The organism is Phreatobacter aquaticus (assembly GCF_005160265.1).
GTDB lineage: Bacteria > Pseudomonadota > Alphaproteobacteria > Rhizobiales > Phreatobacteraceae > Phreatobacter > Phreatobacter aquaticus.
The window spans coordinates 2713530-2769628 of the sequence record NZ_CP039865.1; the positions used below are offsets into that span (position 1 = coordinate 2713530).

At 67.0% G+C, this 56099-nt stretch carries 54 protein-coding genes (2 of these 54 cut by a window edge); 31 read left to right on the plus strand and 23 right to left on the minus strand.

Annotation, left to right across the window (positions count from 1 at the left end; all coding sequences use genetic code 11):
- Window positions 1–599, plus strand: the 3' portion of a protein-coding gene (locus tag E8L99_RS12710) for an MgtC/SapB family protein (protein WP_137099887.1). 124 nt of this gene lie to the left of the window's left edge; the window shows 599 of its 723 coding nt (coding positions 125–723); its start codon lies beyond the left edge, outside the window; the stop codon is at window positions 597–599.
- Between the two features lie 7 nt (window positions 600–606).
- On the opposite strand, the gene E8L99_RS12715 is transcribed toward E8L99_RS12710, so the two are convergent.
- Together E8L99_RS12715 and E8L99_RS12720 are read right to left on the minus strand one after the other, a co-directional pair.
- Window positions 607–2409 carry a methyl-accepting chemotaxis protein gene (locus tag E8L99_RS12715; protein ID WP_137099888.1) on the minus strand — a complete coding sequence of 601 codons (1803 nt, stop codon included), beginning with the start codon at window positions 2407–2409 and terminating at the stop codon, window positions 607–609.
- A gap of 122 nt (window positions 2410–2531) precedes the next feature.
- A complete protein-coding gene (locus E8L99_RS12720) occupies window positions 2532–3329 on the minus strand; it encodes a hypothetical protein (protein WP_137099889.1) in 798 nt (265 codons plus the stop codon).
- 227 nt (window positions 3330–3556) lie between these two features.
- Between E8L99_RS12720 and E8L99_RS12725 the strand changes: the two genes are divergently transcribed.
- The 7 genes from E8L99_RS12725 (at window position 3557) to E8L99_RS12755 (ending at window position 12170) form a co-directional block, all read left to right on the plus strand.
- Entirely contained in the window at window positions 3557–5512 is a 1956-nt protein-coding gene (locus E8L99_RS12725; protein WP_252511099.1) for a methylmalonyl-CoA mutase family protein, read from the plus strand.
- 132 nt (window positions 5513–5644) lie between these two features.
- Entirely contained in the window at window positions 5645–7792 is a 2148-nt protein-coding gene (scpA, locus tag E8L99_RS12730) for a methylmalonyl-CoA mutase (RefSeq protein ID WP_137099891.1), read from the plus strand.
- Window positions 7793–7969: 177 nt separating this feature from the next.
- The gene (locus tag E8L99_RS12735; protein WP_137099892.1) at window positions 7970–8962 is read left to right on the plus strand and encodes a tripartite tricarboxylate transporter substrate binding protein; all 993 of its coding nucleotides are present in this window, start codon (window positions 7970–7972) and stop codon (window positions 8960–8962) included.
- A gap of 98 nt (window positions 8963–9060) precedes the next feature.
- Window positions 9061–9558, plus strand: coding sequence for a tripartite tricarboxylate transporter TctB family protein (locus E8L99_RS12740; RefSeq protein ID WP_137099893.1), 498 nt, complete (start codon window positions 9061–9063; stop codon window positions 9556–9558).
- 37 nt (window positions 9559–9595) lie between these two features.
- Window positions 9596–11065, plus strand: coding sequence for a tripartite tricarboxylate transporter permease (locus tag E8L99_RS12745; protein WP_391527492.1), 1470 nt, complete (start codon window positions 9596–9598; stop codon window positions 11063–11065).
- Between the two features lie 199 nt (window positions 11066–11264).
- Entirely contained in the window at window positions 11265–11819 is a 555-nt protein-coding gene (locus tag E8L99_RS12750) for an ATPase inhibitor subunit zeta (protein WP_137099895.1), read from the plus strand.
- A 45-nt stretch (window positions 11820–11864) separates the two neighbouring features.
- A complete protein-coding gene (locus E8L99_RS12755; RefSeq protein WP_137099896.1) occupies window positions 11865–12170 on the plus strand; it encodes a hypothetical protein in 306 nt (101 codons plus the stop codon).
- A 3-nt stretch (window positions 12171–12173) separates the two neighbouring features.
- Here E8L99_RS12755 and E8L99_RS12760 read toward each other — a convergent pair whose 3' ends face one another.
- Window positions 12174–13394, minus strand: coding sequence for an alpha/beta hydrolase (locus E8L99_RS12760; protein WP_137099897.1), 1221 nt, complete (start codon window positions 13392–13394; stop codon window positions 12174–12176).
- A gap of 191 nt (window positions 13395–13585) precedes the next feature.
- Between E8L99_RS12760 and meaB the strand changes: the two genes are divergently transcribed.
- The 4 genes from meaB to E8L99_RS12780 all read left to right on the plus strand — a co-directional run bounded on the left by meaB (window position 13586) and on the right by E8L99_RS12780 (window position 19252).
- Window positions 13586–14569, plus strand: a complete 984-nt coding sequence (meaB, locus tag E8L99_RS12765) for a methylmalonyl Co-A mutase-associated GTPase MeaB (protein ID WP_137099898.1) — start codon at window positions 13586–13588, stop codon at window positions 14567–14569.
- Window positions 14570–14674: 105 nt separating this feature from the next.
- The gene (locus E8L99_RS12770; RefSeq protein WP_137099899.1) at window positions 14675–16099 is read left to right on the plus strand and encodes an amidase family protein; all 1425 of its coding nucleotides are present in this window, start codon (window positions 14675–14677) and stop codon (window positions 16097–16099) included.
- 123 nt (window positions 16100–16222) lie between these two features.
- The gene (locus E8L99_RS12775; protein ID WP_137099900.1) at window positions 16223–17749 is read left to right on the plus strand and encodes a helicase HerA-like domain-containing protein; all 1527 of its coding nucleotides are present in this window, start codon (window positions 16223–16225) and stop codon (window positions 17747–17749) included.
- Window positions 17750–17860: 111 nt separating this feature from the next.
- Entirely contained in the window at window positions 17861–19252 is a 1392-nt protein-coding gene (locus E8L99_RS12780) for a M20/M25/M40 family metallo-hydrolase (RefSeq protein WP_137099901.1), read from the plus strand.
- Here the strand turns inward: E8L99_RS12780 and E8L99_RS12785 are convergent.
- Entirely contained in the window at window positions 19249–19848 is a 600-nt protein-coding gene (locus E8L99_RS12785; RefSeq protein WP_252511100.1) for a DUF6456 domain-containing protein, read from the minus strand. The genes E8L99_RS12780 and E8L99_RS12785 overlap by 4 nt on opposite strands.
- A complete protein-coding gene (locus tag E8L99_RS12790) occupies window positions 19845–20210 on the minus strand; it encodes a helix-turn-helix domain-containing protein (RefSeq protein WP_137099902.1) in 366 nt (121 codons plus the stop codon). The genes E8L99_RS12785 and E8L99_RS12790 overlap by 4 nt, the downstream gene beginning before the upstream one ends.
- Window positions 20211–20442: 232 nt before the next feature.
- On the opposite strand from E8L99_RS12790, the gene E8L99_RS12795 reads away from it, so the two are divergent.
- A complete protein-coding gene (locus tag E8L99_RS12795) occupies window positions 20443–20730 on the plus strand; it encodes a hypothetical protein (RefSeq protein WP_137099903.1) in 288 nt (95 codons plus the stop codon).
- A gap of 37 nt (window positions 20731–20767) precedes the next feature.
- Here E8L99_RS12795 and E8L99_RS12800 read toward each other — a convergent pair whose 3' ends face one another.
- Entirely contained in the window at window positions 20768–21187 is a 420-nt protein-coding gene (locus E8L99_RS12800; RefSeq protein ID WP_210421761.1) for a MucR family transcriptional regulator, read from the minus strand.
- A 462-nt stretch (window positions 21188–21649) separates the two neighbouring features.
- On the opposite strand from E8L99_RS12800, the gene E8L99_RS12805 reads away from it, so the two are divergent.
- Window positions 21650–23776 (plus strand): S9 family peptidase, encoded by a 2127-nt coding sequence (locus E8L99_RS12805; protein WP_137099904.1) that lies wholly within the window; start codon window positions 21650–21652, stop codon window positions 23774–23776.
- Window positions 23777–23871: 95 nt separating this feature from the next.
- On the plus strand, window positions 23872–25152 hold the full coding sequence (locus tag E8L99_RS12810) for a flavin-dependent oxidoreductase (RefSeq protein ID WP_137099905.1): 1281 nt from the start codon (window positions 23872–23874) through the stop codon (window positions 25150–25152).
- A 10-nt stretch (window positions 25153–25162) separates the two neighbouring features.
- Here the strand turns inward: E8L99_RS12810 and E8L99_RS12815 are convergent, their stop codons facing one another.
- Window positions 25163–26068, minus strand: coding sequence for a MerR family transcriptional regulator (locus E8L99_RS12815; protein WP_137099906.1), 906 nt, complete (start codon window positions 26066–26068; stop codon window positions 25163–25165).
- Between the two features lie 280 nt (window positions 26069–26348).
- Here E8L99_RS12815 and E8L99_RS12820 point away from each other — a divergent pair, with 280 nt between their 5' ends.
- From E8L99_RS12820 to E8L99_RS12835, 4 genes are all read left to right on the plus strand, one after another.
- Entirely contained in the window at window positions 26349–27830 is a 1482-nt protein-coding gene (locus tag E8L99_RS12820) for a methyl-accepting chemotaxis protein (RefSeq protein WP_137099907.1), read from the plus strand.
- Window positions 27827–28087: a hypothetical protein gene (locus E8L99_RS12825; protein ID WP_137099908.1), complete on the plus strand. Its 261-nt coding sequence runs from the start codon at window positions 27827–27829 to the stop codon at window positions 28085–28087. Before E8L99_RS12820 ends, E8L99_RS12825 begins: the two co-directional genes overlap by 4 nt.
- A gap of 89 nt (window positions 28088–28176) precedes the next feature.
- Complete coding sequence (locus tag E8L99_RS12830; protein ID WP_137099909.1) at window positions 28177–29823, plus strand: sulfatase-like hydrolase/transferase; 1647 nt, start codon at window positions 28177–28179, stop codon at window positions 29821–29823.
- Between the two features lie 93 nt (window positions 29824–29916).
- Window positions 29917–31164 carry a pyridoxal-phosphate-dependent aminotransferase family protein gene (locus E8L99_RS12835; protein WP_137099910.1) on the plus strand — a complete coding sequence of 416 codons (1248 nt, stop codon included), beginning with the start codon at window positions 29917–29919 and terminating at the stop codon, window positions 31162–31164.
- A 26-nt stretch (window positions 31165–31190) separates the two neighbouring features.
- On the opposite strand, the gene E8L99_RS12840 is transcribed toward E8L99_RS12835, so the two are convergent.
- The 3 genes from E8L99_RS12840 to E8L99_RS12850 all read right to left on the minus strand — a co-directional run bounded on the left by E8L99_RS12840 (window position 31191) and on the right by E8L99_RS12850 (window position 34120).
- Window positions 31191–32081 carry a DMT family transporter gene (locus tag E8L99_RS12840; RefSeq protein ID WP_168201663.1) on the minus strand — a complete coding sequence of 297 codons (891 nt, stop codon included), beginning with the start codon at window positions 32079–32081 and terminating at the stop codon, window positions 31191–31193.
- A gap of 193 nt (window positions 32082–32274) precedes the next feature.
- On the minus strand, window positions 32275–33246 hold the full coding sequence (locus E8L99_RS12845; protein WP_137099912.1) for a Bug family tripartite tricarboxylate transporter substrate binding protein: 972 nt from the start codon (window positions 33244–33246) through the stop codon (window positions 32275–32277).
- 85 nt (window positions 33247–33331) lie between these two features.
- Window positions 33332–34120 carry an IclR family transcriptional regulator gene (locus tag E8L99_RS12850; RefSeq protein WP_137099913.1) on the minus strand — a complete coding sequence of 263 codons (789 nt, stop codon included), beginning with the start codon at window positions 34118–34120 and terminating at the stop codon, window positions 33332–33334.
- Window positions 34121–34203: 83 nt separating this feature from the next.
- Between E8L99_RS12850 and E8L99_RS12855 the strand changes: the two genes are divergently transcribed.
- Window positions 34204–34818 carry a nuclear transport factor 2 family protein gene (locus E8L99_RS12855; RefSeq protein ID WP_137099914.1) on the plus strand — a complete coding sequence of 205 codons (615 nt, stop codon included), beginning with the start codon at window positions 34204–34206 and terminating at the stop codon, window positions 34816–34818.
- A gap of 5 nt (window positions 34819–34823) precedes the next feature.
- On the opposite strand, the gene E8L99_RS12860 is transcribed toward E8L99_RS12855, so the two are convergent.
- A complete protein-coding gene (locus E8L99_RS12860; RefSeq protein WP_137099915.1) occupies window positions 34824–35972 on the minus strand; it encodes an MFS transporter in 1149 nt (382 codons plus the stop codon).
- Window positions 35973–36148: 176 nt separating this feature from the next.
- On the opposite strand from E8L99_RS12860, the gene E8L99_RS12865 reads away from it, so the two are divergent.
- The gene (locus tag E8L99_RS12865) at window positions 36149–36862 is read left to right on the plus strand and encodes a DUF1194 domain-containing protein (RefSeq protein WP_252511101.1); all 714 of its coding nucleotides are present in this window, start codon (window positions 36149–36151) and stop codon (window positions 36860–36862) included.
- A 15-nt stretch (window positions 36863–36877) separates the two neighbouring features.
- Here the strand turns inward: E8L99_RS12865 and E8L99_RS12870 are convergent, their stop codons facing one another.
- Both E8L99_RS12870 and E8L99_RS12875 read right to left on the minus strand, forming a co-directional pair.
- Window positions 36878–37192, minus strand: coding sequence for a hypothetical protein (locus E8L99_RS12870; protein ID WP_137099916.1), 315 nt, complete (start codon window positions 37190–37192; stop codon window positions 36878–36880).
- Between the two features lie 159 nt (window positions 37193–37351).
- On the minus strand, window positions 37352–37951 hold the full coding sequence (locus E8L99_RS12875; protein ID WP_137099917.1) for a superoxide dismutase: 600 nt from the start codon (window positions 37949–37951) through the stop codon (window positions 37352–37354).
- Between the two features lie 225 nt (window positions 37952–38176).
- Here E8L99_RS12875 and E8L99_RS12880 point away from each other — a divergent pair, with 225 nt between their 5' ends.
- Window positions 38177–39880, plus strand: a complete 1704-nt coding sequence (locus tag E8L99_RS12880; RefSeq protein ID WP_137099918.1) for a hypothetical protein — start codon at window positions 38177–38179, stop codon at window positions 39878–39880.
- 70 nt (window positions 39881–39950) lie between these two features.
- Here E8L99_RS12880 and E8L99_RS12885 read toward each other — a convergent pair whose 3' ends face one another.
- The 3 genes from E8L99_RS12885 to E8L99_RS12895 form a co-directional block, all read right to left on the minus strand.
- On the minus strand, window positions 39951–40814 hold the full coding sequence (locus tag E8L99_RS12885; RefSeq protein WP_137099919.1) for a branched-chain amino acid aminotransferase: 864 nt from the start codon (window positions 40812–40814) through the stop codon (window positions 39951–39953).
- A 124-nt stretch (window positions 40815–40938) separates the two neighbouring features.
- Entirely contained in the window at window positions 40939–41376 is a 438-nt protein-coding gene (locus E8L99_RS12890) for a SufE family protein (RefSeq protein ID WP_137102102.1), read from the minus strand.
- 45 nt (window positions 41377–41421) lie between these two features.
- On the minus strand, window positions 41422–41832 hold the full coding sequence (locus E8L99_RS12895; protein WP_137099920.1) for a hypothetical protein: 411 nt from the start codon (window positions 41830–41832) through the stop codon (window positions 41422–41424).
- A gap of 410 nt (window positions 41833–42242) precedes the next feature.
- On the opposite strand from E8L99_RS12895, the gene E8L99_RS12900 reads away from it, so the two are divergent.
- The 5 genes from E8L99_RS12900 to E8L99_RS12920 all read left to right on the plus strand — a co-directional run bounded on the left by E8L99_RS12900 (window position 42243) and on the right by E8L99_RS12920 (window position 46393).
- Entirely contained in the window at window positions 42243–42542 is a 300-nt protein-coding gene (locus tag E8L99_RS12900; RefSeq protein WP_137099921.1) for a hypothetical protein, read from the plus strand.
- Window positions 42543–42687: 145 nt separating this feature from the next.
- Window positions 42688–43245 (plus strand): hypothetical protein, encoded by a 558-nt coding sequence (locus E8L99_RS12905; RefSeq protein WP_137099922.1) that lies wholly within the window; start codon window positions 42688–42690, stop codon window positions 43243–43245.
- A 167-nt stretch (window positions 43246–43412) separates the two neighbouring features.
- Window positions 43413–45251 carry a PAS domain-containing sensor histidine kinase gene (locus E8L99_RS12910; protein WP_137099923.1) on the plus strand — a complete coding sequence of 613 codons (1839 nt, stop codon included), beginning with the start codon at window positions 43413–43415 and terminating at the stop codon, window positions 45249–45251.
- A complete protein-coding gene (locus E8L99_RS12915) occupies window positions 45244–46014 on the plus strand; it encodes a peptidoglycan-binding domain-containing protein (RefSeq protein ID WP_137099924.1) in 771 nt (256 codons plus the stop codon). The genes E8L99_RS12910 and E8L99_RS12915 overlap by 8 nt, the downstream gene beginning before the upstream one ends.
- Before the next feature lie 25 nt (window positions 46015–46039).
- A complete protein-coding gene (locus E8L99_RS12920; RefSeq protein ID WP_137099925.1) occupies window positions 46040–46393 on the plus strand; it encodes a DUF1491 family protein in 354 nt (117 codons plus the stop codon).
- Between the two features lie 61 nt (window positions 46394–46454).
- On the opposite strand, the gene E8L99_RS12925 is transcribed toward E8L99_RS12920, so the two are convergent.
- Window positions 46455–47546, minus strand: a complete 1092-nt coding sequence (locus tag E8L99_RS12925; protein ID WP_137099926.1) for a hypothetical protein — start codon at window positions 47544–47546, stop codon at window positions 46455–46457.
- A gap of 175 nt (window positions 47547–47721) precedes the next feature.
- Between E8L99_RS12925 and E8L99_RS12930 the strand changes: the two genes are divergently transcribed.
- Both E8L99_RS12930 and E8L99_RS12935 read left to right on the plus strand, forming a co-directional pair.
- On the plus strand, window positions 47722–47922 hold the full coding sequence (locus E8L99_RS12930; protein WP_137099927.1) for a hypothetical protein: 201 nt from the start codon (window positions 47722–47724) through the stop codon (window positions 47920–47922).
- Window positions 47923–48002: 80 nt separating this feature from the next.
- Entirely contained in the window at window positions 48003–48845 is an 843-nt protein-coding gene (locus tag E8L99_RS12935) for a hypothetical protein (RefSeq protein ID WP_137099928.1), read from the plus strand.
- Window positions 48846–48860: 15 nt separating this feature from the next.
- On the opposite strand, the gene E8L99_RS12940 is transcribed toward E8L99_RS12935, so the two are convergent.
- From E8L99_RS12940 to E8L99_RS12950, 3 genes are read right to left on the minus strand one after another with little or no spacing between them, the layout of a single operon-like run.
- Window positions 48861–49436, minus strand: coding sequence for a DUF1254 domain-containing protein (locus E8L99_RS12940; protein WP_137099929.1), 576 nt, complete (start codon window positions 49434–49436; stop codon window positions 48861–48863).
- Entirely contained in the window at window positions 49433–50005 is a 573-nt protein-coding gene (locus E8L99_RS12945; RefSeq protein WP_137099930.1) for a DUF1214 domain-containing protein, read from the minus strand. Before E8L99_RS12945 ends, E8L99_RS12940 begins: the two co-directional genes overlap by 4 nt.
- Before the next feature lie 22 nt (window positions 50006–50027).
- Window positions 50028–52208, minus strand: a complete 2181-nt coding sequence (locus E8L99_RS12950; protein WP_252511102.1) for a transglycosylase domain-containing protein — start codon at window positions 52206–52208, stop codon at window positions 50028–50030.
- Window positions 52209–52359: 151 nt separating this feature from the next.
- Here E8L99_RS12950 and E8L99_RS12955 point away from each other — a divergent pair, with 151 nt between their 5' ends.
- Complete coding sequence (locus tag E8L99_RS12955; protein ID WP_168201832.1) at window positions 52360–52839, plus strand: YcgN family cysteine cluster protein; 480 nt, start codon at window positions 52360–52362, stop codon at window positions 52837–52839.
- 25 nt (window positions 52840–52864) lie between these two features.
- On the opposite strand, the gene E8L99_RS12960 is transcribed toward E8L99_RS12955, so the two are convergent.
- Window positions 52865–53557 carry a DAPG hydrolase family protein gene (locus E8L99_RS12960; RefSeq protein WP_168201664.1) on the minus strand — a complete coding sequence of 231 codons (693 nt, stop codon included), beginning with the start codon at window positions 53555–53557 and terminating at the stop codon, window positions 52865–52867.
- 122 nt (window positions 53558–53679) lie between these two features.
- Between E8L99_RS12960 and E8L99_RS12965 the strand changes: the two genes are divergently transcribed.
- Complete coding sequence (locus tag E8L99_RS12965; RefSeq protein WP_137099932.1) at window positions 53680–54336, plus strand: TetR/AcrR family transcriptional regulator; 657 nt, start codon at window positions 53680–53682, stop codon at window positions 54334–54336.
- Window positions 54337–54342: 6 nt separating this feature from the next.
- On the opposite strand, the gene E8L99_RS12970 is transcribed toward E8L99_RS12965, so the two are convergent.
- Window positions 54343–54585, minus strand: a complete 243-nt coding sequence (locus tag E8L99_RS12970; RefSeq protein ID WP_137099933.1) for a hypothetical protein — start codon at window positions 54583–54585, stop codon at window positions 54343–54345.
- 272 nt (window positions 54586–54857) lie between these two features.
- A protein-coding gene (locus tag E8L99_RS12975; protein WP_137099934.1) for an FAD-dependent oxidoreductase crosses the window boundary here: on the minus strand, window positions 54858–56099 show its 3' portion. 1656 nt of this gene lie beyond the right edge of the window; 1242 of the gene's 2898 nt are visible here — the last part of the coding sequence; the start codon falls outside the window, past its right edge; it ends in the stop codon at window positions 54858–54860.

Below are 56099 nucleotides of genomic sequence, written 5' to 3' on the forward strand. Positions count from 1 at the left end.
CGGGCCTGCGCACCAATGCCCTGGTGGCGGTGGGGGCCGCTGCCTTCGTCGATATCGGCATGCGGCTGAACGGCAATCCGGCTGCGGTCCAGGTGTTGGCCTATGTGGTCTCCGGCGTCGGGTTTCTCGGGGCCGGCGTCATCATGAAGGAGGGGCTGAACATCCGAGGCCTCAACACGGCGGCAACGCTCTGGGGCTCGGCCGCGGCCGGCGGCACGGCCGGCGCCGATCTGATCGCCGAATCCGTGCTGATCGCCGGCTTCGTTCTGGCGGCGAACACGTCGCTGCGCCCGCTGGTCAATCTGATCAATCGCCAGCCGCTCGACGAGGGCACGACGGAGGCGACCTATGAACTGCGCGTCGGCGTCTCCACCAGCGAGGTGGCGCAGGTGCGATCGGCGCTCACCGAGGCGCTGGATGCCCGCAACTACGCTGTCCGTGAGATTGTGACCGAAGATACAGCCGACGACCTCGTCGACCTGATCGCGACGCTCGCCGGCTCAAGCGCCGAGCCCGGCGAGCTCGACGCGGTCATCGCCGCCATGGAAGCGCAAGGCGGCGTCCGCCATGCGGCCTGGTCGATGCGCACGGCGGATTGAGGCGGTCTCAGGCCGCCTTCACCTGGGCGAGGAAGCTCTGCACCGTCTCGCGCAGGCCGTCGGCTTCCGATTTCAGCCCGCTGGCCACACCCGAGAGATCGCGGGCCGCATCCTCGGTGCGCTTGGCGGCTTCGGCCACCACCAGGATGTTATGCGTCACCTCGCTGGTGCCATGGGCCGCTTCCGTCGCATTGACCGCGATTTCCGACGTGGCGGCGCTTTGCTCCTGAACGCCTGAGGCGATGGTCGAGGAAATCTCGCTGATCGAGCCGATCGTGGCGACAATCCGCTGGATCGCCTCGACGGCGCTCTGCGTCTCGCGCTGGATCGTGTTGATCTGGCCCGAAATCTCTTCCGTTGCCTGTCCGGTCTGGGTGGCCAGGTTCTTCACCTCGGCGGCCACGACAGCAAACCCCTTGCCGGCCTCGCCGGCGCGCGCGGATTCGATGGTGGCATTGAGCGCCAGCAGATTGGTCTGGCTGGCAATCGTCGTGATCAGGTTGACCACCTCGCCGATGCGGGCCGTCGCCTGGGCGAGCGAAGCCACCTGCTCGTTGGTGGCGCGCGCCTCTTCGACCGCCCGGTTGGCGATCGCCGAGGAATTGTTGATCTGGCTGCCGATCTCGGCAACGCTGGCCGAAAGCTCCTCGGTGGCCGCCGCAGCCGTCTGCACATTGGCCGAGGATTGCTCCGAGGCCGCCGCGACCGCCGCCACCCGGTTGTTGGTGTCCTCGGCGGTCCTCGACAGCAGGGCCGAGGTGTTCTGGAACTGGGCGACCGACTGTTCGACCCGGGCCAGCACGTCGGCGATTGCGCCGTCGAAGCCCGCCGTCAACTCCTCCAGCCGCCGGGCGCGTGCCGTGCGGCGCTCATCCGCGATCTGTTCGCGCTGCAGCGCTTCCGCCCGCTCGATGGCATTGGACCGGAACACCTCCAGGGCACGTGCAAAGGCGCCGATTTCCGTCTTGGCCTCGGTGCCGCCGATCATGATCGTCGTGTCGCCCTGGGCAAGCTTGCCCATGTCGACGGTCAGCGCCTGCAAGGGCTGGGTGATCGAGCGACGGATCATCAGGGATATGACAGCGGATATGAGAACCAGCACGCCGAGGATGCCGCCCATCAGCAGGGCGCGCGACCAGAAGATCGCGTTGACGTCATCGACATAGACGCCGATGCCGATGAAGCCCTTGATCTCCGGCAGCACCTGGATGATCGCGATCTTGGGAATCCGCGGCCCGTTTGCGACCTTCTCGGTGGCGTAGAACTGGTAACCGCGGCCGGTGCTGGTGCTCGCGATGCGGATCTGCTCGGAAATCACCGCGGCCGATGCCGGGCCATCACTGGTCAGCCGGTTGAGACCGATCTTGGTCGGATTGACATGCGCGAAGGTCACGCCGTCGAGATAGGTGCCGAACACATAATTGACTTCGCTGGGCGGGCCGAACCGCACCGCATTGATCACGCTGAGCAAGGCCTTGCGGCCGGCTTCGCTCTCGGCCCCGCCCGCCGCATTCATTTGCGTGCGCGCCGCCGACACGACGCTGTCGATCATGTTGGCAAGCTGTTGCTTGCGATCCTCGATCATCTGATCGCGCAGGATCAGCAGTCCGACGCTGGCCGATGCGATGACGCTGATGCCCGTGACGACAATGAGAATCGACAGGCGTTTGCCGATCGAAAGGTCTGAAAGTTTCATGGCCCAACGTCCCTTTGGTTGGGCCAAAGTCCAGATTAAGAGCCTGAATATCGAGTTAATATTGAGGATGTTGAAGATGTGATAACGCCGATTTGACGCCTCAATTAGCGGCAATTGGTATTGGGATAACGATCAAGGGAAGAGATGTATCAAACATATGACATTGGTGGGGCCATCAGTGCCTGTGAGCCCCGCCCCTGCCTCTGACGTCTCTAGGGAAGGGCCTGCCGATGACCTCAGCTCCGAGGCCGGTTGCGCGCCGGCAGCACGATCTCGGCGTTCTCGCACAGGTTCTGCCGGGAGAGCGTCGCCGATTGGCGCCCGTCCACCGAGAAGGCGGCCTTGACGTCGTAGAGGCAGTTGGCCGAGCGGGCGACGCGGCCGGTATAATGATCGCCTTCCGACATGACCCATTGCCCCAGAAGGTCGGAATTGGGCCTGCGCGCGCCGCTCGGCGTCACGCTGAGTTCGTAGACCGTTGAGCCGGAGCGGTTCACCACCCGGAAGAGCGCGATCGTGTCGCGCCGCTCGGGCTGCGCCGGCTGGGCGTCGATTGTCGTCAGCTCGATTGTCTGCTGGGCGCAGAAATCATGGTCGAGACGGGTCAGCTCGTTGCCGTCGTCGAACGTGATGCGCACGTCATAGCGGCAGCTCTCGCCGCCAACACGCCAGGTCATCGTGGCGTTCGGGTTGAGCTTCTCGTTGACCAGCCGGTTGCGCCCCCAGTCGGGGCTGTTGGTCGGGGCGAACTGCACGACCAGCGCGTTGAGCGTGGTCTTGTTGGTGAAGGCAAGCGCCACCTGCCGCATGGCAGACGGCGAGGCGGCCCCAGGCCGGGCCAGTAGCCGGTCGATCTCCTGGCCCTGGGTTTCGCCGCCGCGGCCTTGCGGACGCATGCCGCCCGGCACCTGCGACAGCGCGCGGTCGATCTCCTGGCCGATCGACGGGATGGCAGGCGGCGCGGTCTGTGCGGCAGCGCCAAGGCTGGCGAGCGGGAGGATCAGGGCGGTGGCGGCAAGGGTGCGGCAGAACATCGGGGGCAAGTCCTCTTTTGGATCTGACGCGAGGCAATAGGGGCCTCGGCCTGCCCGCCGATGACGGGGAAGGGGAACCTCTGTTTCTGATGTTGCGGCGGCGGAAAAGGATGAATTCACTCCTCCCGATGGTGCTACGCCCAAAGGACGCCTTTTCGCAGCGCATCATTCGTGGCAACCAGAAACACTCATTCCTTGATCACTCTTCTGTCTGGAGCCCGATGCCGATGGCCCTGTCGCTTGCCGCCGAGTTTCCCGCGGCTACCGAGGCGCAATGGCGCGCGGCCGTCGACGCGGTGCTGAAGGGCAAGCCGTTCGACCGCACCCTGGTCGGCCGTACCGCCGACGGGATCGCCATCCAGCCGCTCTATCCGCGCGCCCCCTCTGCCCATGCGCTGGCAGGCCGTGCCGCCAGCCTGCCATGGACCATCGTGCAGCGGGTCGACCAGCCCGATGCGGGCGACGCCAATGCCCAGGCGCTCGACGATCTGACCAATGGCGCCTCGGGCCTCGCCCTCGTCAGGCGCGGCGGCATCGGTGATAGGCGCGGCGACGGGCTCGACCTCGATCATCTCGCCGATCTCGACCGCGTGCTCGACGGCGTCATGCTCGACCTCATTCCGGTCCGCATCGATGCCGGCACCGCCGCAACCCATGTGGCTGCGATGTTTGCCGCCAAGGTGAAGCGCGACGGGCTCGATCCGAAGAGCCTGCAAATCGCCTTCGGCATCGATCCGATCGGCGCCTTCGGCCGGCGTGGCACGCTGGAAAGCTGGGATGGCGCGGCCGCCAAGCTCGCCGATGCCGCACTCGGCCTGGAAGCCCATGGCTTTGCCGGCACGACCTTCATGGCCGATGGTCGCGTGATCCACGATGCCGGCGGAACCGAAGCGCAGGAACTGGCCTTCGTGCTCGGCTCGGCCGTCACCTATCTCAGGGTGATGGAGAGGGCCGGCCTGCCGCTGGCACGCGCCGCCCGCGCGATCAGCGTCATGCTGGCGACCGATGCCGACCAGTTCCTGTCGATCGCCAAGATCCGGGCGATCCGCAAGCTCTGGGCGCGCGTCGAGCAGGCCTGCGGCCTCGAGCCCTCGCGGCTCGACGTCCATGCCGAGACGGCCTGGCGGATGACCACCCGCGTCGACCCCGCCGTCAACTGGCTGCGCACAACGCTCGCCTGTTTCGCCGCCGGCATTGGCGGCGCCGACCATGTGACGGTTCAGCCCTGGACGGCAGCGATCGGCCTGCCCGATGCCTTTGCCAGGCGCGTTGCCCGCAACACCCAGCTGATCCTGATCGAGGAATCGAACCTGCACCGCGTCGCCGATCCGGCGGCGGGCTCGGGCGGCATCGAGACCCTGACCTCCGAACTCTGCGAACGGGCCTGGGCGCTGTTCCAGGAGTACGAGCGGGCAGGGGGGCTTGTTCAGGCGCTCTCGGCCGGCACGGTGCAGGCCGCTGTCGCCAAGGCGCGCGCCGAGCGCTTGACCCGCATCGCCACCCGCCGCGAGCCGCTGACGGGGGCCAGCGAATTCCCCAATGTGCATGAAGCCAGGCCGGACGTGCTGCCGGTCTCCCGGCGGCCGCAGGTCACCTCGGCCGCGTCGATCGATCTGCCTCCGGCTGCAAAGGGCGAGCGCTTCCAGGCCCAGGTGGCAGCCTATGCCGGCGGGGCACCCCGCGCCGCGCTGATGCGCCCGAAAACCGACACCATCTTCGTCGATCCTCTGGTTCCCGGTCGTCTGGCTGAACCTTTCGAGGTTTTGCGCGACCGGCTCGATGCCGCCACCGCCAAGGCCGGCTCGCGGCCGAAGGTCTTTCTCGCGGTGCTCGGCCAGGTCGCCGATTTCACCGCGCGGGCGACCTTCGCGCGCAACCTGTTCGAGGCGGGCGGCTTCGACGCGCCGATCCCGGAACCTTTCGCGAGCCAGAACGAGCTCTCGCTCCTGTTCCGGGAAAGCTCCGCCCGCATCGCCTGCATCTGCTCGTCGGACGCCCTCTATGCAGCGGAGGCTATGCCCGTCGCCGAGGCGCTGAAGGCCGCGGGCGCGACGCAGGTCTGGCTCGCCGGCAAGCCCGGCGAGCAGGCCGAAGCCTATGAAGCCGCAGGCGTTTCAGGCTTCATTTATGCGGGGTGTGATGTGGTGGACTGTCTCGGCAAGGCCGCGGCAGTCGTTGAGTGAGGGGGAAATCATGCCCATGATATCCTCTGGTCCAGTGAGAGGGCATTCCGGAGCCCGATCTCCGATGAAAGGCGCGGTTTGCTCCGCTTGGCGACACCGTGTCCGACTGTGTAACGTGGGGGGAGTGGGCTGATGGCACGGGTTCCGAATTTCGCCGATCTCGCCTTCGCCGAGGCCGCGGCCACAGCGTCCGGTGGCGCCACCTGGCTGACGCCGGAGGAGATCCCGGTGAGCCCGGTCTATGGCGCGGGCGATCTTGCCGGCATCGATTTCCTCGACACCTACCCGGGCATCAAGCCGTTCCTGCGCGGCCCCTATCCCACCATGTACGTCAACCAGCCCTGGACCATCCGGCAATATGCCGGCTTCTCCACGGCCGAGGATTCCAACGCCTTCTACCGGCGCAATCTCGCCGCCGGCCAGAAGGGCCTGTCGGTGGCCTTCGATCTCGCGACCCATCGCGGCTATGACTCGGACCATCCCCGCGTCTCCGGCGATGTCGGCATGGCGGGTGTGGCGATCGACTCGATCTACGACATGCGCACGCTGTTTTCGGGCATTCCGCTGGACCAGATGAGCGTATCCATGACCATGAATGGCGCGGTCCTGCCGGTGCTCGCGCTCTATATTGCGGCGGCCGAGGAACAGGGCGTGCCGGCGGCCAAGCTCTCGGGCACCATTCAGAACGACATTCTGAAGGAGTTCATGGTCCGCAACACCTATATCTATCCGCCCAAGCCCTCGATGCGGATCATCTCGGACATTTTCGCCTTCACGGCGAAGGAAATGCCGAAATACAATTCCATCTCGATTTCCGGCTACCACATGCAGGAAGCCGGTGCGACGCAGGACCTGGAACTCGCCTATACGCTGGCCGATGGCGTCGAATATATCCGCGCCGGCATCGCCGCCGGCATGACGGTCGATCAGTTCGCCCCGCGCCTGTCGTTCTTCTGGGCGATCGGCATGAATTTCTTCATGGAGGTCGCCAAGCTGCGAGCCGCCCGCCTCATCTGGGCCAAGCTCGTCAAGCAGTTCGAGCCGACCAGCGACAAGAGCCTGCCGTTGCGCACCCATAGCCAGACCTCCGGCTGGTCGCTGACCGCGCAGGACGTGTTCAACAACGTCATCCGCACCCAGATAGAGGCCATGGCGGCAACGCAGGGCCATACCCAGTCCCTGCACACCAATGCCCTCGACGAGGCGCTGGCCCTGCCGACCGACTTCTCCGCCCGCATCGCCCGCAACACCCAGCTCTTCCTGCAGCAGGAGAGCGGCACGACCCGGATCATCGATCCCTGGGGCGGCTCGTTCTATGTCGAGAAGCTCACCGCCGATCTCGCGGCCAAGGCCTGGGACCATATCCAGGAGGTCGAGGCCCTTGGTGGCATGGCCAAGGCCATCGATGCCGGCATTCCGAAGCTCCGCATCGAGGAAGCCGCGGCCAAGACCCAGGCGCGCATCGATTCCGGCATCCAGTCGGTGATCGGCGTCAACAAGTTCCGCCCCAACGGCGAAAAGCCGATCGACGTGCTGAAAGTCGACAATTCGGCCGTCCGCGCGAGCCAGATCGACAAGCTCAACCGCCTGCGTGCCGAGCGCAATGCCGCCGAGGTCCAGGCGGCTCTGGATGCCTTGACCAATGGCGCGGCCGGCAATGGCAACCTGCTCGATCTCGCGGTCAAGGCTGCCCGCGCCAAGGCCACCGTCGGCGAGATGTCGGATGCGATGGAAAAGGTGTTCGGCCGCCACAAGGCCGAGATCAAGGCGATTTCAGGCGTCTACAAGCGCGAGGTTGGCGCCATGAACGAGAATGTCTCGAAGGTCCAGGCGCTGGTCGAGGCCTTTGCCGAGAACGAGGGCCGCCGCCCGCGCATACTCGTCGCCAAGGTCGGCCAGGACGGCCATGATCGCGGACAGAAGGTCATCGCGTCCGCCTTTGCGGATCTCGGCTTCGACGTGGATATCGGGCCGCTCTTCGCGACCCCGTCGGAGGCCGCCAAGCAGGCGATCGAGAATGACGTCCACTGCGTCGGGGTCTCCTCGCTCGCGGCCGGTCACCTTACTCTGGTACCGGAGCTCAAGGCGGAGCTGGCCAAGCAGGGCCGCGAGGACATCATGATCGTGGTCGGCGGCGTCATCCCGCCCCAGGACTTCGACGCGCTCTACGAGGCGGGTGCCGCCGCCATCTTCCCGCCCGGCACACCGATCGCGGATGCCGCCATCGATCTGATTAACAAGCTCAACACCAAGCTTGGCTACGTGCAGGCTGCGGAATAGACTCGCCGCAGCTTTCGCGTGCATCTCCGCTATTTCCGTCAGGAAGGCGTTGAAATCGACAGCGTGACGGCTGCCCTCGCGAATTTCCCGGATTGTCATCGATCCAAATCCGGTGCAGCTTTCTGTGATCACAGATAAGGCCGGCTCAACCGGCTCATGGATCACGGGAGATTCGCCATGACGAAACTGACACGCCGCTCGCTCATCATCACGGCCGCAGGGGCCGGCGCCGCCTCGGCACTCTCTGCGCCGGCCATCGCACAGGCAGCCTATCCCTCGCGCCCGATCACGCTGGTCGTGCCCTGGGGTGCCGGCGGCGGCACCGACGCCACCGCCCGCATCGTCGGCGCGATGCTCGAGAAGGAATTCGGCCAGCCGGTCAATGTCGTCAACCGCACGGGCGGCTCGGGCGTTGTCGGCCATTCGGCCATCGCCACCGGTGCGCCGGATGGCTACACGATCGGCATGATCACGGTGGAAATCACCATGATGCACTGGCAGGGCCTGACCGAACTGGCGCCGACCAGCTACACGCCCCTTGCTTTGATGAACGAGGATCCGCCCGGCGTTCAGGTCAATGCGTCGAGCCCCTATCAGAACATCAAGCAGCTCGCCGACTTCATCAAGGCGAACCCCGGCAAGCTGAAGGCCTCCGGCACCGGCCAGGGCGGTATCTGGCATCTGGCGCTGGTCGGCTGGCTCGGCGCGATGGGCCTGCCCGCCAATGCCGTTCCGTGGGTGCCGTCGAACGGTGCGGCTCCGGCCATGCAGGATCTCGCTGCCGGTGGCATCGACATCGTCACCTGCTCGGTGCCCGAGGCCAAGGCCATGCTCGATGCCGGTCGTGCCCGCTCGCTCGCCATCATGGCACCGGCGCGCAACCCGCAATTCGCCAATGTGCCGACGCTCAATGAGGGCCTCGGCATCAACTATTCGGTCGGCGCCTGGCGCGGCATCGGCGCACCGAAGAATCTGCCGGCCCCGATCGCCGAGAAGCTCACCGCCAGCCTCAAGAAGGTGAGCGAGTCCAAGGAGTTCATCGACTTCATGAACGCCCGCGGCTTTGGCATGAAGTGGGCCGATGGCGCCGGCTTCGCCAAGTTCATGGCTGACGGCGACGCCGCCATGGGCGTTGCCATGAAGGCGGCCGGCCTCGCCCGCCAGTCCTGATCGGACATCTCCGGGCGAGCAGCCAAGCCGCTCGCCCGGCCTCTCCAGCCCCGACACGACAGACAGGACCGGCGGCGACAGTCGCCGCGTGGGATCACATGCACATATCCGATCGCATCACGGGCGGCGTTCTGGCCGTCCTCGGAGCCGGCGCCGCCTATGGCGGTTCGCTTCTGCCGCCCGTTCCCGGCCAGCAGGTCGGCCCCAATGTCTTCCCGATGGTCATCGGTCTGGGGCTTGTGGTCTGTGGCGTTGCGATCGCCCTCGGCATCGGCCGGTCCTTCGAAGAGGAAGAGGCGATCGTCACGAGTGAGGATGGCGCGACGGCCCCACCGCCGGAGAATGCCCCCATTGCCTACCCGGCGCTCAAGACCATGGTGCCGCCGCTCCTGCTCTTCTTCTACGCGATGACCGTCGACTGGCTCGGCTTCGTCCCGACGGCGGCTGTGATGGTCATTGCGACCTGCTTCGCGCTGGGCGGCAACCTGCGCACCGCGATTGTGCTTGGCATCTTCGCGCCCCCGGCAGTCCATCTCGTGTTCGGCAAGCTGTTGCGGGTGCCATTGCCCGCGGGCTTCCTGCCGATGCCGTGGTGAGGGCAGCACAATGAGCACCTTCATCGAAGCCATCTGGATGGTCATGGCACCCGACGTGCTGATCGCCATCCTCCTGTCGGCGATCTACGGCCTCGTCGTCGGCTCGCTGCCCGGCCTGTCAGCCACCATGGCGACCGCCCTGCTCGTGCCGGTGACCTTCTACCTGTCGCCGATCGCGGCGATCGCGACCATCATCACCGCCTCGGCGATGGCGATCTTCTCCGGTGACATCCCGGGCTGCCTGCTGCGCATTCCCGGAACCCCGGCTTCCGCTGCCTATACCGACGAGGCCTATGCCATGACCCGCAAGGGCCAGGCGGAGATGGCGCTCGGCATCTGCCTGTGGTTCTCGGCGCTCGGCGGCGTGTTCGGCACGCTCTCGCTGATCCTGATGGCGCCGCTGCTCGCCGAGTTCGCGCTGTCCTTCTCGACCTACGAGTACTTCTGGCTGGCTGTCCTCGGCCTGATGTGCGCAACCGTCGTTGCGCGCTCCTCGCCCGTGAAGGCGCTGGCCGCCATGCTGCTCGGTCTTCTGGTCTCCTGCATCGGCATCGAGAACCCGGCCGGCACGCCGCGCTTCACCTTCGGCTTCACCGACCTTCTCGGCGGCATCGAGGTCATTCCGGCGCTCGTCGGCTGCTTCGCCGTCGCCGAGGTCATGCGCGCCATGGCAGTGCCAGAGCCGCCGCCGCTGCCGCGCCGCAAGTTCGGCTCGATCCTGGCCGGCCAGTGGAAACTCACCAAGGAATACCCGAAGCAGCAGGCCCGCGGGAACATCGTCGGCATCATCATCGGCGTGCTTCCGGGCGCCGGCGCCGACATGGCGGCCTGGGTCTCCTATGCCATGGCCAAGCGCTTCTCGAAGACGCCCGAGAAGTTCGGCACCGGCCATCCCGAGGGTCTGATCGAGGCGGGCGCCTCCAACAATGCCTCGCTCGCCTCCGGCTGGGTGCCCTCGCTCCTGTTCGGCATTCCCGGCGACACGATCACCGCCATCGCCATTGGCGTGCTCTACATGAAGGGTCTCAATCCCGGCCCGACGCTCTTCACCGAGAAGGCGTCGAGCATGTATGCGCTCTACATCATCTTCATGCTCGGCAATATCATCATGATCCCGCTCGGAATCATCATGATCCGGTTGGCAACCTTCGTGCTGCGCGCCAAGCGCTACGCAATCATGCCGGTGATCGTTCTGCTCTGTGCGGTCGGCTCCTTTGCCACCGGCAACAACCTGTTCCTCGTCTTCACCGTCGGCGCCTTCGGCGTCATCGGCTACATGATGGAGAAGAACGGCTTCCCGGTCGCGGCCTTGGTGCTCGGCATCGTCATGGGCTCGATGGTCGAGCAGCATTTCATCACGTCGCTCATCAAGTCGGACGGGTCGATGCTGCCGTTCTTCCAGCGGCCCGTTTCGGCGGTGCTCGCGGCCATCACGATCAGCCTGCTGGTCTGGCCGCTGGCGGTCTGGCTGTGGCGAAAGCGGCCTGGTCAGCCGGTAGCCGCCTGACGGAGCTTCAGTCCCGATCGCCCTGCTGACATGGGGCGATCGGGCCCGCTTTGTGACCTGCTCCCCGGCGCCGCATCGCCTCAGCCGGGTACCCTGCGCCAGCTTGTCGCGTGCCCTTGTCCGGCTTCGTCGAGCCCCCATCTCCAGCCGGTCCCGTGGTCCGGGCCCCTCTGGCGAGCGCTCAGCCGGCGCTCTCGCGATGTCGGACCGTTCATCGACATCGTTCGCCGGCTTGGAGAGGGCTATGATGCGTGGCCACGCTGCGACCAACCAGCATGTATCTGCTGCCGACCATCGTGCAACAACCTTGGACGCCGTCTCGACGGCGAGCAGCCGGCCGGCGGGGACTGCGCCGTTCCCCACGTGGATTGCCATGGCGACCACCCCGACCCGACAGCCATATCGTGAAGCCGAACCTTCGCCGATCGCTGGCTCGTTGGCCGTCGCCAGGGCGTCCGAGCCGCATATGGACTGGTGTCTCGACTCCGATACGCGCGATCACGTCATCGCCCGTCGCAACGTCCTGACCGGATTATGGGCCGGCCGTCGCCTTGGCATGACAGGCGCGGAACTCACCCGTTATGCCGCCGGCATGCACCGGGCGGATTACGACCTTCCCGGTGACGCCGACATTGTCGCGGTTCTGATGCAGGACTTTGCCGCTGCGGGGATGGTGATGCTCGAAGGCGATCTGCGCCAGACCATCGCCGCCTTCCATCGTCAGGCCCTCGTCGAGACCCTTTGCACCGATTGATCCGCGTCTCCACGCCGAACGTCCTGGACCCCGGAGCCTCCCGCCATGACCAATGTCCTGATGTCTCTTGTCTCGTTCTTCCTGTTGCAGCCGATCGAACAGGCAATCACCGGCCAGCTCACACGGGCCCAGGCCCCTGCGGCCATCGTCGAGCAGGTTGCCATCTGCACCCGCCAGGCCGCGCCAGCGACCGTTGAGCGTGTCACCTCGGATCCGGTCTGGGCCGTCTCGACCGCATTCAGCCTGTGGCTCGGCCAGGAGAGCGGCGAAGCTGCTCTCGTCAGGATCGCGCCGGCCTGCGAACCGGCCTTGCGGGCGGCTAGGCCCTTCCTGCGGTCGACGAGAGCGTAACCGTCAGTCGGTCGCCGAGGGCTGCGGCAAAGGCTCCGTGGTCACAGCCCGCGCGCTTTCCGGCTGACCTGCCATCGGCGTCTGCGCCTGTGGCGGGCTCAGTTCGGGCGAGAGTGGCGGAGCCTCGGCCGAGACCTGAGGCAGCGAGTCCTCGACCACCGGCGCCACGTTGATCTTGCCGCCGATCAGGCGAACGATCTCGGGCGTCTCGGCAAAGGTCCCGTGCCGCAACAGGTCGGTGAAGCCGCTCGAACTCATCGTGAACACCCGCACGCCGAGTCCTGAGATCACCTCCCGGTGCTGCGGGTTGCGCACATCGAGTGCGCCGAGGCGCTGACGGTCGAAGGCAACCGTGCTGGAGGCCGCGAGCGCCCGGTCATCCGCCTGCACGAACAGCGAGATCCTCGAGGGCCGTTGAATGCGCGCCACCTGCTGGCGGAACACCTCGACGTCGAGATCCGGCGCCGCAAGGATCACCTCGCCGAGATGGCCATCGAGTTCGCCGCGTCCGGCAATGGCCGCCTGCCGGAGACCTTCCATGGTGAGGAAGGCCCCCATGGAATGGGCGAGCACATGGATGCGTCCCACCCCCGGCGTGCGCCCGAGATCGCTCAGGAGCTTCTCCAGCGCATCGCGAGAGGCGGTCGCGACCTCGCGGTCGCCGCCATAGGCCAGCACCCGGCGATAGCTCGGCCAGGTGAACAGGACCTGCGTGCCGCGGAAGCCGGCATCGGTGGCCACCTGCACCAGCCGGAACGCCGCTTCGTCGTAGTCGGTGTTGAAGCCATGGACATAGACCAGCACATCGCGCTGGTCGGCGGGCTTGCCGCCGATGGCTTCGGCGAGTTCGGAGCGGAACGCGTCGGGGGTCAAGGCCGAGCGATCGGCCAGCATCACATGGCGGGTCGTGCTCTCCGGCGTGATCTGCGGACGCGGAATGGTGCCGGCCGTGCGGCCCGGCGGCAGGGACACGACCTGCCGGTAGAAGCGCGCACGCTCCGCCGAAGGTCCACCCAGCCGGTCGCCCCGGAAGGCAGGGCGCGTGGATGCCACGAAGACCGGCACGGCCGTCGGCTGGGCGGGCGCGGCGGTCAGCGAAGAGAAGGCACCCGGCAGGCTGATGCTCGGCCCGAAGCAGCCGCTGAGCCCCAGTGCGGCAAGGCCGAGCATGCCAAGACGACGGAGCGACGGACGAGCGGCGGTCGGGGGCGACAGCTGGAGCATGGGCCTCGAAAGGGTCAGGTGCGGCGGCCAGACATGGCCTCCGGGGGTTACCGAAAGGTGAACGGAACAGACTGCTGTGCGCTGCAGCAATCCATGGTCAGCGGTTAGCGAGCGGGCGTGGCGGGAATGAGGCCGAAGCCCGGCACGAAACCCCTCGCGTCGAATCCGTGGCCTTGCTACCACGCTTGCTCATGCGTGCTCCGCCTGATCCCGAAGCCTTGGCCCAAGCCATCCGAAGCGGCAACCGCGCCGGTCTGGCGCGCGCCATCACGCTGGTGGAATCGACCAGGGCCGAGCATCAGGCGCTGGCCCGCGACCTTGTCCAGCGGCTGCTGCCCGAGACGGGGCGGGCGATCCGCATCGGCATTACCGGCGTGCCGGGCGCCGGCAAGTCGACCACCATCGACACCTTCGGTTCGAACCTGACTGCGGCAGGCCACAAGGTTGCCGTGCTGGCGGTCGACCCCTCCTCGTCGCGCACTGGCGGATCGATCCTCGGCGACAAGACCCGCATGGCGCAGCTCTCCGTCGATCCCAATGCCTATGTCAGGCCGTCGCCGTCGTCGGGAACCCTCGGTGGCGTCGCGGCGAAGACCCGCGAGACCATGCTGCTCTGCGAGGCCGCAGGCTTCGACGTGATCCTGGTCGAGACCGTCGGCGTCGGCCAGTCGGAGACGGCGGTGGCCGACATGACCGATCTCTTCGTCGTGCTGATGCTGCCCGGCGCCGGCGACGAGCTGCAGGGCATCAAGAAGGGCATCCTGGAACTTGCCGACATCATCGCGGTCAACAAGGCCGATGGCGACGGCGCGACCCGCGCCAGGGCCGCCGCCGCCGAGTATCGCGCTGCCCTCCACATCATGGCGCCGAAGTCGCTGGTCTGGTCGCCCCCGGTCTTGATGATCTCCGGCCTCACCAATCTTGGCTTGGACGAACTCTGGGCCCAGATCGGCATGTTCCGGGCGAAGACCGAGGCGTCGGGCGACTTCGCCGCCAAGCGCCGGGCGCAAGGGGTCAAGTGGATGTGGACGCTGCTGCAGGAGCGGGTGACCGACCGGCTGCGCCGCGATCCCGATCTGAAGGCGAGGCTTCCGGCGATCGAGGCCGATGTGGCGAGCGGCCGTCTCGCCCCCATGGTGGCGGTCGAGGAGATCGCGCGGGCCATGGGCATCTGAGCCGGGCCTCGCGTTCTCAGCCGACACCCATGCAGCAGGCGGTCTCGACGCGCCGCCGAACGCTCCGCTAGGCTCCAGCCTTCGAACGTGCGGGGACATCAGGACATGGCGAAGACACCCATCTGGCAATGGTCGGCCGTTGACACGGCCAAGGCGATCCGCAAGGGCAAGGTCTCGGCGGAAGAGGTGACCAAGGCCCATCTCGCTCGGATGAAGGCGGCCAATCCGGCACTCAACGCCGTGGTCGTCGATCTCGGCGCCGAAGCACTCAAGGCTGCCAAGGACGCCGACAAGCACCAGGCCAAGGGCGGCGAACTCGGCGCGCTCCACGGGGTGCCCGTCACCATCAAGATCAATCTCGACGTCAAGGGCCAGGCCAATTCCAACGGCGTGCCGGCCTTCAAGGACAACATCGCCCCCGACGACTCCGCCGTGACATCCAATCTGCGCAAGGCGGGCGCCATCATCATCGGGCTGACCAACACGCCCGAGTTCTCGATGCGCGCCTTCACCGAGAACCCGCTGCATGGATTGACCCGCAACCCCTGGGACCCCGCAATCACCTGCGGCGGCTCGTCGGGCGGGGCGGGCTCCTCGGTCGCCGCCGGCATTGGCGCCATTGCCCACGGCAACGATATCGGCGGCTCGCTGCGCTGGCCGGCCTTCTGCAATGGCATCGCTACCATCAAACCGACCCAGGGGCGCATCCCCGCCTTCAACCCGACCCAGATGAAGGGCGACGAGCGCCCGCTGATGGCGCAGTTCATGTCGTCGCAAGGGCCGCTCGCCCGTTCCGTCGCCGATGTCCGCCTCGGCCTTGAGGTGATGAGCCAGCGCGATCCGCGCGATCCCTGGTGGGTGCCGGCTCCGCTGGTCGGGCCGAAGCTGAAGGGCCCGATCAAGGTGGCCTTCGCCAAGATCCCCGCCGACATGAAGACCGACAAGAAGGTGATCTCGCTGGTCCGCAAGGCCGCCGATCACCTGGCCGATTCCGGCTATGACGTGCAGGAGGTCGAGCTGCCCGACATCAACGGCACCTGGAAACTCTGGTGCGACCTCATCTCAACCGAGATGGCGGTGCTGCAGGAGGCCGCCATGCGCCAGTATGGCAGCGCCGACTTCATGACCGCGCTCGAGGGCATCAAGCTGGCCGCGACCATTCTCGACCAGGAAGGCTACATGAAGGCCATCGCCCAGCGCTCGCGGGTGCTGCGCAACTGGCTCATGTTCCTCGAGGATTACCCGGTGATCCTGACGCCGATCTCGGTCCAGCCGACGCCCTCCTACAATGCCGATATCGAAAGCCCGGAACGCACGCGCGAGCTGTTCTGGAACGATGTTCGCTTCATGTCGGCGATCAACGTTCTGGGCCTGCCAGCCGCCGTCGTGCCGGTCGGCCTGCTCGACGACAAGCCGATCGGTGTCCAGATCATCGGCTCGCGCTATCGCGAGGATGTGGTGCTGGATGCCGCCGCAGCCATCGAGAAGAAGGCCGGTACCTTCGTCGAGCAACTCTGGGCCCGCGGCTGATCCGCCGGTCAGCCGGGGCTTCATTGCCGTCCTTCTTGCCGAAGGCGGCAATCGCCCTTTGCGGCGCCTGCGTCCATTGCTAGAACCTTCACCTAGCGGCACCAGACAAGCAGGGATGTGACCATGGCCGACGGCGATTCGATCTTCATCGGCAAGAGCACCAAGCCGGAGCAGCTGGCGCTTCACTTCGGCAACCGTCACGGCCTGATCACGGGGGCCACCGGCACCGGCAAGACCGTGACCCTGCAGGTGCTGGCCGAAGGCTTCTCCAATGCCGGCGTGCCGGTCTTTGCCTCCGACATCAAGGGCGATCTGTCGGGCGTCGCCGCCATGGGCGAGGAGAAGCCGTTCCTCACCGAACGCGCCAAGCAGGTCGATCTGAAGTGGGCGCCTGACCAGTACCCGGTGGTCTTCTGGGACCTGTTCGGCGAGCAGGGCCACCCGATCCGCGCCACCGTCTCCGAGATGGGGCCGCTGCTGCTGTCGCGCCTGATGGATCTCAACGAGACCCAGGAAGGCGTGATCAACATCCTGTTCCGCTATGCTGACGAGAAGCAGCTGCTGCTGCTCGACCTCAAGGACCTGCGCGCCCTGCTGGCCGAGCTCGGCTCCAACAAGGAGCTGCAGAACGAGCTGCGCGCCGCCTATGGCAACGTCTCGGCGAGTTCGGTCGGCGCCATCCAGCGCCAGTTGCTCACCCTTGAGAACCAGGGCGGCTCGTCCTTCTTCGGCGAGCCGGCGCTGATGCTCAAGGACATGATGAAGCTGTCGAACGACGGCCGCGGCAACATCAACCTGCTCGCCGCCGACAAGCTGATGGGCAGCCCGCAGCTCTATGCGACCTTCCTGCTCTGGCTGATGTCGGAACTCTTCCAGGAACTGCCCGAGGTCGGCGATATCGACAAGCCGAAGCTGGTCTTCTTCTTCGACGAGGCCCACCTCCTGTTCAACGATGCGCCCAAGGCGCTGCTCGAGAAGATCGAGCAGGTCGTGCGCCTCATCCGATCCAAGGGGGTCGGCATCTACTTCGTCACCCAGAACCCGCTCGACGTGCCGGAGACGGTGCTGGCCCAGCTCGGCAACCGCGTCCAGCACGCGCTGCGCGCCTTCACGCCGCGCGACCAGAAGGCGGTCAAGGCTGCCGCCACGACATTCCGCCAGAACCCGGCGCTCAACACCGAGGAGGTCATCACCCAGCTCGGCAAGGGCGAAGCGCTGGTCTCGACGCTTGAGGGCAACGGCGTCCCCTCCATGGTCCAGCGCACCCTCATCGCCCCGCCGACCGGCCGCATCGGCCCGGTGACCGACCAGGAGCGCCGCCAGCTCATCGCCAAGAGCCCGTTCAAGGGCAAGTATGACGCCGTCGAGGACCGGGAATCGGCCTACGAGATCCTCCAGAAGCGCAACCAGCCGGCCGAGCAGCAGGCGCCGCAGGAAGCCGATAGCGGCATCCTCGGTGGGCTCGGCGGCCTGCTCGGCGGCATCCTGGGCGGCGGTGGCTCGGCTCCGGGCAAGGGTGGCGGCCGCGGCCGCATGACCACCACCGAGGTGGTGGTGCGCAACATGGCGGGGTCGCTCGCCAAGTCGGTCGGCACCCAGGTCGGGCGCGCCCTGCTGCGCGGCGTGCTGGGCAACCTGACGCGGCGCTAGGCCAGGCCGGCCCCGAACGCGGTCTTCGCGAACGAGGCCTGCACTGCCGCCGGTAGGCAAGAGGGGAGCGGCTTGGTAGCCTGCCGCATCCTTCTCATGCCGGGGCATGCCATGACCGCTTCATCACCTGTCGATCAGGTTCTCTCAGCCGTTGACGCATCGCTCGACCAGAGCCTCGAGCGGCTGTTCGCCCTGCTGCGCATCCCGTCGATCTCGACCGACAGCGCCTATGCCGAGCATTGCGTGGCTGCCGCCGAACTGCTCGCCGCCGACCTCAGGACCATCGGCTTCGATGCCGCCGTGCGCCCGACAGGTGGCCATCCCGCCGTGGTCGCCAAGAGCGGTGGCGCGACCGCCCCGCGCGCCCTGTTCTACGGCCATTACGACGTCCAGCCGGTCGACCCCCTCGATCTCTGGGAGACGCCGCCCTTCGAGCCGCGCATCGCCACCGCGCCCGATGGCTCGAAGCGGATCGTTGCCCGCGGCGCCTGTGACGACAAGGGCCAGGTGATGACCTTCGTCGAGGCCTGCCGGGCCTGGAAGGCGGTCACCGGCTCGCTGCCCATGGGTGTCACCCTGCTGGTCGAGGGCGAGGAGGAGTGCGGGTCGCGCCACCTGTTCGACTTCGTCAAGGCCAACAAGGCCGACCTCGCCGCCGATGTCGCGCTCGTCTGCGATACCGGCATGTGGGACAAGGACACGCCGGCCATCACGACCTCGCTTCGCGGCATCGTGTCGGAGGAGTTCAAGGTCGTTGCCGCCAACCGCGACCTCCATTCCGGCATCTATGGCGGTGCTGCCGCCAATCCGATCCATGTGCTCTCCAAGGTGGTGGCGTCCCTCCACGGTGCCGACGGCCGCATCGCCATCCCCGGCTTCTATGACGGCGTCGAGGACCTGCCCGCCGACATCCTGGAGGACTGGAAGGGCCTGAACCTGACGGCCAAGGACTTCCTCGGCCCCATCGGCCTCAGCGAGCCGATCGGCGAGAAGGGCCGCCTGCTCATCGAGATGGTCTCCTCGCGCCCGACCTGCGACATCAACGGCATGTGGGGTGGCTACACGGGTGAGGGCGGCAAGACCGTGATCGCCTCCGAGGCCTGGGCGAAGCTCACCTTCCGCCTCGTCGGCAAGCAGGACCCGATCAAGGTGCGCGACGCCTTCCGCGCCCATGTCCGCGCGCAGCTTCCCGCCGATTGCACGGTCGAGTTCTTCGGCTCGCGCGGCAGCCCGGCCCTGGCTCTGCCCTGGGACATGCCGGTGCTCGCCAAGGCCCGCGCGGCGCTGACCGCCGAATGGGACCGCAAGGCGGTGACCATCGGCTCCGGCGGCTCGATCCCGATCGTCGGCGCCTTCAAGGACGAACTCGGGCTGGACTCGCTGCTGGTCGGCTTCGGCCTGGAAGATGACCGGGTCCATTCGCCGAACGAGAAGTACGACCTGAAGAGCTTCCACAAGGGCATCCGCTCCTGGGTGCGCATCCTCGGGGCTCTTGCCGCCTAACCGGTCTTCAGCTCACTGGTCTTGGCCGAACGCCAGGACCGGATCCCGGTCGAGCGGGCGGGGCCCTGCGCCTCGCCCCTTAGACCATAGGAGCGGGCGAGCGCCGCCAGCGCCAGCTTGAGCACCACCTTGGCCGTGCGCACGGGCCAGCCGCGCGCCTTCTCCACCTCCTCGATCCCCTTGAGGAAGCCGCAGACATCGAGCAGCAGGGACGCAAAATCCGGCCCGACGGCGGTCTCGGCGTGGCGCAGCCGCTGCCTGGCGGCAATCACCACATCGGCATAGTCGAGGCCGTGGCCGCCGGCGCTGCCGCGCGACACCGGCGCCTGCCAGGACGAACCGAGCTTCGGCGAGAGGCCGGCGAGCGTGAAGTCCAGACGGAACCGCTCGCCGGCCTCCACCTCATGGGGGCTGAGGAACGGCACGCCGGACGCATCCTTGCGGCTCGCCAGCCAGCGCAGCGGGCTCTCCTTCAGGTCGATCTCGATGGTGCCCTCGGGCGTCTCGATGGTCGCGACGGCGAGATGGGCACGCCGGAAGCGGTCGTCCTCGACGGGGAGAATGGCGCCACGATCCGGCGTCTGGTTGCGGCTCATGCGGCGTCTCCCATGCGCGGCGTCACACAGGCGAGCGGCTCGAGAATGGTCTCCATGGCGGAGACCCGGGCATTAAAAAGTGGCTCGTCGCGCCGCTGCTCGATCCGCCGGAGCGCATGGCGCACCGAAGCGCGATCCCGGCCGAAGGTGCGGCCGAGCCGGGTCATGTCGATGCCGATCATCACATGGGCGAGATAGATGGCGAGATGGCGCGCATCGGCAACCGGCTGATCGCCACGGCTCGGCTGGAACAGCGCGTCGACGGCGACCGATTCAGCCCAGGCGACCAGCGCGACGATCACGCGCAGGCGGGCATCGGGCAGGACGTCTGGGGCAAGGGACAAAGGCAGCGTTGGGGTCATGGCGGGTCCTCGGGCTGATGAGGACGATATTTCGCGCCGGGGCCGGTATCAACGGGGATAAGTTTTTTTTCACATTCACAGGCAAAGAATCCACGTCAGCCGGAAGTTCCTTGCGGCAAAAGGAGTTAGCCCGACACCACAACTGCAATCTTGCAAAATACACGTGAAAGTTGTCTCCGGACGCGCTGGCACAGGCACAATCAGGCATTCGCCACAGATCACGGAGCGCCCGATGGCCAATGCCGATCCCAACCGCCCCAGGAGCGGGCTGAGTGCCATCCGCGTCTGGCGGGCGGCGGATCTCGAGGACCGCAGCCGTCTCGAGGAGAGCGCGCGGCTGGCGCAAAGGGCCTTCACCGAAAGAGATGGTGGTGCGCCGAGGGCGGCCCTCACCCGCGCCATCCGGTCCGAGCGGATCAATGCCGCGACCCGCCGTGGGACCTATGACGTTGCCCGCCACATCGCGCTGGTCAGGGCGCTGCGCGGCCTCGCCAAAAGGGAAGGGGCGCCGCGCAGGTGATGCACGCCGCCCCTGAAATGTCAGCCTTGCGAAGGGCTTACCGGCCCTTGCGGCGGCGCTGCTGGCCGAGGCCCATCTGCTTGGCAAGCTGCGAGCGGGCGGCCGCGTAGTTCGGCGCCACCATCGGATAGTCGGACGGCAGGCCCCACTTCTCGCGGTAATCCTCGGGCGAGAGGTTGTACTGCGTGCGCAGGTGCCGCTTCAGCGACTTGAACTTCTTGCCGTCCTCGAGGCAGACGATGTAGTCCGGCGTGATCGACTTCTTGATCGGAACGACCGGCTTCAGCGGCTCTGCGGCAACCTCGACCTTGCCCACCGAGACGTTCTGCAGGGCCAGATGCACGCTGTTGATCAGCCCCGGCAGATCGGTTGCCGAAACGGCATTGTTGCTGACGTAAGCGGACACGATGTCTGCGGCGAGTTCAATATAGTTGCTGCCGGTCAAGCTGTCGGCCATGGGTGCAAAATTCCTCTGAAAACCCCGGCCGTGAAGACCCGGGACACTGAATGGCGGCTAGGCCGGCCACGTTTGGCGACGAACCTCATCATCTTACGCAAAGGTATTCTGATTCGGGAGCGTGCCGCTGAACGTCACTTACTTCCGATGAACATGAGTTTCAAGCGCTTCTTCGTGTCTGAAAGTAAAAATCGCGATTGGATGTCAGTGGAAAGCAAGGCAGCGCGCCGTCTGGTCGCATCATATGTCGCAAAGCGCGCGGCAATAGCCTGACTGCAACCACAATAGCCAAAAGTCTTGGTACTGTTGATCATACATGAACTGTAGTTTGGCGGTATGCCGTGACATTCTGGCTTTCATAAGGCAGGAGAAAACGTGCAAGCGCCTGTGCCAGCACCGCCCGGCGCGCCATTGCGGCCTGGGGTGGGATAGAGTGACCGGATCGAATCGAGGTCCAGATCCATGTCCGACAAGCCGAACACCGCCTCCGCCCTGGACCCGAATGTGGCCCCGCTGCCGGAGGCGTCCCGGAACAGGAGAGAGACCTCCGTCCACAATGTGACGCTTGTCGACGACTATGCCTGGCTGCGCGCCGAGAACTGGCAGGAGGCGCTGCGCGACCCGACACATCTCCCCGTTGACATCCGCGCCTATCTCGAAGCCGAGAACGCCTATGCCGACCAGGTGCTGGCGCCGGCCAAGCCGCTGATGGCCGAGATGTTCCAGGAGATGAAGGGGCGCATCAAGGAGGATGACTCCTCCGTGCCGACCCCTGACGGTGCCTTCGCCTATTACGAGCGTTACCGCGAGGGCGGCCAGCACCCTCTCGTCTGCCGCAAGCCCCGCGATACCGAGGCGCCTGAGCAGATCATGCTCGACGGCGATGCGCTGGCCGAGGGCAAGCCGTTCTTCGACCTCGGCGGTGCCGTCCATTCCCCCGACCATCGCCTGCTCGCCTGGAGCTTTGACGACAAGGGTTCGGAATTCTTCTCCATCCGCATCCGCGATCTCTCAACAGGTAAGGATCTGCCCGACGTGATCGAGGCGACCGGCGGCGGCGCGGTCTGGTCGTCGGATTCATCCGCGGTGCTCTATATCCGCCTCGACGACAACCACCGTCCCTTGAAGATCTACCGCCATGTGCTGGGAACGCCGGCAGAGGCCGACACGCTGATCTTCGAGGAGCCGGACACCACCATCTTCGTCGGCATCGGTGAGACGACGGCGGGCGGCCTTGCCTTCATCTCGGGCGCGCAATCGGATTCCACCGAAATCCGCAGCCTCGACCTCACCGACCCCTCAGCCACGCCGCGGCTCATCCTGCCGCGCAATGGCGAGGTGAAAGTCGATCCCGACTATCATCCGACATTTGGCGGGAAGCCGACCCTGTTCCTGCGCACCAATGACGAGGCCGAGGACTATCGCATCGTCACAGCCCCGCTCGACAACCCCGACCGCGCGGCCTGGACCGACCTCGTGCCCCACCGGCCCGGCGTGCTGATCATTGCCATGCATGTGCTCAAGCGCTGGCTGATCCGGCTGGAGCGCGAGAATGCCCTGCCGCGCATCGTCATTCGCGAGCTTTCGACAGGGGCCGAGCACGCCATCGCCTTCGACGAGGAGGCCTATTCGCTGGGCGTCCAGCCCGGCTACGAGTTCGACACCGACACGCTGCGCTTCGTCTATTCCTCGATGACGACGCCGAACGAGACCTGGGACTACGATATGGCGAGCCGCACGCGCACGCTCCGAAAGCGCCAGGAGGTGCCGTCCGGCCACAACGCAGCCGATTACGTGACCCGCCGCCTGCTGGCGCCCGCAGCCGACGGCGAGCTGGTGCCGGTCTCGCTGGTCTATCGGAAGGACACGCCGCTCGACGGCTCGGCGCCGCTCCTCCTCTACGGCTATGGCTCCTACGGCGCCTCCATGCCGGCCTCGTTTTCGACGGCGAGGCTGTCGCTGACCGATCGCGGCTTCATCTACGCCATCGCCCATATCCGCGGCGGCATGGAGAAGGGCTATCGCTGGTACCGGACGGGCAAGCGCGAGTTCAAGGCGAACACATTCGCAGACTTCATCGCTTCCGCCGAACACCTGATATCAAAGGGCTATACCAAGGCTGGCCGCATCGCCGCCCATGGCGGCTCGGCCGGCGGCATGCTGATGGGCGCGATTGCCAATATGCGGCCGGAGCTTTGGGGCGGCATCGTGGCCGAAGTGCCCTTCGTCGACGTGGTCAACACCATGCTGGACGAGACCCTGCCGCTCACCCCGCCGGAATGGCTGGAATGGGGCAATCCGATCGCCGACCCCGAGGCTTTCCGCCGGATGCTGAGCTATTCGCCCTATGACAATGTGCGGGCGCAGAGCTATCCGCCGATCCTGGCGGTGGCCGGCGTGTCAGACCCGCGCGTCACCTATTGGGAGCCGGCCAAATGGGTGGCGAAGCTGAGGGCCACGAAGACCGACGGCAACCCGCTTCTGCTGGTGACCAACATGGATGCCGGGCATGGGGGAGCTGCCGGGCGGTTTGATAGGTTGCACGAGGTGGCCAGGAGTTACGCGTTCGCGGTGAAGGTGGTGGGGTAGGGGATCATCCCCCATCCCTCCGCCTTGCCCCGCACCCCCGCTTCCCGCTAGGTGACACCCCCTTCTCCCTCCACCCGTCACCTGGCCTTGCTCCCATGTCCCAGCCTCTCGTGATCATTGCCGGCGGCGGCATCGGCGGGCTTGCGACCGCGCTGACGCTCCACCAGATCGGCGTGGATTGCCTTGTGGTGGAATCGTCCGCCGAGATGCGGCCGCTCGGCGTCGGCATCAACCTGCAGCCCAATGCCGTCCGCGAGCTCGGCGATCTCGGCATCACCGAACCCATGCTCGATGAGGTCGGCGTGCCTGCGCGGGAATGGGCGCTGGTCGGGCTCAATGGCCGCGACATCTATTCCGAGCCGCGTGGCCGGCTCGCCGGCTATCACTGGCCGCAATATGCGGTCCATCGCGGCCGGTTCCACATGCTCCTGTTCGCCGAAGTGGTGAAGCGGCTGGGGCCGGGCGCGGTCCGCCTCGGCGCGCGCGTCACCTCCTATCGCCGCGAGAGCGATGGCACGGTCACCGCCCTCATCGAACAGGCCGGCACCGTCACCGAGCAACGCGCCAGCCTGCTGATCGGCGCCGACGGCATCCATTCCGCCGTGCGCGCGCAGATGCACCCCGAGCAGCCGCCGATCCACTGGGGCGGGGCGCTGATGTGGCGCGGCACGACGCTGGCGAAACCCATCCGCTCCGGCGCCTCCTTCGTCGGGCTCGGCACCCACCGCCACCGCGTCGTCTTCTATCCGATCTCCCATCCCGATCCGGCCACGGGCCTCGCCGAGATCAACTGGATCGCCGAGGTGACCGTCGATGCGGCCGAGGGCTGGACCCAGCGCGGCTGGTTCCGCGAGGTCGGCCTGGACGACGTGCTGCCCCATTTCACCGGCTGGACCTGGGATTGGCTCGACGTGCCCGCCATGATCCAGGGCGCGTCGGGCGCCTATGAAAACCCGATGATCGACCGCGATCCCGTGCCGACCTGGGTCGATGGCCCGGTGGCGCTCTTGGGCGATGCGGCGCACGCCATGTATCCGACCGGCTCCAATGGCGCGAGCCAGGCGGTGATCGATGCCCGGGTGCTCGGCGCGCACATGCTGCGCCACGGCGTCACGCCGGCGGCGCTGGCCGATTATGATTCAGCGCTCTGCGGCCCGGTCTCGCAGCTCATCCTGCGCAATCGCGGCGCCGGCCCCTTCGGCCTGCTCAATCTGGTGGACGAGCGCTGCGGCGGCACCTTCGACGATATCGACGCCGTGGTGCCGGCCGCCGAGCGCACCGCCTTCATGGCGGGCTACAAGGCCGCCGCCGGCTTTGCCATCGACCAGCTGAACGCCGCCCCGCCCACCATTGCGGCCGGTGCGCGCGTCAGCTGAGGCCGTCGCCTCACTCGGTGAACTGGATCTTCAGGCGGCGGTTGAACTCGGCAAAGTCATGCACCAGCGTCACTGTGGGCGGCAGGGCGATGCCGCCCAGCGCCGCCGGGCTCGCACCCAGCCAGACCGGGATTGAGTCGGGAAGGGCGGCCATGAGTTCGCCCAGCCGTTCGGCAAACTGATCGCGCGCGCTGCCGAAGACGAAGCTCAGCACCAGAAGGCGGGCCCCGGCCGACACCGTGCTGGCGGCCAGATCGTCGGCTGGCATGTTGGCGCCGAAATAGATCACCTTGTGACCGGCCGCCGCCGCGAGATAGGCGCCGGCCAGCAGGCCGAGCTCATGCAGCTCCTCGGTGAGGGTCGCAAAGGCGATCGGTTCGCGCCGTCCGGCAGGGGCAAGCCCGGCAATGGCACCGGTGATCGCCTCGCGGGCGCGCGCAGACAGCCGATGTTCCATGCCAACGCCGATCACGCCCTCCGACCAGCGCCGGCCGATATGGCGCATGCTGCGGGAATAGAGGTCGACGGCAGCATTGGCGGGCAGTGAGAGGAAGGCAAAGCGGAGATATTGCCCGAAGGCCTCGGGGTCGCGCTCGTCGACCGCCCGTTCCAGCTGCAACACCAGCGGGTTCTCGAGCTGCTGCTGGTCCGGCCGCACCGGCGACGCTCGCAAGGCACGCAGCTCGTCGAGCGAAAGCCCCGCCAGTTCGGGCAGGCGGAAGCCGGCATCCGCCAGCTCCTTCACCACCATCAGCCGCTCGACATCGTCCTGGGAATAGAGTCGGTGGCCTCCCGCGGAACGTGCGGGTGCAACCAAACCATAGCGTGTCTCCCAGCTGCGCAGGGTGGAGGCATGCACGCCGGTTGCCTTGGAAAGGCCTGACATGTTGATTGTGCCACGAGAGGTGCTAGTCATCCTGCGTCCCCTATGTGCCCATCAGATATGCAATGCTATCAAGCACTCTATGCATAAAGCGTGAATTGGATAGAGGGTGCGCGATAGAAATCTACGCAAAAGCTGCGCAACAGGACAAATTGAGACAAATTTTCCGAAGGGCTTACGCGATTACCGAACGTCAACAGGACGTAACGGAATGTATCAGCGTCATTTTACACATTCTTTAGGTGGGCAATTCAGTTTTTGGGCACCGAGTTGTGTGCACCGCACATATAGGTTGTACCGAAGAGCCCTGACCATGCCGCTGTTCTCCATGACCAACGATACCAAGGCCAAGCTCGATGCGATCGAGCGTTCGCAGGCCGTGATCGAATTCAAGCTCGACGGCACGATCGTCACAGCCAACGAGAATTTCCTCAACGCGCTCGGCTACCGGCTGGAAGAGATCAAGGGCAAGCATCACTCGATGTTCGTCGACCAGAAGGACCGCGACAGCGCGGACTATCGCCAGTTCTGGGACAATCTGCGCGCCGGCAAGTTCCAGATGGCCGAGTACAAGCGCATCGCCAAGGGTGGCAAGGAGATCTGGATCCAGGCCTCCTACAATCCGATGCTCGACCGCCGCGGCCGGGTCTTCGGTGTCGTCAAGTTCGCGACCGACACGACCGCGCAGAAGCTCCACAACGCCGACATCCAGGGTCAGCTTGCCGCCATCCACAAGGCGCAGGCGGTCATCGAATTCGATCTGACCGGCAAGATCATCACCGCCAACGAGAATTTCCTGTCGACGCTGGGCTATCGCCTGGAGGAGATCGCCGGCCAGCACCATTCGATGTTCGTGTCGCCGGCCGACAAGCAGAGCCCGGCCTACCGGGAGTTCTGGGCGGCGCTCGCCCGCGGTGATTTCCAGGCGGCCCAGTACAAGCGCATCGGCAAGGGCGGCAAGGAAGTCTGGATCCAGGCATCCTACAATCCGATCTTCGACATGAACGGCAAGCCGTTCAAGGTGGTGAAATTCGCCACCGACATCACCGCCCAGGTCGAGGAGCAGGCCCGTCGCGCTGGAATCCAGCGCGAGATCGACCAGGATCTCGGCGGCATTGCCGAATCCGTGTCGAGCGCCACCCATGAGGCGACCGAAGCGGCCGCTGCCTCCACCCAGACCTCCGGCAACGTCCAGGCTGTCGCCGCCGGTGCCGAGGAATTGGCAGCCTCCGTCGGCGAGATCAGCCGCCAGGTGGCCCATGCCCGTGAGATCTCGTCGGGCGCGGTCGAGCAGGCGACCCGCACCAGCGAGATCGTCTCCGGCCTGTCGTCGGCCGCGGCCCGCATCGGTGATGTGGTGCAGCTGATCAACAACATCGCCGCGCAGACCAATCTCCTGGCGCTGAACGCGACGATCGAGGCCGCCCGCGCCGGCGAAGCCGGCAAGGGCTTCGCAGTGGTGGCCTCCGAGGTGAAGAGCCTCGCCACCCAGACCTCGAAGGCCACTGAGGAGATCGGCGCCCAGATCGCCTCGGTGCAGACCTCCACCCAGAACGCTGTCGGCGCCATTGGCGACATCTCCGCGACGATCTCGACGATCTCGGAGATCTCCACGGCCATCGCCACGGCGGTTGAGGAACAGTCGGCGGTGACCGCCGAAATGTCGTCCAACATGCGCGTTGCCGCCGAGGGTGTCGGCGCCATCTCCAACAGCATGAACCTGATCGCCCGCTCGACCGCCGATATCGACCGCGCCACCAATCAGGTGCGCGAAGCCTCCCGCAAGCTTGCGTGAGCTTGGGCGACGTTCTGCCTTTCGCTGGTGTCGGCTCTATCTCCGGCACCAGCGATCACCAGGTGCTCGCCGATTTCACCCGCATCTTCGACGGCTTGCGCGTGGCGACCAAGCATCTTGACGCGACCCAGTTGAGCGAGCTCGATCGCGCCGACATTCTCGTCGCCCTGGCACGGGCAAGCCTGGCGGTTCTGGACGCGAACAGGCTGTTCGTCGCCCAGATGGGAAGGCCGCCCTGCGGCGACGGCGCACCCTGACATCTCTGGCGCCGGGCCTGTCGGGCCACTAGGGTGCGACCGAAGATTGGCCTGCCCTGACAGGCTCTCCCGGCAGTGCCCTTGACCCCATGGCCTATTCCGTCGCGCTCGTCCTCTTCGCCGGCATTGCCTGGTTCGAGCGCGACCGCTGGCACCTGGCCTTCAGTGCCGCCGGCATCATGCTGGCAGCGGCCTTTCTCTCGCTGGTCACCGACGACCTCCAGCGCGCCATGCTGCTCGCGGTGATTGCCGCATCGGTCATCGGCCTCGTCTCGCACGCCAAATTCACCCATAGCGGCTTCAAGCTGACGGCGGCCGATGTGCCGCTCCTGTTCGCCGGCACCGTGCCCTTCATCATCCAGCAATATCCGGTGATGGCGGCAACGCTGCTGACGGCGACCGCCGCCGCGCTGGTCGCCATCGGGCTGACGATCGCCCATGTTGGCGGGGATCCGGCCTCGCTGTCGGCACGGCTTGGCGTTCTGGTCCTGGCGCTCGGCTGCAGCGTGCTGGCCTTCCGCCTCGGCGGCGGGCGGGCCGCGTTCCGGCGGACTGTCGCCACCGGCAACTGCTTCGTCTCCAGCTTCCTCGCCTCCCTGGTCGAATTGCGCCTCACGCCCGGCGCGCGCGGCCTGAGCATGATCGATGTCGCGGCAAGCCCGCTGCCGCTCGCGCCCGCCCGGCCGCCGCTCGGCGATATCCGGCCGGATATTCTGATGATCCAGCATGAATCGGTTTTCGACCCGAGACTCTATGGACTGCCGGTCGATCAGCAGGTGGCGGATTTTCTGGCGCCCTCCGGCAGCCTGCATGGCGGGCTGAATGTCGACATTTTCGGCGGCGGGTCCTGGCAGTCGGAATTCTCGGTGATGACCGGGCTCTCCAGCGCCAGTTTCGGCGCCGATGCCTATTTCCTGTTCCGCAAGGGGCAAGGGCGCTTCCGCCACACCTTGCCGTTGACACTGGACGCGCTCGGCTACCGCACGGCGCTGCTGTCGAGCTGCCGGCGCGGCTTTCTCGACTACGAGGCCTTCTATCGCTCCATCGGAATGGCGGAGCGCATCTTCAGCGACGACCTGGCTCCGCCCTTCGATCTCGCCCGTTTCGAGGTGACCAATGCCGACGGTCCGTTCCTCGATGCGGTCGCCGATGTGATGGCGCGGGGGATCGCGGAGGATGCCGCGCCGCGCTTTCTCTATGCCCTGACCAATTTCAACCATGGCCCGCACACGCGCAGCCTCGCCCTGTCCGATGTCGCGCGCGATGCCCGTGCCTTCGCGCTGCGGGCGCTGCCCGACCCGCAATATGGCGAATATTACGCCCGCCTCGCCGAGACCGCCGCCGCCTGGGCCAAGGCCCGGAGCGAGCTTCTGGCGCGCTTGGGCGACCGTCCGATGCTGGTCGTCCATTACGGCGATCACCAGCCGGTGCTGACGCGCCGGATCGAGAAGGGGCTCGGCCTTGCCGCCGATCCCCGGCGCACATTCCGCACCTTCTACGCCATCGAGCGGCTGAACATGGCGCCAGTCGCACCGGTTGCCCAGGGAGGCGAACTCGACATCGCCTTTCTCGGCACCAGGGCGCTGATCGAGGCGGGGCTGCCGCTCGATCCGGTCTTCGCCACCCGCGCCGGTCTCATGGCGGAATGCGGAAGCGGCTATTTCGCCGCGCAGTCCGAGCGCAAGCGGCGTTTCCACCGAACTCTGGTCGAGACCGGCGCCATCACGCTCGGTTGACGCGATCGCATCGAGGCTCAGCGTTTGGCCCCACGTGCAATCGCGGCCGCTTTCGCTTAGAAGCGCTCCAGTTCATCTCGACCGGAGCCTTCCATGACAGTCGCCAATGGCCGCGCGCTTCTCGCCATCCCCGGCCCGACCAATATTCCGGACCGCGTGCTGCAGGCGATGATCCGTCCCGCCGAGGAAATCTATTCCGGCGCCATGGTGGGCCTCACCGACAGCCTGCTGTCGGACCTGCAGAAAGTATTCCGCACCCGCGCCCGCACCTACATCTACGCCGCCAACGGCCATGGCGGCTGGGAGGCCGCGATCTCCAACGTGCTGTCGCGCGGCGACAAGATCCTGGTTCTGGCCTCTGGCCGCTTCGCCATCGGTTGGGGCGACATGGCCCGCTTCATGGGCGCCGATGTCGAGATCCTTGAGGGCTCGTGGCGCGCGTCCGTCGATCCGGCGGCTGTCGAGGAGCGCCTGCGCCGCGACACAAAGCATGAGATCAAGGCCGTGATCATGGTCCAGATCGACACGGCATCCGGCGTGCTGAACGACGTGCAGGCTGTGCGCAAGGCGATCGATGCGGCGGGCCACCCCGCGCTCTACATGGTCGACGGCGTCGCCTCGCTTGCCTGCATGCCCTACGAGATGGACGCCTGGGGCGTCGACGTCACCATGTCGGCCGCACAGAAGGGCCTGATGACCCCGCCCGGCCTCGCCTTCGTCGCCGCCAACGACAAGGCGCACAAGGCGCACCAGACCGCCAACATGAAGACGCTCTACTGGGACTGGACGGCGCGCCAGGGTGAGCAGCATTACATGAAATATTGCGGCACCCCGCCCGAGCACCTCCTGTTCGCGCTCCGCGCCGCCCTCGACATGATCCTGGAGGAGGGGCTGGAGGCTGTCTGGAAGCGCCACCAGCTGCTGGCCGAGGCAACCCATGCCGCCGTGTCGAAATGGTCCGAGGGCCAGGTCCTGTCGATGAACGTGCTCGAAGGCGCCCAGCGCGCGCCCTCGGTCACCCCGGTTCTGGTTCAGGGCGTCAGCCCCGAGATCATCGCGGACTATGCCCAAAAGATCTGCGGCGTGACGCTGGGATCGGGCATCGGCGAGCTCTCCGGCAAGGCCTTCCGCATCGCCCATATGGGCCATGTCAACGCGCCCATGGTGATCGGCACGCTTTCGGCCATCGAGATGGCGCTGGCCGCCAACAATATTCCCCATGGCGCGGGCGGCGTGGCGGCTGCGATCGCCCATCTCGCCCACAAGACCTCGGTCCATGGCGGTGAGCATGCCGAAACGCCGCGGCTCGGCGTCGGTGCGCCGGAAATCGCGCCGGTCTGAACTCTCAGCGCCGGATCTTCCGGCGCTCAGCGCCGGAACAACCGGCGCAGCAATCCGCCCTGGGCGAGCAATCCGCCCAGGATGATGCAGGCCGCGCCAGCCAGCGAGCCGAGCGAGGGCGCGACCGAGAACATCACGGCGTCCAGCAGCATCGCCCAGATCAGGCCGGAAAACTGCCAGGGCGCGATCTTTGATGTCTCGCTCAGCCGAAGCGCGGTTGAGATGCTGAACAGGGCGACGGTCTGCACGACCGTGAACAGAACCCCCATGGCGAAGCCCTCAAGGCTCAGCGGGGTCCAGAACCAGACCATGGGCACGGCGAGGATCACCACGCCGACCACCGCCACCTGCATGGCGGTATCGACGCTGGAGGCGACCTCGCGCAGCCGCCTGACCACGATCTGGTAGATCGCATAGAAGGCAGCGGCCCCCACCGAGGCGAAGATGCCGAGCAGCGACGGGTTCTCCGTCGGCTTGACGATCAGCAGCATGCCGGCAAAGCCGATCAGGGCACCGAGCCACCGGCCCGCCGAGATGCGCTCGCCCAGCATCAGGCCGCCAAGGGCCGTCAGGATCAGCGGCGCAGTGAAGCCGAGCGCCGACGCGGCCGTCACCGGCATCAGGCTGTAGGCATAGACGGCCATGGCATTGGACAGGACAAGCGCTGCCGCCGCGCCGCGCTGCTCCCACACGCGGGTCGGCCGCCAGATACGCTCCCAGGTGACGCCGCTTTTGGCCCAGCCCAGCGCCAGGAAGGTCACTCCCAGCACCAGCACGCAGCGGAGGAACGTCACCTGCAGCGCGGTCATGCCGTAGCGATTGGCAAGCGTCTTGGAGAGCGCGTAGCCGAACAGGTAGAGCAGGCTCGACAGCAGGACGAGCGCGATGGCGAGCACCGCCGTGGTGCCGGAAGACAAGCTCCGCGCCTCCGTCCGTGCCTCGGCTGGTTCTGTCGCCATGGAGCTTGCGGCCGCCTCTCGCTGCGGCCATTCCAGGGCCGTCCGGGCGGCGACGTGCCGGCCGGACAGCCTCTCTACATCAGCAGGCCCGGTCCTGCCGACTGGGTGCGAGGGCAGGGCAGTCCTGACGCCTTTGCTGATACCGAGTGGCTCAGTTGCCGGTTTCGGTCAGGCCGGCGCCCTTGATGAGCGCCGTCCAGCGTTCCACATCTCGGCGGATCAGCGCCTGGGTCTGGTCGGCATCGAGCGTCATCACCCGCCCGCCGGTGCGCGCGAACGTGTCACGGATCTCCGGCAGGGCCAGCACGGCGGCGAGTTCGCGGCGCAGACGCGCGACGACATCGGGCGGGGTCGCGGAATTCACGAAGAGACCGAACCAGCTTTCCATGTCGAGGGCGGCAACGCCGGTCTCGGCAACGCTCGGCACGTCCGGATGGAACGGCTGGCGGGCGGCCGATGAGACCGCGAGCGCCCTGACCGTGCCGCCATCGACCTGTGCGCGCGCTGTCGAGGAAATGTCGAAGAACAGGTCGACGCGACCCCCCATCAGGTCCTGATAGGCCGCCTGTGCCCCGCGATAGGGCACATGGACCATCTTCACGCCGGCGAGATGCTCGGTGACGGCGGCGGCGATGTGCTGGCCCGAGCCCCGCCCGGCGGAGGCATAGGTCACCTTGCCGGGATTGGCGCGCGCATAGGCGAAGAGCTCGACGAGCGTCTGCTGGGGAAGGTCCTTGCGCGCGATCAGCGTGTAGGACCAGCTCACCGCCAGGCCGATCGGCGTCAGGTCGCGCAGGGGATTGTAGGGCAGATTCGGATAGAGGCCGGGGTTGAGCGCGATGTTGGAGAGGCCGCCGAGCAGCATCGTATAGCCGTCGGCGGGCGCCTGGATCGCCGCCTGGGTGCCGACGATCGTCCCGGCGCCCTGCCGGTTCTCCACCACCACGCCCTGGCCGAGGCGCGGCGCGAGCTTCTCCGCCAGCACCCGCGCCACCGTGTCGAATCCGCCGCCTGCCGGCTGCGGCACGATGATCTTGATCGCCTGGCTGGGATAATCCTGCGCAGCCGCAGGCGCGACCGCAACCATCAGGGACAGGGAGGCGAGCAAGGCGAGGCGGCGCATGGGGGAGCTTCCTTGGGGTTCCAGCGAGGAGTTTCGTATACGAAACTGTTCTTTTACAGAAACCAACCACGGCCAAGCCGAGGCGTCAATCCTCCCGCGCGGGCGGGACAGCGCGCGCCTCCAGCGCTTTTGACAGTGCCGCGGCCGTGGACGCCATCTGGCGGCGGAACACGGCCTCCTGGCTCTGCGAGAAGCGCGCGGTGGGCACGGCGAGATTGAGCGCGCCGACAATCCGTCCGCCAGCAGTCACGGCCGTCGCGATGCCGGTGATCCCCGGCGTGAATTCCTCGCGCGAATAGGCGAAGCCGTCCCGCCGGGCCGCCGCGATCTCATCGCGCAGCCGGTCCTTCGAGCGGATCGTGTTGGCGGTGATCTCCTCGAAACTGACGCGCTCCAGATAGGCGGCGACTTCGTCCGGCGGCATGTGCGCGAGCCAGAGCTTGCCGGCCGAGACGGCATAGAGCGGCGCCTTTTCGCCGACCTTCATCGTATAGGCCAGCGCCTGGCTTGAGGCCGCCGAAGCGATGGCCTCAATGCCGTCGCCGGCGCGGACATAGAAGCCGGAGGTCTCGTTGACCGCGCGGCTGAGCTGTCCGAGATGCGGCAGCACGATTGCGGCAAGCGGCGGACCGCCGACCCGTTCGGCCAATTGCCCGATCCGCTGGCCGAGCCGGTAGCGCGCGGTTGCCCCGTCCTGGACGAGATAGCCGCGCGACTGCAGCGTGTTCAGCAGATGAAACAGGCTGCTGCGGGGAATGCCGAGCTCCGCCATCAGCCGCGAGAACGACGGCGGTTCGGCGGCATCAGCCACGGCTTCGAGGATGTCGAGCGCGCGGTCGGCCGACTTGACAGGGGCGGGTGCGTCGGATTTCATGATTCAAACCAGTTCACATATGTAAACTATCAGGCTTGAAGTCCTGTCGCAAGCGGCAGGCCGGCCTCCGAGGAGCAGCCCCCATGGACACCGTAACGCTGGACCGTCTCGCCATCCGCGATCTCGTCGAGAACTGGGCCGTCTGGCGCGATGCCGGTGATTGGGACCGCTTCCAGACCTGCTGGCACGATGACGGCTTCATGTGCGCCACCTGGTTCCAGGGGCCGGCGAGCGAATTCATCCGCGTCAGCCGCGAGGGCTCGTCCAAGGGCGTCAGCATCCTGCATTTCCTCGGCGGCACCAGTATCGACCTTGCCGGCACGCGCGCCATCGCCCAGACCAAGATGACCATTTCCCAGCGCGCGCAGGTCCACGACGTCCAGTGCGACGTCGTTTGCACCGGCCGATTCTACGATTTCATCGAGAAGCGCCAGGGCAAATGGGGCGTCGTGCTGCGCCAGCCGATCTACGAGAAGGACCGGATCGATCCGGTCGATCCCTCGGCAACGCTCCAGCTTGACCGCGACGTGCTTATGGCGCTGCCGGAGGGCTATCGCCACCTCGCCTATATCCAGGAGCGCATCGGCTACAAGGTGAAGCGCGACATGCCGGGCCTGAAAGGCGCCGAGGTCGAGCGGCTCTATGCCCGTGGCCGCAACTGGCTGGCCGGCGGGTCGCCGCACGAACCGGCCGCCTGACGGTCTCAGGCGGCAGGCCTGCCGCCGAGCTTCAGGGTCAGCGCCAGATGGGCGATGCCGACAAGGCCCATGGCGAGCGTCGCCACGCCAAGGGCCGGAACGCCGCCATAGCTCATGGCGATGCCGCCGAGCGTCGAGCCGATCGATGAGCCGACATAGATGCAGGCCGCGCTGAGGGCCAGCAGCACCTGCGTGCGGGCGGGATCGAGCATCACCAGGCGTGACTGCTGCGCGATGGCGAAGGCCCAGCCGGCCGCGGCCCAGGCGAACAGAAGAACGCCGCCGACGGCCACGTTCCAGGGGAAAAGCGTCAGGATCGCGACCAGCGGCACGGGGATGATCGTCGCGAAGATCAGCGCGCGCTCGGGCCCGACGCGGTCGGTGAGAAAACCCCCCAGCATGTTGCCGGCGACCGATCCCAGCCCGTAGACCCCGAGCAGGAGCCCGACCAGCTCCGGCCCGCCGCCGGTCTTCACCTCGATGATCGGGGCGAGGAACGTATAGGCGGTCCAGGCCGATCCCATCGCGGTGGCCGTCAGCAGCACCGCCACCGCCAGCCGCGGATCGGTCAGGACGGCGGCGAGGTCGGTGAGGGTTGCGGGTGCGACCTTGATGCCGCGCGGCGTCAGCACGGCAAGCGCTGCTGCCATGGCCAGGCCCGCGACCGTCACACCCCAGAACAGGATCGTCCAGCCGAACAGGTAGGAGAGATAGCTGCCGGCGGGGATGCCGACGACCTGCGACACGGTCAGCCCGCCATAGACCATGGAGAGCGCCTTGCCGCGCCGCTCGGGCGCAACACTGGCAATCGCCACCGCCGCTGCCGCCGGCGCGAACAGGCCAGCGCCCAGCGCCATCACCACCCGGCCGCCATAGAGCGCGAGCGGGCTGGTCGCGAGCGCTGCCAGCGCGGCCCCGATCGCAAAGGCCGCCATGCCGCTGACCAGAACCGGCCGCCGGTCGAACTGGCCGGTCGTGGATGTCAGCAGGGGCGAGCCCAGCGCGTAGGCGATCGCATAAGCGGACATCACCCATCCAGCGCCGACCGGCGAGAGGCCGAGGTCGCGCGACAAGGGCGTCATGACGCCGACGACGCCCAGGGCGCCGATGCCGGTGACGAAAGTGGCAAAGGACAGGAGGATGAGAAGGGGCATACGGCTCAAGGTGAGGGAAACCTGGGGCCAACCCTACAGCTCGATGAGCTCGGCCGCGACCACCCGCGCGATCATGGCTCTCCGTGCGACAATGACGGTTGCGCGATTGGTCCGATGGACAGGCGGTTTGGCCGCTGTTTTGCTGGGACAGTTGGAGCCCTGATCGGGAGACGCCTATGCCGAAGCGCCTTGCATCGTCCATGTCGCGCCGCCTCGCCCTCGCGGCTGGTGTCCTGGTGCCGAGCCTTGTCCGGGCGCAGGCCAAAATCCCGGTGGATGTCGTGCTGGCGCTGGCTGCCGACGGCTCGGGCTCGATCGACAATGACGAATTGCGGCTCCAGCGCGAAGGCTACGGCGAGGCGTTGAGCGCGCCGGAGGTCCTGTCCGTCATCGCCAAGGGCACCCATGGCGCCATCGCGGTCATCTATACCGAATGGGGCGGCCCGACCTCGCAGCACGTCATCGTCGACTGGACGCTGATCCGGGACGAGGCCAGCGCAAAGGCCTTTGCCATTGAACTCGTCACCCGCCCGCGCGCGGCCCGCGGCTACAATTCCATCTCGGCGGCCATCGACTTCTGCGTGACCCATATCGAGAGCGGTCCCTATCGCGGGCTGAAGCGCGTCATCGATGTCTCGGGCGACGGCCCCAATATTGGCGGCCGCGCGGTGGAGGCGGCGCGCGACGATGCGGTGGCCAAGGGCATCACGGTCAACGCGCTGGCGATCATCCGGCCCGGCGGCAGCGTGCCGGCGCGCATCGGACAGCCGCTGCCGGACTATTACCGCGAGGCAGTGATCGGCGGCCCCGGCGCCTTTGTCGAGGTGGCGGACCAGAACCGGTCCTTTGCCGAGGCGGTGAGGCGGAAGATCGTCACCGAGATCGCGTGAGATAGGCTCCCTCTCTCACTCGCAGAGGCATTCATATTGCCGCTCGCTGCGCGCCTGGCCTGTGCCGGGGCCCCAGGCCGTCACGCAGACATTCGACCAGCTGGGCCGCAGGTTGAAGCCCGGACGCATACCTTCGTTCGCGCTGTTCGCCGCGCAGACGTTGAACATCTGCCCGTTCGGGAGATAGACGCCCGACTGAACCGGCCGGCGCCCTGCGCCCTGGCAGACCTGTTCGCAGGCCCGGCCGTTGCCTGGCATCCAATTGCTGGCGTCGGCGGACGGCATGGAAAGGGTACCCAGAAGGAGGGCGAGAGCGAAGGCGCGGGTCATGGGAGGTTTCCGTCAAGGGGAAGAGAGGACATGTCGTAACGCAAGGGCAGGTTTCCGCCAATGCGGGCGACACCGTAATCCCCGTACAAATCGCGGTACCCAGAAAAAACCCCGGCGCGATGGCCGGGGTTTTCGTCAATCTCGTGATGTCGAAACCGCTCAGGCGCTGGCGGCCTGGAACATCTCGTCGACATATTCCCAGTTCACCAGGTGCTCGACGAAAGCCTTGAGATAGTCGGGGCGCCGGTTGCGGTAGTCGATGTAGTAGGAATGCTCCCACACGTCGCAGCCGAGGATCGGCTTGCCGCCATGGACCAGCGGGCTCTCGCCATTCGGGGTCTTGGTGACGACGATCTTGCCGCCCTGGACGGTCAGCCAGGTCCAGCCCGAGCCGAACTGGGTGACGCCGCCCTGGATGAAGTCTTCCTTGGCCTTCTCGACCGAGCCGAACGAGTCGATCAGCGCCTTTTCCAGGCCGCCGGGGATCTTGCCGCCGCCATTCGGCTTCATCCACTTCCAGAAATGGATGTGGTTGTAGTGCTGGCCGGCATTGTTGAAGATGCCGGCGTGCTTGCCGAACGAGCCCTTGACGATGTCCTCGAGGCTCTTGCCCTCGAACTCGGTGCCCTTGATCAGGTTGTTGCCGTTGGTGACATAGGCCTGATGGTGCTTGTCGTGGTGATATTCCAGCGTTTCCTTGGACATGTAGGGCTGGAGCGCGTCATAGGCGTAGGGCAGGGCGTCGAGAGTGAACGACATGGACTGTCTCCTGGAAGGCCGTCGCCTCGGGGTTGCGGCACCGGCGTCGGAACAAAGCTACGGGTTCTAGATAAGCCCGGCGCCATGCCGGGGCAATTGCCCATGCGGGGCAAGGTAACAAAGTTGCCAGAATCTTATGGCTTCCATTTGATACTGATGGGGCATCCGCCGGGTATCGGCGTGAAGCAATGCGGCAGACTGCCGCTGCGTTGAGGGGATAGGTTGATGGCTGTTATACTCCAGGTCGTGGCCGCCATTGTGACGGTCCTTGGAACCCTGACGCTCTATTTTGGCACCGACCCGAGCCTCCTGACGCTCGGCAACACCGTCATGCTCATCGGCGCGACCTTCATGGCCGCAGGTCTTGTGACCTTCGCGGTGGCGGTGGCGGTTGGCAGGCTTGGCGCCGTGGTGCGCGCCCTGAGGGACGTGACCGCAGCGCTCAATGCGGCCCGTTTGTCGGACGGTCCGGTCCAGACAATGCCAGTTCTGCCGACCGTCAGTGTTGCGGATGCGCCGTCAGACATCATGCCGCCGCCGTCGACAGCCGTGGTCGAGCCCGTGCTTGTCGCCCCGCCAGTCCAGACCGGCTCGTCAGGGTTGCCCGGCGCTGCGCTGACAGGTGTTGTCGGTGGCGCACTTGCCGGAGCAGCCGTTGTCGGCGCGTCGCAGGGCTGGTCGGCGATCCATCATCCCGCGCCTGCGGTGGAGGCTCCGTCAGCCGAGGGGCCCGCCCTCGGGACGCCCGCGCCCCAGTTGGCTGCTGCTGAAATGCGCACGGAGCCGTCCCTTCACCCCGCCTTCCCCGATTTCGGCGCCACGAAGGATCCCGTGGCGGTCGAGACGATCACCGCGAAGGACTGGAGCGGCGACGAGGAAACCCTCAGCCACGCCGTGGTCGAGGCGCCGATCGATGCCGGTGAGATGAAGGCTGACACGGTCGGGCCGGAGGCAGCCGCGATTGCCGGCCCGCTCGATCTCGAGCAGGAACTGGCGGCAGCCCTCGGCATGCCGAGCCTCTCCCTGCCCCCCGCGCCTGCGCCGCAGCCGGCCGCCGAGCCCAGCCCGGTTGCGGAACCGGAAGCCGCGCCTGAAGCCACGCCGGAGCCTGTCGTGGAGGCTGAGCCGATCGTTCTGCCGAAGCTGGACCTGAGCCCTTCGGAGAGCGAGCCGACTGCCGCAGCGTCGCAACCCGCTGATGACATTGACCGCACCGAGGCGGTTCACCGCGGTCTTGAGGAATTGCTGAAGGCGCCGGTCAAGCCGCCGCAGCGCGAGTCCGGGACCGACGCGCTGGACGACGAGTTCATGGCCCGGCTGCGCGATACCGCCTTCCGCTCGCCGGCTGCGCCTTCCGTCGCTCCGGTCGCAGATCCCGTGATCGCCACGCCGCCGGAGCCCGTTGCCGAGGCAGCCGTTTCGCCGCCGCTTGCCCATGACCCGATGGAGCTCGATCTCGAGGCGGCCCTGCGTGCCGCCCTCGCCGAGCCGCTGCCAACCGTGACCGGGCGTCCGCGCGAGGACAGGACCGAGGAGCGCACCGCTTCGGAGCGCGCCGAGACCGAGCGGCTGGCCGAGAAGGTGATCTCCGAGGACATGACGGACGAGCCTTTTGCCGACGAGCCCGCCAAGGGCTGGTCGCAGCCGACGCCAGAGCCCGCCGAGGATGCGGCCATGGTCAAGCTGGCGCGTGATTTCCCCGAGCTCGGCGATCTCCTGGCGCCGACCCGGACGCGCACGGCCGATGAGGTCCTGGCAGAGCCGGCCGCCCCCGAGCCGCCGCCGATCGCGGCACCCTTGCTGCGCGAAGGCGTGATAGCCAACATTCCGTTCCGGCTCTATGGCGACGGCACGATCGAGGCGGACCTGCCGGCGGGCGCCACGCGCTTTGCCTCGCTGAAGGACTTCCGCGCCCATGTCGGCGGCTGACGGCGCCCGCCGCGCTCAATGAAAAAGGGCGGCCTGCAGGCCGCCCTTGTCGTTTCAAGCCGAAGTCCGCTCAGAGCTTCTGGGTCGCGGCATATTCGAAATAGAGCTCGCGCGCCTTGCGGCTGACCGGTCCCGGCTGCAGCGAGCGTTCGTCGATCCGCGTCACTGGAATGACCTTGGAGTAATTGCCCGAGGAGAAGATCTCATCGGCGGTCTCGAAGTCGGAATAGCGCAGGCTGGTCTCCATCACGGTGTGGCCAGCGGCGCGCAAGAGCTGGATGGTGCGCTGCCGGGTGATCCCGTTCAGGAACGTGCCGTTGGGAATCGGCGTCATCACCACGCCGTCCTTGACCATGAAGATGTTCGAGCTGGAGGTTTCCGCGACATTGCCGAGCATGTCGAGCACCAGGCAATTGTCGAAGCCGCGCGATTTGGCCTCGCGCAGCGCCCGGCCGTTGTTCGGATAGAGGCAGCCGGCCTTGGCGTCGGTCGGCGCGTTCTCGATGGTCGGACGGCGGAATTTCGACAGCGTCACCGACATGCCGGTCGGCGCCCCCATCGGGGCCTCGAACAGGCAGAGGCAGAAGCGGGTCGATTCCGGATCGGGCAGGATGGCGCTCGGCCCGTCATGCTCGGCCCAATACATCGGCTTGACGTAGACGGGCGTCTTGCCGTCGAACTTCTTCGCGCCCTCGCGGGCAAGCCCCACCACGGTATCGACATCGGTGATCGGCTTTAGGCCGAGCGCCACGGCCGAGCGGTTCAGCCGCTGGGCATGCTGGTCCATGTCGGGCATCAACCCGTCGAAGATCCGCGCGCCGTCGAAGACCGACGAGGACTGCCAGAAGGCATGGCTGCGCGGTCCGGTGAGCGGCGGGTTGCCCTCCAGCCATTCGCCATCGACAAAGGTCCAGGTCTTCGACCAGCCGGCCATGTTTGTTCTCCCAAAGCGCAGGTGCGGCGACACTAGCGTGTCGCCTCAAGCCCCCGCCATGAAATGTGGTGATCCCAAATCTGCGGGAATGCGATGGGTCGCTGCGCTGCGGCAGGCCCTGCAATCAGCCGGCAAGAGCGCCCTGCGCGTCGCGGCGGATGCGGTCGATCATCGAGCGCACGCCGTTGGAGCGCTGCGGCGTCAGGTGCTGTTCGAAGCCGAGGCTCTTGAACAGCTCGAACGCGTCGGTGTCGACGATGAAGCGGGCGGTATGGCCGGAATAGATGGCCAGCGTCACCGCCACCAGGCCCTTGACGATATGGGCGTCGCTCTCGCCCTCGAAAGTCAGCACGGCATCGGGGCCGGGCTGGCTGACATGGGTCACCAGCCAGACATTGCTGGCGCAGCCCCGGACCCGGTTGGTCTCGTTGCGCTGCTCGGGCGTCAGGGTCGGCAGGTTCTTGCCCAGCTCGATCACGTAGCGATAGCGCTCTTCCCAATCGTCGATCAGGGCGAAGGCTTCGGTGATGTCGTCGATGGTCGGCAGCGTGGCAGCGGTCATGACAGCCATATAGCGATCATGACCGCGAAGACAAAGTGCGGCCGATCAGGCCGGTCGGCGCGGCGGCAAGGGAGCGGTGCGCGGAGCCGAGCCTGTCGCAGGCATGATGCCGCCGAAAGGCACCTGCAGGTCAGCGGGTGTCAGCGTGTCATGGGCCCGGGCGGCGGGTGCCGCGGGCGGTGCCGCTGCGGGCTGAGGCGCGTGGCTCAGCTGGCGCTGCACGGCGGCGCTGGCCTCCGTCGCCATGGCCGCGCCTGTGGCGCAGGTCTGGGCATTGTCGCGGCAATACTGGATGACACGGCTCGCCGCCTCCGCCGCGATGCTGCTGGCATCGGTTGGAGCACTATGGGCAGCCGCAGTCTGTGGACGCTGCGACGCATGCGGCAGAGGTCCTGCCGGCGGCAGGAGAAAGAACACCAGGCCCAGCCAGAAGGCGGCCTTGAGCAGAAAGAACATGACGCCAGTTCCTCAATCCTTGAAGTCCCTGTCACGGGCGGTCTTTAGGCTCAAAGGCCACCGCTCCGTGCCGGGGATCATGGCCGCCACCGATGAACAGGGCCTTGGCAGACAAGGTGAATCCATTCTGGCGAATGCCGTGAATTTCCTTAAGGTTTACAAGGCCTGACGAGGCTTTTGCCCTGGCGCTTCCCCCGGCGCTGCCGACCGCCGACCGTTCAGGCAGGTCGCCTGGCTGTGCGGCAAACCAAAGTTGAATACAAGATGAACGGGGCGATCATCTACATTTCATAAAATAATCACGAAAAATTCTGAACCGGGAATTCTTGGTCCGACACCCATGAGCAGCATCGGATGGCTTCGGCATGGTGCCGGTTGCCAGATGACGATGATCAATCGTGGAGACTGACATGAAATCGACCTTCGTTCTGGCAGCCCTCGTCTTGGGCGCAACCTCCGGTATCGCCAGCGCCGGCACCCCCTGGATCAACGCGCGCAGCCAGTTCCAGGCCCATCGCATCTATACCGGCATCCAGTCGGGGCAACTGACCTATGGCGAGGCCCGCGGCCTCGTCCGCGGGCAGGCGCATGTGGCGGCCATGCGCTATCAGGCGCGCGCCGACGGCGTGGTGACCTTCGGCGAGCGGCTGGCGATCCACTCGGCCCAGAACGTCCAGAGCGCGCGGATCGCCTGGCGCCGCCACAACTGACCAATGGCCCTCCGCCATTCGGCCGCAGCGTCCGGCACCTGCTCCCCGGGGGCGGTGCCGGCCACGCCTCCTCCCGGACGGAGGATCAGTGCATCCCTGCGTCGCTGACGACGCGAAAGGCCCACACCCATCGGAGACAAGACCCATGAGCATGTTCACCTCCATTGCGGCATCCTGGACCGGCCGGATCGGCCTTGCGGGTCTCGCCGTTGGCGCCGTACTCCTGGCCTATGGCAGCTGGAATGCCCTTCCGGCCCGCGCCGCCCTCAAAACGGCAGCGGGCCCTGTGACGGAGGCGGTCCAGTACACGCGCACCAGCGTGCGGCGATCAATCCAGACCGTCACCAGTGTCGACTTCATGCTTACCATTGGGGTGCCGGGCGCAGCGGCCCCCGTGAAGCTTTCCATTCCATCCACCGAGATCACGCGGGTCCAGGTCGCCTCGTTGATCAACCAGCAGGTCAAGGCGGAGTATGACAGCGAGGGCGATGTCTATGCGCTGTCGAGCCAGGGCCTGGACGTCATCACCTATGAGACGACTCTGGCCGCAAGGACCAGCGCGATCCAGAAATGGGCCGAGCGAGGCAAGGTCTTCATTGCGCTCGGTGTGCCGCTGATCCTTGTTGGCTGGCCTCTCGGGGCCCGCAAGCGGCGCAAGCAGCAGGCAGCCGGCAATGCCGTGCCGGTAGAAGGACAGGCTTGAGAATGGCGGCACGGCAGGCCGCCGGCAGCCTGCCGACGGCCCGCTAATCACTCCTTCACCATCCGCGCCAAAAGCCGTTGCGCTGGCCGCGCGAAGCCGTCTGGGGGCTCCGATTTAGCGTTTCCTTCATGCCGGAATGCCATTCTCGACACCATTGAGAACGGCGTATGCCGCGTGTCGGGGTGAGTGCGTTGCGTGAAAGCGCGTTGATCGGTTCGGTGAGATCCTATCTCGATGGTCTGGTTCATCCGGCCGCGACGGTGGATCCCGTGGTGTTCGTCCGGCACCGGGCGTTCATCGCCACGCGCCTGATGCCCGGCCTCATGACCTTGTCGGTTCTGCCGCTCTATCTGGCGCTGCAGGGTGTGCCGGGGCCGCTCGAAGCCATCACCTTCGGCTGGCTGGTCCTGCCCATCGCCATCGCCTTCTATCTCTCGCGCACCGGCCAGTACGACACGGCCCATCTGTTCTCCGCGGCCTCCCTCACCGGCATCGTGGCGCTGGTCGCGGCGCTGAGCGGTGGCGTCACCTCCTTCGTGGTGATCTGGTTTGCCCTCGTGCCCGCCGAAGCCGTCCTGTCCGGCTCGCGCAAGGTGGTGGCCGCTTCCGGCGCCATGGTGGTCGGTGCTGTCGCGGTGATCGGTTTTGCCGGCCTGTTCGACGTGCTGCCGGTGACGCGCATCAGCGAACATGCCGTCGAGCTCGCCGCCTTCGTCTCGGTGGCATCCGCCGTCATCTATGGGCTGGGTCTTGCCCTGTCGGCGACCATGGTCAGCCGCACCGGCGAGGAGGTTCATTCCGTCGGTGAGCAGCGCTACCGCCTGCTCGCCGAGCACATGACCGATCTCATCACCCGCCACGGCCGCTCGGGCGCGGTGACCTTTGCCTCGCCCGCCGCCGACCGCATTGCCGGCGTGCCGCCCTTCGCGCTGCATGGCCAGGGCCTGTTCGACCGCGTCCATGTCGCCGACCGGCCGGCCTATCTCAGCGCCCTGTCGCTGGCCGCCGCCAAGCATGTCGAGGCGTCCGCCGAATTCCGCCTGCGCCGCGAAACCTCCGACAGCTCCGATCCGGCCTTCGTGTGGGTCGAGATGCGCTGCCGTCCGCTCACCCAGTCGGGCCATGACGACGGCCAGGTGGTCGCCGTGCTGCGCGACGTCTCGCAGCGCAAGTCCGACGAGGCGACGGTCGAGGCCGCCAGGCTTGAGGCCGACCGCGCCAACGAGGCCCGCGGCCGCTTCCTCGCCAATGTCAGCCACGAATTGCGCACACCGCTCAACGCCATCAACGGCTTCTCCGAGATGCTGATGCAGGAAGAGGCCATGCGCCTCGGCATCGAGCGGCGGAAGGAATATGCCGGCCTGATCCGCGATTCCGGCGAGCACCTGCTGACCCTGGTCAATTCGATCCTCGACATGTCGAAGATCGAGAGCGGTCATTTCGAGATCACGCCCGAGCCATTCGCGCTGCCGGCACTGGTCGACAACTGCGTCCAGATGATGGATCTGAAGGCGACCGCGACCGGCGTCGCGCTGACCGCCGATCTGCCGTCCGATCTGCCGGAAGTGATCGGCGACAAGCGCGCCTATCGCCAGATCCTGCTCAACCTGATCTCCAACGGCATCAAGTTCACCAAGGCCGGCGGCAGCGTCACGGTCGGCTGCCAGCGCGATGCATCGTGGATCTCGGTCTTCGTTGCCGATACCGGCATCGGCATTGCCGCCGCTGACCTGCCGATGCTTGGCAGCCCGTTCTTCCAGGCCCGTAGCAGCTACGACAGGCCGTTCGAGGGCACAGGCCTCGGCCTGTCTGTGGTCAAGGGCCTGGCCGAACTGCATGGCGGCCGGGTCGAGGTGACGTCTGTGGTCGGGCAGGGGACGCGCGTCACGGTGCGCATGCCGCTCGACTGCGAGGGCGCACGCCCGGTGGTGGAGCGGTTGCCGCAGCCCAAACCCAAGGCAAAGCCGGTGGCGGGACAGATTGAAGGGGGACGGAAAATTGCGTAACGCCGGCTATGAAGACGACGATTTCGACCCCAGGCGCCGGCGCGCTGCCGAGGACGACCGCGAGGAGGCGCCGCGCCGCTCGTTCTGGCGGCTGATCGCCGGCAACAGCATCGGCGATCGGATCGCGATTGCTGCCTGCCTGTTCGTCGGCATCGGCATTGCCGTCAATGCCCTGGCCCGCCAGAACGGTCCGCATCCCTCGCCGATGTTCTCCACCGCCCGCATCGAACCCGCCGTGGCCGTGCCGGTGCCTCCGGCGCGTCCGGCCGAGATCCAGTCCACCGCCTCGATTCCCGCCCGCGGGCCGGAGCTTGCCTCCGCCCAGAGCCAGCCGGCCGCGGCTCCCACCGCCGCGCCGCGCGCCGATCTTGTGCTCGACGTCCAGCGCGAGTTGGCCCGCCGCAACCTCTATGACGGCACCGTCGACGGCAAGACCGGCCCGAAGACCGAAGCCGCGATCCGTCGCTACGAAGCCCAGGCCGGCCTTCGTGCCTCCGGACAGGCGAGCGAGCAATTGCTCGGTCACATGCGGCGCCCCGCCCGGGCAGCGCCGGCTGCCCAGCCGCAGCCGCGCCAGCCGCAGGCGGCCAATGCCAGCCCGCAATCGATCGCCCAGCTGCTCCAGTCGGAAGGCCGCCCGGCCTCCGCTCCGGCCCGCGCCGCAGCACCTGCCCGGACAGCGGAGCCACAATCGATCGCCCAACTGCTTGAGGGCACCCAGCCGGCTCCGCGCCCGACCGCCCAGGCCCGGCGTACGCCGTGACCGGCCGTCACGACGTATCTCGGCGATGACCCGCGTTACCTCTGACTTCTGGGTCTCGGCCTTCCTGAGGCGCGTGCGGCTGGAGGGCGGCTTCGCGGTTCTGCGCCGCCGTGGCGCCCTGGAGGCTGGCGCCATAGCCGTGGTCGTGTCGCGCGCTGCCGACCGGCTCGTCGCGCTCTACCTGCAGGCGCCGCAATCGGCCTTCGACGACACGAAACCGGCCGATCGCCTGTTCGTCTCAGCCTATCCGGATCTGTTCGTCGAGGAGGAGCGGGTCAACGCCAAGCTCGCCCGCGAGATCGACTTCGATCCGGATCTGTGGATCGTCGATGTCGAGGATCGCGACGGCCGATCGTTTCTGGAAATCGCGCGCGACTGAAGCATTTTCAAGCGAAGTGGGCATCGGTTCGCGCGAAGACAATGCGCCAGAACAAAAGCCTCTAGCTCTTGTCGCCGAGCCGGTTCTTGATCGCGGCCAGCGGAGTTTCGCGCCGCCCGCCAGAACGTGCCGATGGTGTCGAGGCCTGGCGCGCGCCGACGCGGTCGGAGGCGTCCGGCGCATGTACCGAGACATGGCGGCCACTGCGCGGTTTCGCGGCAAGCCTGTCCGCTGCCTGCCAGGATTCGACCAGGATCAGCGCCGTTGCGCGCGGCAGCGCATCATAAAGCGCGGTGAGCCCATGGACGCGTTGCACCGAAGTCCCCACAGTCGCATGGGCGAAGAGGAGAATGCGCGTCGTCGCCTCGCGTCCAAGGTCCAGCGCGCGGGCGGCCACCACCATCGGTTCGCCATTCGGATCGGCGGCAATCCGCTCCGCCGTCTGGAGGGACAGCCGGAACGTCTCGGCAATGGCGCGGGCAAGTGCCCCCTCGCGGCGCGATAGCGCGGCCATTTCCAGCGAGGGGCCAGCCTCCGACATGGAGAGCGGGCCAGGCTCGGGGTGACTGGCGCCCAGGACCAGGCCCGCGATCAATGTCTCGCGTTCGTCTGGCGAGCCCGCGAGGAAGCGGCGACCGAGATCGGCATCGACCGGCTCGCGCGGTCCGGCTACAGGCTGGACAGTCCCCCCGATACGGTCGGCGAGAGCCTGACGAACCTGCGGATCGTCCATGTCTTCCAGCACGACCAGGGCTGCCAGCCCGAGATCGGCCCTGCGGGCAACCGCGCGTGCCTTGGCTGGGTCGCCGGACTGCACGGCCAGGAACATGTCGTCATCGGTGATGGCGGCCGACCGTTCGAGGATCGGCGCGGCAATGTCGGCACTGTCGCGGGCGAGCCGTCGCGCGACGATGCAAGGGGTCTGCGGATGGTCGGCGAGCTTCTCCGCCACCAGCCGCCGGTCGGCCTCGTCAGCCTTGTCGAGGAGATGGAGCACGAGCTCGCCGAAACGGGTCACTTCGGCGGCCGGGTGATGGCGTTCCGCCACGAACTGGTCGACCAGCACCCGCAGGAGCGTTGCCCTGACATCGATGCCATTGGAACGGGCAAGCCCGATCAGGCGCTGGACTTGGGGCAAACGCGGTGTGCTCACGACAAGAACTGCTGTCTCGACGGCCAAAGGGGGTGGGCTGGAACCGAAAGGCAGCTTAGCGGCGAAGTCGCTAACTGTTGGTTAACCAACACGAAGTCTTAATGATTTGCGCGCGCTGACGGTGGTTCGTCGGGCATGGCCGCATTGGAGGGCAGGCGCACAAGGAGAGACCGCTATGGGAATGGTATTCAGATTTCCGCTGGAACGCCGACGCGGCCTGCGTCAGGACGTTCTGTCGGCCGAGGAAACGGGCCACATCCTGGTTCTGCCCGTCGTTCGCATCGAGCATCACGACCTGCCGTCTCCGCCCGCCCTGACGGTGGAACCGCCGCGCAACGGCGGCAACAAGCCGAAGCGCGGTCGCAAGAGCGCCTGACGCGCCTGACATTGCCTGCCTTGCCCGGCGCGCCTGCTACCCGCGTGCGCCTGGATCTGCCGCGCCCGAAGGACATGAGCATGCCCCACCACCGGAAGCCGTCCGGGCTCCGCCGCGCCGCGCGCTGGGGCATCCTCCTGTCGCTGGCCGCGAGCCTTGCCGCCTGCGCCCCCCAGGGTGATTTCGGCCGTCCGCGCGAGAACGCCCTGAACGACGAGGCCATGCCTTGGCTGGGCAACCACCTCGCCCGGCTGCGCGAGGAACCGGTCTCCGGCTATTCCTTCACCGATGCCGAGCGCGAGATGCGCCAGCTTGGCTATGGCCTGATGATGCCGACCCATCCCGCCGACCGCGCCAACCAGTTCTGGGCCGAGCTCCGCCGCACCCGCATCGGCGATGCCAACCGCTTCGATCCCGATCCGCGCGGCTATTGCCGCACGTTGGCGCGCGAGGACTATCGCTCCTCGAAGGCCCGCTTCATCCGCATGACCGATGACATCCGCGCCGACCGCTCCCGCATCGAGCCGTTCTGCACCAAGGCGGTGGAGGTGGCCGAGGCCGACCGTGTGCGCACCGGCGCCATGAACCGGATCGCCACCATCACTGCGGCCGAGCGCCGCTCCGGCGAGGACCGCATTCATGAGAACCGGACCATCGTGCGCTGGGTCCGCCACGGCCTCGAACAGCACGTCCAGGCCTATCGCTGCGCGCTCAACAACCTGATCGTGGCAACCCCCGAGGTGGAAGCGGTGATGGCCGAGCGGGAACTCGCCGCGCTCGAGGCCGACATTCTCCGCTTCGACCAGCTCTGCGCCGGTGCCGGACTGGTGCGCGGCGGGTCGGTCGCGGTCGAGCAGGCGCCGCGCGGCTTCTATCCGGCAACGCCGCGACAGCCGCCGGAAGAGCCGATCATCATCAAGTAGCGCCCGCCCGATTGCCTAGTCGGTGGTCGGCGCCTGTTCCGGCGTCAGCACCTCGCAGAGCGCTTGCGCCGCCAATTGGTCGCGCACGATCGGGGCAAAGCTTGGCTGCACGGCGAGCGCCCGGATCAACACGAAGCCCTCGCGGGTCGGCGACACCATGACCAGATTGTCGTTGGCGGTGTCGTCTTCGCCGATGGTGAACTCGCGCCGCTGGGCCGCCGTCACGACGAACAGGTCCATGGTCCGCCGGGTCGCGGCCTTGTCGTTGATGGCGCCGAAGGCAACGCCGGTCGCGGTGTAGAGCGACACGGCGGTGTAGTGCGAGGTGACCGGCGCGCGCACATGCAGCACGCCGCCGGCGAGATCGTAGCGGCAGACCGCCGTCTCGAAGGCGGGATCGGCCAGCGGCAGCGCCGCCTCGCTCGACCCTGACAGCGTGGTGATCCGGTTGACCGGTGCCACGCCGGCGAGCCTTGCGCGGGCATCATCAGGCGCAAGCCTCGGCAAGGCGAAGACCGACAGGATATGCACCACCACGCCCAGCATCAGGCCGGCAAGGACATAGAGGGCCGTCTTGAGCACCGGCATCATGGGCAGCTCACCCGCTGGATCGAGGGGAGCGTGACGCCGGCCGAGATCGTGGTCGCGACTGGTGTGTCATAAAGCCGGAGGATCAGCCGGATCGACGGCGCGCCGCCCGATGGCAGCCAGTTGCCGGGACGGGCGGCGGGCGCCACCGTCACGTCGATCGGCTTGTCCTGCTGGCGCACCACCTCATAGCTGGTGAAGCCCTGGCGGACGCTGTCGGCAACCAGCGGCCGGAACGCGGGGTCCGCGACCGTGACGGTCCAGAAGCGGGCAGGCGGCAGATCGCCGGTGATGCGGATGGTGCAGCGGCCATCCAGCGGCTGTCCCTGGTCGTCGGTCTCGGCGATTAGCGCCAGGCCGTCTGCCAGCGCCAGCGGCAGGGTGCCGAGCCGGGCGGTGACTGCCCGCGCATAGGGGTCGGCCTCGGTCGTGCCGGCCTTGGGCGTCGCGATCCAGGGGCCGACATGCAGGATGCCGGCGCCGGTGCCGCGGCCGACCGACAGGGCGGTCAGCCCGAGGCCGGTCGCGGCGCCGATGGCAAGTGTCAGGAAGAGGCCGGAGACCGTGCGCAAGGCTTTGGATTTCCTATGGATATCAGCGCAGAACGGTCGAGGCCGGTTCGGCAGACGAGAGCGGCCCGGGTCGCGTCGGGGCCTCCTGCGCATCGCGCAGCAGCCTGTCGATGCGGGTCAGGACCTGCAGCGAGCGCCGCGACAGCACCTGCGGCCGCTCCGAGATGCCGGCCTGCGGCAGGGGGGCGGAATTCGGTGCGGCGGTCGCAGGCCTTGCCCGCTCCGGCTGGCCGAAGACCGGCCGGGGTTCCAGGCCCTGGTGGGCGGCGGTCATCACCCGCGAGAAGGTCATGGCCGGCAATGAGCCGCCGGTCATCCGGTTGGTCTCGGAATAATCGTCGTTGCCGTACCAGATGCCGGCGACGAACTGGCCGGAAAAGCCGACGAACAGCGCATCGCGATAGGAATTGGTGGTGCCGGTCTTGCCGCCCACCTGCACGCCTTCCACCGCCGCGCGGCGGCCGGTGCCCGATTCGACCACGCCGACCAGCATGGCGTTCATGTCGGCCGCGACCTGGGGGGTGAACACCTGCCGGCGCACCATATCGCGGTCGCCGCGCCAGATCACGTCGCCTTGCGAGTTCTTGATCTCGACGGCGGCATGGGCCGACACGCTGCGGCCGCCGGAGGCGAAGGTCGCATAGGCATTGGTGAGCTCGACCAGCGTGACTTCGGCAGCGCCGATCGGCAGCGGCGCGGAATCGGTCAGCGGCCGGGTGATGCCCATCTCGCGGGCCGCCTGGATGATTTTCTGCCGGCCAAGGCGCGAGTCGCCCCGGCCCATCTGCTGGGTCAGGATCACCGGGATCGAGTTGATCGAACGCACCAGCGCCGAGAACACCGTGGTGGAACCCGAGAAAGAGCGGCCATAGTTCTGCGGGCACCAATTGCCGAGGCAGATCGGCCGGTCGACCACCACGGAACGCGACGTGATCAGCCCCTCGCGCAGCGCCGTGCCATAGACGATCGGCTTGAACGACGAGCCCGGCTGGCGCATCGCTTCCGTCGCCCGGTTGAACTGGCTCGCGCCATAATCGCGCCCGCCGACAATGGCGCGCACCGTGCCATCCGTATCCATCAGCACCAGGGCCGCCTGCGAGGCGCCATATTCCGTGCCGTACTGGCGCAGCGTCTGCTCGACCGCGAGCTCCGCCTGGCGTTGGACCGACAGGTCAAGACCGGTGCGCACGGTCAGCACGCGATCGGTGAGGGTCGGCGTTGCCGCCACCAGCCGTTTGATGTCCTCGAAGGCGTAGTCGAGGTAGTAATTGGGGACCACCTCGTCCTTGCGGTCGACGGGGGTCGCCGGATTGCGCCGGGCACCGAACACCTGGCCTTCGGTCATGAAGCCGGCCTCGACCAGGTTGTCGAGGACCGTGTTGGCGCGACCACGGGCCGCCGGCAGGTTGGCATGCGGCGCAAACCGCGTCGGTGCCTTGAACAGGCCAGCCAGCATGGCGGCCTCGGCGAGCGTCACATCCCGGACGGATTTGCCGAAATAATATTCCGCCGCGGCCTCGGCCCCGAAGGCGCCGCCGCCCATATAGGCGCGGTCGAGATAGGTCTTGAGGATTTCCTTCTTCGAGGCGCGGGCTTCCAGCCACAGGGCGAGGAAGGCTTCCTTGATCTTGCGCTCGAACGACCGCTCATTGGTCAGGAACAGGTTCTTGGCCAGCTGCTGGGTGATCGTCGAGCCGCCCTGCACCACGCCACGGGCCCGCGCATTGGCGGCAACCGCACGCAGCGTGCCGACGAGATCGATGCCGTAATGCTCGAAAAAGCGCCGGTCCTCGGTCGCCAGAACCGCCTTGATCAGATGGTCGGGGAAATCGTCCAGCGGCACCGAATCATTGTGCCGGATGCCGCGGCGGCCCACCTCGTTGCCGTAGCGGTCCTGGAACACGACGGAGAGCTCGCTCTTCTTGCGCCAGTCCTCCGATGTCTCGCGGAAGGCGGGGATGGCGAGCATCAGCAGCACGATCATGCCGAGCGAGCCGAGCGTCATGCCCTCCGAGCCGAATTCGCAGGCCACCCGCTTCCAGCCATAGACCTGCACCCGGTCCGACAGGTCGGCAATGCGCCCGAAGGCACGGCCGATCCATCCGGCAAGCCGGTAGGCACCATCATTGATGCGGGCATCGAGGTCGAGGAAGAAGCGCTTCACCGCGCCGCCTCTGCCGCCCCCGGGCTGGAAGTCGCTCACCCCGTGATCCCTTGCTGGCGAACCATCTTGACGATTGGCTTACCATAGCCGAAAGCCTCGGCCTCGGCCAACAATTGCCTGTGTCCCGACGCGGGTTGCCTTAACGTCGGCGCTCCGATCACGCCGGCCGCTGCTCAAACGAACGGGTTTCATCATGGCCGCCCCCAAGGCCCCGTCTGGTCCACGACCGTTCTGGAAGACCAAGACGCTGGAGGAGATGACCCCGCGCGAATGGGAGAGCCTGTGCGATGGCTGCGCGCGCTGCTGTCTGAACAAGCTCGAGGATGAGGACACCGGCGAGATCCACTACACGTCGGTTGCCTGCACCCTGCTCGACAGCGAGGCCTGCCGCTGCACCGACTATGCGAACCGGCAGAAGAAGGTGCCGGATTGCGTGCGCCTGACGCCGGAAGAGGCGCACACATTGCCCTGGCTGCCGAAGACCTGCGCCTATCGCAAGCTCGCCGAGGGCCGCGATCTCGACTGGTGGCACCCGCTGGTCTCGGGCTCGCCGGACACCGTGCATGAGGCCGGCATCTCGGTGCGCGGCCGGGTGACCGCCCACGAGCACGACCTGACCGAACTTCAGGAACTGGAGGCCCATCTCGCCTTCTGGCCGAGCGAGGAGTGAGGCACCTCGCCCGGCGGCAGGCCATTCAGTGGGACTTGCCAGTCTCGGCCTTGTAGAGACCGGGCAGGAAGTTCTCGAACATGCCGACCTCCTCGATATTGTGCCGAAGCCAGGCCTGGCCCTGTGCGGGTGTGAAGCCGAAGCGGGTGACCAGCGGCCGGATCAGGCCATACCAGGCGGCGGGGCTGCCGATCGTCAGGCTGTTCTCGTAGAAGGTCCCGGTCGGCGTCGGTTCGAAGCGGTACTCCATCCGCACCAGGCCGGTCCGCCCGTGAAGCTCGGGATTGTGGATGTACCCGCCCTCGTCGAGCCGCTCGATATGGGTCGTCGTGTCGACGACATAGCGGGGATCGCGGCCCAGCACCTCGATCAGCCGGATCTGCGCGCCCGGCCCGATCGAGCCGTCCGGCCGCCGGCTGGCATAGCTGGCATGGACATGGTCGCCGGGATGCCAGAACCGGTAGCGGTTGAAGCTGTGGCCGCCGAAATCGATCGTTCCTTCGAGATTCTGGAACCACCAGACCAGCATGGCCGGCGTGACGCCACGGACGATGTCGTGGCGGATCCAGTAGCGTGTGCGCCCGTCGGGCAGCGTCTCGGCGCCGCTCTCGGCAGACGAGACCGGCTTGAGCGCGAAGGGCAGGGCAAGTGGCACAGGCAGGCCGGCATAGCGCGGCGGATAGGTGACGGGATCGGTCTCGAACGGCAAGGCGGACATGGCAAGGCTCTCTTCTGAAAAAGTATAGCGGATGCTATACATAATTGGCGATCTAGCCGTCATTCGATTTTTTGTAAAGTGGCCGCTATACAAAATTGCGGACGCCGTTTAAGCAGCGCGCCATGAGCGATGATTCAAACCTCACACCGGATGCCGCACGGCGCGGACGCAAGCCGTCGGAGGAGAAGCGCGAGGCGCTGATCGCCTCAGCTCTCGCCCTGTTCGCCGAGCGCGGCGTCGACGGCACCGCGACCCGCGAGATCGCGGCCCGCGCGCTGACCACGGAGCGCACGCTGTTCAAGCATTTCGGCAGCAAGCAGGGGCTGGTCCAGGCCGTCGTCGAGACGGTCAGCTTCGAGATGATGCAGCAGGCGGCCTATGCCCGCATGCGCGAGCCGGTGCTGTTCACGCGGCAGGCCTTTGCCGAATGGCATCGTGCTTTCCTGATCGATCGGATTGCCGCGGCGCGCGCGGCCCCGGACACCTATCGGGTACTCCTGCAGGAATTGTTGCGCGACCGCGCCTTCGGCACGCGCTATGGCGCGCGGTGGCGGGAGACGGTGTTCGCGCCACTGGTCGGCCATCTCGCGGCCATGCAGGCGGCTGGCATGATCGGCCCCGGCCAGTCCGCGGAGGCGCTGGCAGGAGCGTTCTTCAGCCTCAATCTCGGCTATCTCGTCAGCCGCTTCGCGCTCGGCGCCGATCCGTTCGGCGCCGCCTGGGCGGACGACCGCGATGTCCAGGCCATCGTCACCCTGTTCCAGGCGACCTGCGGCTGAGCCGGCTCAGGCGCGCCAGCTGCGGCCATCCGCACCCTCGCAGCCCATGGGCGGCAGGCCGCGACCGAAATTCTTCTTCAGCTGGGCGCAGCCCCAGGCATTGAGCGGGCCAGGCAGGGCCTTGTTGATCGCGATGCCGACCTCGTCGAACGGCGACACCGTGTTGGTGACATAGGCGTGCCATTTGTAACCCATCGTCCCGAGCCCTGCGATCGCAAAGGCCAGCACGAACACCATCAGCCGCTTCATGAGAATCTCCTGTTCGGCCGATCTGTGGGCGTTCTCTGTTTCATCGCGGTGACGGGGCGGGATGTCAGTGTTTCGCGGGGAGGCGACGGGTCGTATGGGACAGGCCCTCTCCGGTCCTCATCCTGAGGTGCGAGGGAGCGTCAGCGACCGAGCCTCGAAGGATCAATGTGCGTAGGCGGTGACGAAGGAGGTCCTTCGAGGCTCGCTTCGCTCGCACCTCATGATGAGGTGAGGAGAGACCGTGACGCCGGAAGGGACCGTGCGCCCCCGTCTCACCCGAACCGCTCGATCCCGAACGGCTTGAGGTCCCGCCCGGGATCCTGCCCCAGCACCAGCGTGGCCGTCGTCTCGCCCATAATCGGGCCAAGCGTGTAGCCGTTCGAGGTGACGCAGGTGTAGAGCCCCGGCACGGCGGGGTGCTCGCCGATGATCGGCGCGCCGTCGATATTGATGTTCATGGCCGACCAGGTGCGCAGCACATGGAGCCGCCGGAGGGCCGGCACGACATGCTGGGCGACCCACAGATTGCCCTCGATGCTGGATCGGAGCGGCCGAGGATGGCCGCGCACGGGATCGAGCCCCGCCGTCCAGCCGCCGCCGATGATGACATTGCCATTGGCCGCCTGTTTCAGCGTCAGGTGGCGGGCGGCATGGGCCACCAGATGGCTGACGATCGGCTCGGCCGCCTCCGTCACCACCATCTGCAGCGGCGCGCCGAAGACCGGGACATCGACGCCGAGCATGGCGCCGATCCGCGAGGCGAAGGCACCGGCCGCATTGACCACCCGGGCCGCCCGGATCGGTCCCCGGCTGGTCGTCACCGTGAAGCCGGAGCCGTCGCGGCTGATCGCCTGCACCTCGGCGCCGGTGACGATGCGCGCGCCCGCCGCAAGGGCTGCTTCAGCCACGGCATTGGTCGCCACCAGCGGATTGATCTTGCCCTCCTGCGGGCAATAGGCGGCGCCGACGAAACGCTCGTCCAGGCCGGGCTCAAGCCGCCTGAGATCGTCGCGGCCGATCACCTGGCAATCGATGCCCTTGTCGCGCTCCACCGCCGTCTTGGCGGCGAGGAAGGCGAGATCGGCATCATTCTCGGCCACCATCATGCCGCCGGTGATGCTGATCTCGAAATCGGCCTTCAGCTCGGTCTCCAGCCGCTTCCACAGCGCGATGGAATCGCGCTGCAGCGGCAGGGTCAGCGCCGCTGGCTGACCACCGGCTTCGGCCTTGGCGCCGTGGTCGAAGGAGAGAAGCTGGGCATGCAGGCTGCCGGCATTGCCGCCCGACGCGCCGGAATTGACGGGATTGCGGTCGATGACGACCACGTCGTGGCCTGCGCGCGCGAGAAACAGGGCGGTCGACAGCCCGGCAATGCCGGCGCCAATGACCACAGTCGCAGCCTCTGACACCGGCAGCGGCTCGCCGGGGGATAGCGGCCGGTCGGGCAGATTGGAGCGGCGATGGCCGCCCCATTCCGGCTTCTCGGCGGCGAGCGCCGCCAAGGGCACCGGACG

Coding starts and splice junctions, on each gene's coding strand:
- E8L99_RS12920 (WP_137099925.1), top strand. CDS start 46,040: ATGACCCGCGTTACCTCTGACTTCTGGGTCTCGGCCTTCCTGAGGCGC.
- E8L99_RS12895 (WP_137099920.1), bottom strand. CDS start 41,832: ATGTTCTTTCTGCTCAAGGCCGCCTTCTGGCTGGGCCTGGTGTTCTTT.
- E8L99_RS12745 (WP_391527492.1), top strand. CDS start 9,596: ATGGTCATGGCACCCGACGTGCTGATCGCCATCCTCCTGTCGGCGATC.
- E8L99_RS12885 (WP_137099919.1), bottom strand. CDS start 40,814: ATGGCCGGCTGGTCGAAGACCTGGACCTTTGTCGATGGCGAATGGCTG.
- E8L99_RS12805 (WP_137099904.1), top strand. CDS start 21,650: ATGTCCGACAAGCCGAACACCGCCTCCGCCCTGGACCCGAATGTGGCC.
- E8L99_RS12785 (WP_252511100.1), bottom strand. CDS start 19,848: ATGAGCCGCAACCAGACGCCGGATCGTGGCGCCATTCTCCCCGTCGAG.
- E8L99_RS12940 (WP_137099929.1), bottom strand. CDS start 49,436: ATGATGCCGGTGCTCAAGACGGCCCTCTATGTCCTTGCCGGCCTGATG.
- E8L99_RS12935 (WP_137099928.1), top strand. CDS start 48,003: ATGCCCCACCACCGGAAGCCGTCCGGGCTCCGCCGCGCCGCGCGCTGG.
- E8L99_RS12735 (WP_137099892.1), top strand. CDS start 7,970: ATGACGAAACTGACACGCCGCTCGCTCATCATCACGGCCGCAGGGGCC.
- E8L99_RS12845 (WP_137099912.1), bottom strand. CDS start 33,246: ATGCGCCGCCTCGCCTTGCTCGCCTCCCTGTCCCTGATGGTTGCGGTC.
- E8L99_RS12820 (WP_137099907.1), top strand. CDS start 26,349: ATGCCGCTGTTCTCCATGACCAACGATACCAAGGCCAAGCTCGATGCG.
- E8L99_RS12910 (WP_137099923.1), top strand. CDS start 43,413: ATGCCGCGTGTCGGGGTGAGTGCGTTGCGTGAAAGCGCGTTGATCGGT.
- E8L99_RS12720 (WP_137099889.1), bottom strand. CDS start 3,329: ATGTTCTGCCGCACCCTTGCCGCCACCGCCCTGATCCTCCCGCTCGCC.
- E8L99_RS12875 (WP_137099917.1), bottom strand. CDS start 37,951: ATGTCGTTCACTCTCGACGCCCTGCCCTACGCCTATGACGCGCTCCAG.
- E8L99_RS12860 (WP_137099915.1), bottom strand. CDS start 35,972: ATGCCCCTTCTCATCCTCCTGTCCTTTGCCACTTTCGTCACCGGCATC.
- E8L99_RS12835 (WP_137099910.1), top strand. CDS start 29,917: ATGACAGTCGCCAATGGCCGCGCGCTTCTCGCCATCCCCGGCCCGACC.
- E8L99_RS12965 (WP_137099932.1), top strand. CDS start 53,680: ATGAGCGATGATTCAAACCTCACACCGGATGCCGCACGGCGCGGACGC.
- E8L99_RS12905 (WP_137099922.1), top strand. CDS start 42,688: ATGAGCATGTTCACCTCCATTGCGGCATCCTGGACCGGCCGGATCGGC.
- E8L99_RS12900 (WP_137099921.1), top strand. CDS start 42,243: ATGAAATCGACCTTCGTTCTGGCAGCCCTCGTCTTGGGCGCAACCTCC.
- meaB (WP_137099898.1), top strand. CDS start 13,586: ATGCGTGCTCCGCCTGATCCCGAAGCCTTGGCCCAAGCCATCCGAAGC.
- E8L99_RS12850 (WP_137099913.1), bottom strand. CDS start 34,120: ATGAAATCCGACGCACCCGCCCCTGTCAAGTCGGCCGACCGCGCGCTC.
- E8L99_RS12740 (WP_137099893.1), top strand. CDS start 9,061: ATGCACATATCCGATCGCATCACGGGCGGCGTTCTGGCCGTCCTCGGA.
- E8L99_RS12725 (WP_252511099.1), top strand. CDS start 3,557: ATGGCCCTGTCGCTTGCCGCCGAGTTTCCCGCGGCTACCGAGGCGCAA.
- E8L99_RS12775 (WP_137099900.1), top strand. CDS start 16,223: ATGGCCGACGGCGATTCGATCTTCATCGGCAAGAGCACCAAGCCGGAG.
- E8L99_RS12880 (WP_137099918.1), top strand. CDS start 38,177: ATGGCTGTTATACTCCAGGTCGTGGCCGCCATTGTGACGGTCCTTGGA.
- E8L99_RS12830 (WP_137099909.1), top strand. CDS start 28,177: ATGGCCTATTCCGTCGCGCTCGTCCTCTTCGCCGGCATTGCCTGGTTC.
- E8L99_RS12810 (WP_137099905.1), top strand. CDS start 23,872: ATGTCCCAGCCTCTCGTGATCATTGCCGGCGGCGGCATCGGCGGGCTT.
- E8L99_RS12960 (WP_168201664.1), bottom strand. CDS start 53,557: ATGTCCGCCTTGCCGTTCGAGACCGATCCCGTCACCTATCCGCCGCGC.
- E8L99_RS12865 (WP_252511101.1), top strand. CDS start 36,149: ATGCCGAAGCGCCTTGCATCGTCCATGTCGCGCCGCCTCGCCCTCGCG.
- E8L99_RS12970 (WP_137099933.1), bottom strand. CDS start 54,585: ATGAAGCGGCTGATGGTGTTCGTGCTGGCCTTTGCGATCGCAGGGCTC.
- E8L99_RS12855 (WP_137099914.1), top strand. CDS start 34,204: ATGGACACCGTAACGCTGGACCGTCTCGCCATCCGCGATCTCGTCGAG.
- E8L99_RS12750 (WP_137099895.1), top strand. CDS start 11,265: ATGTCGGACCGTTCATCGACATCGTTCGCCGGCTTGGAGAGGGCTATG.
- E8L99_RS12815 (WP_137099906.1), bottom strand. CDS start 26,068: ATGACTAGCACCTCTCGTGGCACAATCAACATGTCAGGCCTTTCCAAG.
- E8L99_RS12790 (WP_137099902.1), bottom strand. CDS start 20,210: ATGACCCCAACGCTGCCTTTGTCCCTTGCCCCAGACGTCCTGCCCGAT.
- E8L99_RS12930 (WP_137099927.1), top strand. CDS start 47,722: ATGGGAATGGTATTCAGATTTCCGCTGGAACGCCGACGCGGCCTGCGT.
- E8L99_RS12870 (WP_137099916.1), bottom strand. CDS start 37,192: ATGACCCGCGCCTTCGCTCTCGCCCTCCTTCTGGGTACCCTTTCCATG.
- E8L99_RS12760 (WP_137099897.1), bottom strand. CDS start 13,394: ATGCTCCAGCTGTCGCCCCCGACCGCCGCTCGTCCGTCGCTCCGTCGT.
- E8L99_RS12890 (WP_137102102.1), bottom strand. CDS start 41,376: ATGACCGCTGCCACGCTGCCGACCATCGACGACATCACCGAAGCCTTC.
- E8L99_RS12770 (WP_137099899.1), top strand. CDS start 14,675: ATGGCGAAGACACCCATCTGGCAATGGTCGGCCGTTGACACGGCCAAG.
- E8L99_RS12780 (WP_137099901.1), top strand. CDS start 17,861: ATGACCGCTTCATCACCTGTCGATCAGGTTCTCTCAGCCGTTGACGCA.
- E8L99_RS12755 (WP_137099896.1), top strand. CDS start 11,865: ATGACCAATGTCCTGATGTCTCTTGTCTCGTTCTTCCTGTTGCAGCCG.
- scpA (WP_137099891.1), top strand. CDS start 5,645: ATGGCACGGGTTCCGAATTTCGCCGATCTCGCCTTCGCCGAGGCCGCG.
- E8L99_RS12795 (WP_137099903.1), top strand. CDS start 20,443: ATGGCCAATGCCGATCCCAACCGCCCCAGGAGCGGGCTGAGTGCCATC.
- E8L99_RS12800 (WP_210421761.1), bottom strand. CDS start 21,187: ATGGCCGACAGCTTGACCGGCAGCAACTATATTGAACTCGCCGCAGAC.